Annotated in this window: 46 protein-coding genes and 2 tRNA genes (2 of these 48 running past the window's edge); 44 read left to right on the top strand and 4 right to left on the bottom strand. The window is 60.2% G+C overall.

Features of this window, described 5'->3' with window-relative positions; genetic code table 11:
• The 27 genes from VGB22_03510 to VGB22_03640 form a co-directional block, all read left to right on the top strand.
• Window positions 1-99 carry the final stretch of an acyltransferase gene (locus VGB22_03510; GenBank protein HEX9750346.1) on the top strand. Its footprint begins 672 nt before the window's first position, so only the last 99 of its 771 coding nucleotides appear in the window; its start codon lies beyond the left edge, outside the window; it ends in the stop codon at window positions 97-99.
• A gap of 51 nt (window positions 100-150) precedes the next feature.
• Window positions 151-1,254: a DegT/DnrJ/EryC1/StrS family aminotransferase gene (locus VGB22_03515; GenBank protein ID HEX9750347.1), complete on the top strand. Its 1,104-nt coding sequence runs from the start codon at window positions 151-153 to the stop codon at window positions 1,252-1,254.
• 80 nt (window positions 1,255-1,334) lie between these two features.
• Entirely contained in the window at window positions 1,335-2,405 is a 1,071-nt protein-coding gene (locus tag VGB22_03520; GenBank protein HEX9750348.1) for a UDP-N-acetyl glucosamine 2-epimerase, read from the top strand.
• Window positions 2,406-2,445: 40 nt separating this feature from the next.
• Window positions 2,446-3,972 carry a lipid II flippase MurJ gene (locus VGB22_03525; GenBank protein ID HEX9750349.1) on the top strand — a complete coding sequence of 509 codons (1,527 nt, stop codon included), beginning with the start codon at window positions 2,446-2,448 and terminating at the stop codon, window positions 3,970-3,972.
• A 41-nt stretch (window positions 3,973-4,013) separates the two neighbouring features.
• Window positions 4,014-5,183 carry a glycosyltransferase gene (locus VGB22_03530; protein HEX9750350.1) on the top strand — a complete coding sequence of 390 codons (1,170 nt, stop codon included), beginning with the start codon at window positions 4,014-4,016 and terminating at the stop codon, window positions 5,181-5,183.
• Window positions 5,183-6,211: a glycosyltransferase family 4 protein gene (locus VGB22_03535; GenBank protein ID HEX9750351.1), complete on the top strand. Its 1,029-nt coding sequence runs from the start codon at window positions 5,183-5,185 to the stop codon at window positions 6,209-6,211. Before VGB22_03530 ends, VGB22_03535 begins: the two co-directional genes overlap by 1 nt.
• Before the next feature lie 119 nt (window positions 6,212-6,330).
• A complete protein-coding gene (locus VGB22_03540; GenBank protein HEX9750352.1) occupies window positions 6,331-8,679 on the top strand; it encodes a nucleoside-diphosphate sugar epimerase/dehydratase in 2,349 nt (782 codons plus the stop codon).
• Window positions 8,680-8,736: 57 nt separating this feature from the next.
• Entirely contained in the window at window positions 8,737-10,002 is a 1,266-nt protein-coding gene (gene serS, locus VGB22_03545; protein HEX9750353.1) for a serine--tRNA ligase, read from the top strand.
• Window positions 10,003-10,092: 90 nt separating this feature from the next.
• Entirely contained in the window at window positions 10,093-11,316 is a 1,224-nt protein-coding gene (locus VGB22_03550) for a HAMP domain-containing sensor histidine kinase (protein ID HEX9750354.1), read from the top strand.
• A 41-nt stretch (window positions 11,317-11,357) separates the two neighbouring features.
• A complete protein-coding gene (locus tag VGB22_03555; GenBank protein HEX9750355.1) occupies window positions 11,358-12,929 on the top strand; it encodes a bifunctional response regulator/alkaline phosphatase family protein in 1,572 nt (523 codons plus the stop codon).
• A gap of 50 nt (window positions 12,930-12,979) precedes the next feature.
• On the top strand, window positions 12,980-13,429 hold the full coding sequence (gene tsaE, locus VGB22_03560; protein ID HEX9750356.1) for a tRNA (adenosine(37)-N6)-threonylcarbamoyltransferase complex ATPase subunit type 1 TsaE: 450 nt from the start codon (window positions 12,980-12,982) through the stop codon (window positions 13,427-13,429).
• The gene (tsaB, locus tag VGB22_03565) at window positions 13,426-14,127 is read left to right on the top strand and encodes a tRNA (adenosine(37)-N6)-threonylcarbamoyltransferase complex dimerization subunit type 1 TsaB (protein HEX9750357.1); all 702 of its coding nucleotides are present in this window, start codon (window positions 13,426-13,428) and stop codon (window positions 14,125-14,127) included. Before tsaE ends, tsaB begins: the two co-directional genes overlap by 4 nt.
• 22 nt (window positions 14,128-14,149) lie before the next feature.
• Window positions 14,150-14,608 carry a ribosomal protein S18-alanine N-acetyltransferase gene (rimI, locus tag VGB22_03570; protein ID HEX9750358.1) on the top strand — a complete coding sequence of 153 codons (459 nt, stop codon included), beginning with the start codon at window positions 14,150-14,152 and terminating at the stop codon, window positions 14,606-14,608.
• Window positions 14,592-15,506 carry an acetyl-CoA carboxylase, carboxyltransferase subunit beta gene (accD, locus tag VGB22_03575; GenBank protein ID HEX9750359.1) on the top strand — a complete coding sequence of 305 codons (915 nt, stop codon included), beginning with the start codon at window positions 14,592-14,594 and terminating at the stop codon, window positions 15,504-15,506. Before rimI ends, accD begins: the two co-directional genes overlap by 17 nt.
• 26 nt (window positions 15,507-15,532) lie before the next feature.
• A complete protein-coding gene (locus VGB22_03580) occupies window positions 15,533-16,933 on the top strand; it encodes a Mur ligase family protein (GenBank protein ID HEX9750360.1) in 1,401 nt (466 codons plus the stop codon).
• A 138-nt stretch (window positions 16,934-17,071) separates the two neighbouring features.
• A complete protein-coding gene (gene trxA, locus VGB22_03585) occupies window positions 17,072-17,398 on the top strand; it encodes a thioredoxin (protein HEX9750361.1) in 327 nt (108 codons plus the stop codon).
• 202 nt (window positions 17,399-17,600) lie between these two features.
• Window positions 17,601-18,443, top strand: coding sequence for a rhomboid family intramembrane serine protease (locus VGB22_03590; GenBank protein ID HEX9750362.1), 843 nt, complete (start codon window positions 17,601-17,603; stop codon window positions 18,441-18,443).
• Window positions 18,444-18,614: 171 nt separating this feature from the next.
• Window positions 18,615-20,456 carry a cytochrome c biogenesis protein CcdA gene (locus VGB22_03595; protein ID HEX9750363.1) on the top strand — a complete coding sequence of 614 codons (1,842 nt, stop codon included), beginning with the start codon at window positions 18,615-18,617 and terminating at the stop codon, window positions 20,454-20,456.
• Between the two features lie 95 nt (window positions 20,457-20,551).
• A complete protein-coding gene (polA, locus tag VGB22_03600; protein HEX9750364.1) occupies window positions 20,552-23,281 on the top strand; it encodes a DNA polymerase I in 2,730 nt (909 codons plus the stop codon).
• Between the two features lie 52 nt (window positions 23,282-23,333).
• On the top strand, window positions 23,334-25,007 hold the full coding sequence (locus VGB22_03605; GenBank protein HEX9750365.1) for a hypothetical protein: 1,674 nt from the start codon (window positions 23,334-23,336) through the stop codon (window positions 25,005-25,007).
• Window positions 25,008-25,724: 717 nt separating this feature from the next.
• The gene (locus tag VGB22_03610; GenBank protein ID HEX9750366.1) at window positions 25,725-26,609 is read left to right on the top strand and encodes a transketolase; all 885 of its coding nucleotides are present in this window, start codon (window positions 25,725-25,727) and stop codon (window positions 26,607-26,609) included.
• A gap of 12 nt (window positions 26,610-26,621) precedes the next feature.
• Window positions 26,622-27,602, top strand: coding sequence for a transketolase family protein (locus VGB22_03615; GenBank protein HEX9750367.1), 981 nt, complete (start codon window positions 26,622-26,624; stop codon window positions 27,600-27,602).
• Window positions 27,599-28,825 (top strand): pyridoxal phosphate-dependent aminotransferase, encoded by a 1,227-nt coding sequence (locus tag VGB22_03620; protein HEX9750368.1) that lies wholly within the window; start codon window positions 27,599-27,601, stop codon window positions 28,823-28,825. The genes VGB22_03615 and VGB22_03620 overlap by 4 nt, the downstream gene beginning before the upstream one ends.
• Window positions 28,826-29,354: 529 nt before the next feature.
• Window positions 29,355-32,357 carry a TonB-dependent receptor gene (locus VGB22_03625; protein ID HEX9750369.1) on the top strand — a complete coding sequence of 1,001 codons (3,003 nt, stop codon included), beginning with the start codon at window positions 29,355-29,357 and terminating at the stop codon, window positions 32,355-32,357.
• A gap of 63 nt (window positions 32,358-32,420) precedes the next feature.
• Window positions 32,421-35,432, top strand: coding sequence for a T9SS type A sorting domain-containing protein (locus VGB22_03630; protein HEX9750370.1), 3,012 nt, complete (start codon window positions 32,421-32,423; stop codon window positions 35,430-35,432).
• Between the two features lie 65 nt (window positions 35,433-35,497).
• Entirely contained in the window at window positions 35,498-36,496 is a 999-nt protein-coding gene (locus VGB22_03635) for a PorV/PorQ family protein (protein ID HEX9750371.1), read from the top strand.
• A 131-nt stretch (window positions 36,497-36,627) separates the two neighbouring features.
• Window positions 36,628-38,517: an N-acetylmuramoyl-L-alanine amidase gene (locus tag VGB22_03640; protein ID HEX9750372.1), complete on the top strand. Its 1,890-nt coding sequence runs from the start codon at window positions 36,628-36,630 to the stop codon at window positions 38,515-38,517.
• 8 nt (window positions 38,518-38,525) lie between these two features.
• Here the strand turns inward: VGB22_03640 and VGB22_03645 are convergent, their stop codons facing one another.
• The 3 genes from VGB22_03645 to VGB22_03655 are packed head-to-tail and all read right to left on the bottom strand — an operon-like array spanning window position 38,526 to window position 41,568.
• The gene (locus VGB22_03645) at window positions 38,526-39,362 is read right to left on the bottom strand and encodes a carbohydrate ABC transporter permease (protein HEX9750373.1); all 837 of its coding nucleotides are present in this window, start codon (window positions 39,360-39,362) and stop codon (window positions 38,526-38,528) included.
• Window positions 39,363-39,364: 2 nt separating this feature from the next.
• Window positions 39,365-40,261: a sugar ABC transporter permease gene (locus VGB22_03650; GenBank protein HEX9750374.1), complete on the bottom strand. Its 897-nt coding sequence runs from the start codon at window positions 40,259-40,261 to the stop codon at window positions 39,365-39,367.
• A gap of 8 nt (window positions 40,262-40,269) precedes the next feature.
• On the bottom strand, window positions 40,270-41,568 hold the full coding sequence (locus VGB22_03655; protein HEX9750375.1) for an extracellular solute-binding protein: 1,299 nt from the start codon (window positions 41,566-41,568) through the stop codon (window positions 40,270-40,272).
• Window positions 41,569-41,741: 173 nt separating this feature from the next.
• Here VGB22_03655 and rpmB point away from each other — a divergent pair, with 173 nt between their 5' ends.
• Window positions 41,742-41,942: a 50S ribosomal protein L28 gene (gene rpmB, locus VGB22_03660; protein ID HEX9750376.1), complete on the top strand. Its 201-nt coding sequence runs from the start codon at window positions 41,742-41,744 to the stop codon at window positions 41,940-41,942.
• 51 nt (window positions 41,943-41,993) lie between these two features.
• On the opposite strand, the gene ligA is transcribed toward rpmB, so the two are convergent.
• Complete coding sequence (gene ligA / locus VGB22_03665) at window positions 41,994-44,039, bottom strand: NAD-dependent DNA ligase LigA (protein ID HEX9750377.1); 2,046 nt, start codon at window positions 44,037-44,039, stop codon at window positions 41,994-41,996.
• A gap of 227 nt (window positions 44,040-44,266) precedes the next feature.
• Here ligA and VGB22_03670 point away from each other — a divergent pair, with 227 nt between their 5' ends.
• The 16 genes from VGB22_03670 to rpoB form a co-directional block, all read left to right on the top strand.
• On the top strand, window positions 44,267-45,022 hold the full coding sequence (locus VGB22_03670) for a MotA/TolQ/ExbB proton channel family protein (protein HEX9750378.1): 756 nt from the start codon (window positions 44,267-44,269) through the stop codon (window positions 45,020-45,022).
• A 52-nt stretch (window positions 45,023-45,074) separates the two neighbouring features.
• The gene (locus VGB22_03675; GenBank protein ID HEX9750379.1) at window positions 45,075-45,431 is read left to right on the top strand and encodes a biopolymer transporter ExbD; all 357 of its coding nucleotides are present in this window, start codon (window positions 45,075-45,077) and stop codon (window positions 45,429-45,431) included.
• Between the two features lie 2 nt (window positions 45,432-45,433).
• Entirely contained in the window at window positions 45,434-46,177 is a 744-nt protein-coding gene (locus VGB22_03680) for a TonB C-terminal domain-containing protein (GenBank protein ID HEX9750380.1), read from the top strand.
• Window positions 46,137-47,498, top strand: coding sequence for a hypothetical protein (locus VGB22_03685; GenBank protein ID HEX9750381.1), 1,362 nt, complete (start codon window positions 46,137-46,139; stop codon window positions 47,496-47,498). Before VGB22_03680 ends, VGB22_03685 begins: the two co-directional genes overlap by 41 nt.
• Window positions 47,499-47,666: 168 nt before the next feature.
• Window positions 47,667-48,179, top strand: a complete 513-nt coding sequence (gene pal, locus VGB22_03690) for a peptidoglycan-associated lipoprotein Pal (GenBank protein ID HEX9750382.1) — start codon at window positions 47,667-47,669, stop codon at window positions 48,177-48,179.
• A gap of 112 nt (window positions 48,180-48,291) precedes the next feature.
• A complete protein-coding gene (locus VGB22_03695) occupies window positions 48,292-49,116 on the top strand; it encodes a tetratricopeptide repeat protein (protein HEX9750383.1) in 825 nt (274 codons plus the stop codon).
• A 734-nt stretch (window positions 49,117-49,850) separates the two neighbouring features.
• A tRNA-Thr gene (locus tag VGB22_03700) sits at window positions 49,851-49,923 on the top strand.
• Window positions 49,924-50,069: 146 nt separating this feature from the next.
• Window positions 50,070-51,272 carry an elongation factor Tu gene (tuf, locus tag VGB22_03705; GenBank protein HEX9750384.1) on the top strand — a complete coding sequence of 401 codons (1,203 nt, stop codon included), beginning with the start codon at window positions 50,070-50,072 and terminating at the stop codon, window positions 51,270-51,272.
• A gap of 113 nt (window positions 51,273-51,385) precedes the next feature.
• Window positions 51,386-51,462 (top strand) — tRNA-Trp (locus VGB22_03710).
• Window positions 51,463-51,480: 18 nt separating this feature from the next.
• Entirely contained in the window at window positions 51,481-51,672 is a 192-nt protein-coding gene (gene secE, locus VGB22_03715) for a preprotein translocase subunit SecE (protein ID HEX9750385.1), read from the top strand.
• An 8-nt stretch (window positions 51,673-51,680) separates the two neighbouring features.
• Window positions 51,681-52,205, top strand: a complete 525-nt coding sequence (gene nusG, locus VGB22_03720) for a transcription termination/antitermination protein NusG (GenBank protein HEX9750386.1) — start codon at window positions 51,681-51,683, stop codon at window positions 52,203-52,205.
• A 29-nt stretch (window positions 52,206-52,234) separates the two neighbouring features.
• Window positions 52,235-52,657, top strand: coding sequence for a 50S ribosomal protein L11 (gene rplK / locus VGB22_03725; GenBank protein ID HEX9750387.1), 423 nt, complete (start codon window positions 52,235-52,237; stop codon window positions 52,655-52,657).
• A 35-nt stretch (window positions 52,658-52,692) separates the two neighbouring features.
• A complete protein-coding gene (gene rplA / locus VGB22_03730) occupies window positions 52,693-53,394 on the top strand; it encodes a 50S ribosomal protein L1 (protein ID HEX9750388.1) in 702 nt (233 codons plus the stop codon).
• Between the two features lie 57 nt (window positions 53,395-53,451).
• Window positions 53,452-53,970: a 50S ribosomal protein L10 gene (gene rplJ, locus VGB22_03735; protein HEX9750389.1), complete on the top strand. Its 519-nt coding sequence runs from the start codon at window positions 53,452-53,454 to the stop codon at window positions 53,968-53,970.
• A gap of 66 nt (window positions 53,971-54,036) precedes the next feature.
• Window positions 54,037-54,414, top strand: a complete 378-nt coding sequence (rplL, locus tag VGB22_03740; GenBank protein HEX9750390.1) for a 50S ribosomal protein L7/L12 — start codon at window positions 54,037-54,039, stop codon at window positions 54,412-54,414.
• Window positions 54,415-54,520: 106 nt separating this feature from the next.
• Window positions 54,521-57,671 carry the 5' portion of a DNA-directed RNA polymerase subunit beta gene (gene rpoB, locus VGB22_03745; protein HEX9750391.1) on the top strand. The gene runs 632 nt beyond the window's last position, so only the first 3,151 of its 3,783 coding nucleotides appear in the window; the start codon lies at window positions 54,521-54,523; its stop codon lies beyond the right edge, outside the window.

The following is a 57,671-nucleotide window of genomic DNA, read 5'->3' on the forward strand; positions in this document are numbered from 1 at the left end:
CAAATCGTCGCAGGCATACCCGCCAAGCCGATGCGCCCTGTTCCGCCGGAGCAACTGCTCGACGCACAAATCTGGCCCGATGTGAAAGAAGCGAAGTAACCATTTCGTTGAATGATCGCAGCATAGAATCTGTCGACGACGAGGAATCTTGTGCGGATCCCCATTATCGATTTGAGCCGCCAGCACGCCGCCATCGCCGATGAACTCCGCGGTGCCATCGACCGCGTGTTCGGACACAGTCATTTTATCCTGGGTCAAGAGGTGGTGGAATTCGAAAGGGCGGTCGCCGCCAAGTCCGGGGTCGAATACGCCGTCGGTGTCGCATCGGGCTCCGATGCCATATTGCTGGCATTGCACGCTTTGGGAATCGGCCGCGGCGACGAAGTCATACTGCCGACATTCACATTCTTTTCGACGGCCAGCTCGGTGACACGCTTGGGGGCAATGCCGACATTCTGCGACATCAATTCCGGCGACTACAACATTGATGTTGCCGATGCCGCATCGAAGATCACCGCCCGCACGCGCGCGATCATCGCCGTACATCTGTACGGTCAGATGGCGGACATGGCGGCGCTGCGCGAACTGACGCTGGAGCACGGACTGTGGCTCGTGGAAGACGCCGCGCAGGCGATCGGCGCTCACTATGATGGCGTTGGCGCTTGTGCATGTGGCGATGTCGGCTGCCTCTCTTTCTTTCCGACTAAGAATCTCGGCGGCGTCGGCGACGGCGGGATGGTCGTCACGGACAACGATGAGATCGCCGAAAGCGTGGCGTTGCTGCGCGCGCACGGAGCCAATCCCAAATACTTCCATCGAATCGTCGGGTACAATTCCCGTCTGGACGCGTTGCAGGCGGCCGTCCTCAACGTCAAGCTGGCTCACTTGGAAGACTGGTCACGCCAACGCCAAGCTCACGCCCGCGAATACGATCGGCGTCTCGACGGAGTGGGAGACATCAGGGTTCCGACGCGTGCGCTGGCGGCCGATCACATCTTCCATCAGTACACGATTGCCACGGCCAAACGCGATGCTTTACGTGGGCATCTGTCCGCGGCCGGAATTGGTTCGGAAATCTATTACCCTCGTGCCCTCCACCTGCAGGAGTGTTTCCACGAGTTTGGCGGCCGTGTCGGCGATTGTCCCAGGGCTGAACGCGCCTGCGAGCAGGTACTGTCGCTGCCGATCTTTCCGGAAATGACGGCCGACGAGCAATCCCGGATCATCGACACGATCATTCAATTCTACCGTTAGACCGACCGCTTTCGCACCCGATGGCGCGTTCCTCATCCGCACGCAATCGCAGACGATCACGGCTGCGCCGGCCGACGCTGATGACCGTATTTGGCACGCGGCCGCAGTTCATCAAACTCGCCGTGCTGTGGCGGGCGTTTGAAGATTCGTTTCGCTCCGTGCTGGTCGATTCCGGCCAACATTACGATTTTCGAATGGCGGGCGCATTTCTGAGTGAAACCGGGCTGCGACGTCCGGACCATCATCTCGGCATCGGCTCGGCGCCGGCGGCCTCGCAGGTCGGACGCATCGCCGACGCGCTCGACCCGCTGCTGGCGCGGACCAAGCCGGACGCGGTCGTCGTCTTCGGCGACACGAGCACCACGGCCGGCGGCGCGATCGCGGCGGCGTACCGCAACATCCCGTTGGCACACATCGAAGCCGGCATGCGTTCCGGCGAAATGTTCGCGGCCGAGGAGAAAAACCGGATCATCGCGGACCACTTGTCCCAGTGGCGGTTCGCGCCGACATCGACCGCTGTCGCAAATCTTCAGAGCGAAGGGATCGGGCGCGGCGTCTATGGGGTCGGTGATGTGATGTACGAACAATGGCGCGCATCGGTCGGGCACGTAGCTGTCGCATCCACATTAGAAGACCTCGGATTGGTGGCGGGTCATTTCTATTATCTGACCTGCCATCGTGCCGAGACCGTCGATGACGCCGAACGGTTGCGGCGTGTCATCGACATCGTCGCGGAGCTTGACCGTCCGGTGCTCTGGCCGCTGCATCCGCGCGCGGTAAAGTCGCTCCGGCGCCTGGGATTGCGCGCCCCACTGCGTCGTCTTCGCCACCTGATACTGGCCGAACCAATGGAGCACCGGGAGTCGCTCGCGCTCGTTTCTTCGGCACGTGCCGTGCTCACCGATTCGGGCGGAATCCAGCGTGAGGCGTACTGGTCGGGCACTCCATGCCTGTTACTGCGCGAACAGACCGAGTGGCGCGAGCTGTCGGATTGTCGCGCGGTCGTGCCGGTTGGGCTGCACACGGCCCGTGTACAGCGCGTATTGTCCCGGCCGTTGCGGTCGCCCCGCAGCGACGATCGGCTCTTCCGCCGCCGCCGCCCTGGCGCGGCCATTATCAGGCGACTGCATCAGGATTTGATGCGCGATTGATCGGCGCCCGAGGCATGAAAATGTCATCGAGAGTGCTCAGATGAGCGCTCAATCCCTGCGTTCCGCAGGCATGACCGTCGTCACCTTGTCGGTGGCAGGCAAGGGTATCGGTCTGGTGCGGGAAGTCGTCACGGCGGCGATCTTCGGCGCTTCGCTCGCGGTCGACTTGTTTCTGGCGGCCGTCACGATCCCGGTCGCCGTCGGCACAATTCTCTATCACTCGCTGCCCAACGCATTCGTTCCTCTGTTTTCGGACAGCGATTCACACAGCGGTCGCAATGCGGCGTGGATCGTCGCACTGTGCGCGGCCCCGGTGTCACTGTTGCTGTGGGCCGTCGCGCCCATTCTGGCACAAGTCACGACCGAGGGGTTTTCCCCCGAAGCGCGCACCGAGGCGATCTGGCTGTTCCGTATTGGATCCGCTTCAATCGTTTTTGCGGCCGCTGAGGCGCTGCTGCGCAGCCGATTGCTGGCGGCGCGCCGATTTGTGGCGGCCGGCGTTTCCGATGTCTGGCTCAGCACCATCACGATCGCCGCATTATTGATTCATCCCGAGGGCGGCGCGCGTACGCTCGCATGGGGATACACGCTCGGCACCGTGGCCGCAGCGTTCTGGTCCTTGTCCGCCGTGATTTTTGAAAAACGTGCGGCGCATCCGCCGTCCGCGTCGCACGCCCCGGAACACGCGCCGAAGCTGGGTTGGATCGCCGGCGTGCTGGTCACCGGCGTGGCGGGGTTCCTGTATGCGTTGATCGACCGACGCTTCGGGTCATTCCTGTCGGAAGGTTCGATTGCCTCCTTGCAGTATGCGTCGCTGTTGGCATCCCCGCTGCTGACAGTCTGCGGGATGGCTCTCAGCACCGCCGCATTCCCGTTCCTGGCCCGGGCCGTGCAATTGTCCGATCAAGCCGAGGTGCGCCGCATTCTCGACCGCAGCATGCGCTGGTCGTTACTGGTCGGCTCAGCGGCGACCGCGGTCCTGGTCATCCTGGGACCTGAGACCGCCAGCATCATATTCGAGCGAGGTGCGTTCGATGCCGGGGCGCGGACGGTGACCGGCAATGTCGCGCGTGTCTACGGAATCTGGCTCATTCCCGCCGTCATCAGCACGCTCGTTGCGCGGGTCTTTTATTCGATGGGTCGATGGCGACCGTTGTTCCTGGCGACGGCGTCTGGCGTCTGTATCAAGATCGGATTGAGTTTGTGGCTTGTCGGCCGCTACGATGTGATGGGCCTGGCCACGGCCTCCGCGTTCGCCTATTGCGTCATCGGGAGCATCATGCTTGCGTTGTTGCCGCGATGGTGTCTTCGGGGAGTGCTGGGTGGGTGGCTGAAGTTGATGATGACGGTCGTCCTGATAGTCGGCGGGATTGCGTTCCTTTTTCAATCCATTGTCCTCGACACTTCCATTGCATCTTGGCATCTGCTGGCGATCATCCGTGTGGGCATCACCGTCGTGCTCGGCGGTGCGATATTGCTCTTCGCGGGTCCCGACCTGGGGATCACTGAGCTGACTGCCTGGCGCAGCAAGGTCGTGAAGTTGGTTTTTCGCCAATCGGACAAGTGAGTTCAGTTTTGGACTCCCGTCTCGTCCGCGTCAGTCCGCCGATGCCAACCATCGATACCATCATCGTGATTCACCTGTCGTCGGATTGGCCCGACACGAACTATCGCTATGCCTTCACATCGCTGGCCGAGGAGCTTCCCGATCATGTCGCGACGATCTGCGTCAATCGTCCGATCGATGTGATCGTCGCGCCGATCAGGCACACGGCATCCTTTCTCTCCGGTTTCTGGCGTACCCGGGTTGAACGCGTGATGGAGAGATTGCTGGTGCTGACGCCGCGCGTGTTCGTCCACGAGTTGCTGGCCGCGCACAGTTCACTCATCACGGCTCAGAATGTCCGCGCCATGCGGCGTGCGCTCCGCCGGATTCTCGATGAACACTTCCCCGACACGAAGCGGATCATCCAATGGGTGCATCACCCGCATCAGCAATGGGTGTGCGATGCGTTTCCCGATGGCGGCAGCGTGTATTTGTGCTACGACGAGTACGCGTGCACGCCGGATGGCGTCTTTCAGGATGACCGCTGGTCGGCGGAAGCGCTGCTGCTGCGTTCCGCCGATGTGACATTCGTTGTGAATGAGTCAGTGGGGCGCCGCCGCGCCGCCGACGCACGGCGTCTGGAGTTGATGGACAATGGCATTCCGGACTTCTTCCTGGCGGATCGGCAACCGGCGTCCGACCCCATCGATGCGATCCCCGAACCGCGCATCGTCTACCTGGGGCAACTCTATTCGTTTCTCGACAGCCAGTTGCTGGCATCGGTCTTCGCCGCACACCCGGAGTGGCAGTTGGTCATGATCGGAGCATCGAACAACAGGCCCGCGAGTCTACGTCGTTTGCCGAATGTCCATTTCGTTGGGCGTCGGCCGCACGAGACGCTGCCATCGATTCTGCCGAAGTGCCGCGCCGGACTCCTTCCGTTTAAGATCAACGACTATTCGGCCGCATCGAACTTCCTGAAGCTCTATGCCTACTGGGCCGCGGGACTTCCGGTCGTCTCAACCAAGCTGCCGCAGTTCAAGCCGCATGAGCACCACCTGAGGTTCTCAAGCGCCGACCCGGTTTCATTTGCTGAGGCCATCCTTGAGGTACTGTCACAAGACCGCGAGTCGGTCGCTCGGATCCAAAGGAACAAGGCGCGCGAATTCACCTGGACAAAAATCAATCGTGAACATGTTGTCCCCGTGCTTCGCGAGGTGTTCGGTTTCTGATGGACGGCAAGCCACGACTGGCATTCATCGCACCCCGCGTCATGGGGAGTTTCGTTCGGCAGGATGCCGAAATGCTCCGCGCAGCGTTTCATGTCACCGTTTGGCAGCCGCACGGCGTTGCATCGTATCTGAGACTGCCACGGATCATCCAGTCCTGCGACCTGGTGTTAAACTGGTTTGCCGGCCGCCATGCCGTCATACCGTCGATGCTGGCCACATCGCGGGGGTTGCCCGTGGCGACGGTCATCGGCGGATACGAGGTCGAGTGGATCGCATCCCTCAGCTACGGAATCCGTCCGGGATCACGCAGCGAGTCCTTCGTCCATCAGATACTGCGGCGCTCGCACGCGATCCTCACCGTGTCGCAGGTGACACATCAGCATGCTCTTGATCGATACTCAGACTGCGCCGGACGGATGACGATGATTCCTAATGGAGTCGATACACGTCGCTTCGACTACTTTGCCGGACTGCCCCGGACATCGGTGCTGACGGTCGGGCAGATCACCGGGCAGACGATAGAGTTAAAGGGATTGAATGTGTTCTGGGATGCCGCAAGACGCACGCCGCATCGTGAGTTCGTGGCGGTCGGTCCCGCCGTCGATCGCGCCGCGCGACGGTTCGTGTCACTGTGCCCGCCCAACCTTCGTTGGAGGGGTTATCTGGACGGCGATGCGCTGGTCGACGAATACCGGCGCGCCTCCGTCTACGTGCAGCCGTCACGCCACGAGAGTTTTTCGCTGTCGACGGTCGAGGCGATGTCCTGCGGGTGTATCCCGATCGTTTCCGATTGCGGTGCGCTTCCGCAAGTCGTCGGAGATGCGGGTGTTGTGTTGACGCAACGGACTCCCGAGGCGGTTTCCGATGCCATCGAGCAGACATTCACTGCCGGTGAGGATGCCCGTCGGGCGGCACGTGCCTGGGCGGTCAATACATTCGACACTTCCAGACGGAAGTCGGCCCTCATCGGCGCCTTAGTCCGTCTACTGACTGAAAGCCCGTCTCCGGACAAACCAGGGATCGACTAAGTGACAATGGCAGTACTGGTTACCGGGTTGCAGACGAGGCGGATGGGGCAGAGCGGCGCAAGCTTTGCGGTGGTTAAAAGCCGTCCGATCATCTATAATCGTGTCGTGGGGGGACTCCCTTGACCAGGGCTTTTATCAGTGCCGTCGCTCAGTACCTGGGGCGCTGGCGGTGGATGTTGTGGGATCTGCTGTCACTTTATGCCGCCTCGGCGCTGATTTTCTGGCTGCGCATGCGGCTCGGTGACGCTCCCGAAGACATCCTGATCGCGCCGTCGACGTACCTGGGAGCGCTGCCATGGATGGCGCTCGGGTGGCTGCTGTTGTTCTCCGTCTTCGGCCTGTACCGCCGTGCTGCATCCGGCACGCCGACCGACAGTCTGAGCCGTGTCTTTCATGCGGTGACGTTCGGCATGTTTATCCTGCCGTTCATCCCCTTCGATTCGACTTGGCCCCTGGTGGAGTCGCGCGCCGCGCTCGTCGGCTACTGGGCGAGCGTGCTCTTGCTGATGGCGGGCGGGAGATTGATGCCCACGTTGCAGAGCGCTCCCCGAACCAACGGCGACAACGGTCGTATCAACAAGCGTCGTCTGGCCATACTCGCCACCGATGCGGTCGGCGTCGCGCTCGCCTACTATCTCGCTTTCTGGCTCCGATTCGACGGCGATATCGCTCATGATGCCTACAAGGCATTCTGGGACACACTGCCCCTGGTCTTTCTTGTTCGCGTCGCGTCGTTTACGTACTTCCGACTGTACTCCGGTGTCTGGCGTTACGCGTCCGTCAACGATCTCGTCTCCATACTCAAAGCGGTTAGTGTCGGTACAATCCTGCTGGTGCTTCCGGTTTTCTTCTTCGGCGTCGACGGCTACCCCCGCTCGGTCTTCATCATCGACTGGTTTCTGATGGTCGGATGGCTGGGCGGATCGCGTTTTGCCCTGCGGACTCTGCGCGAATTGACGCCGCGTTTCCTGCGGCGCGGCCGTCGCATCTTGATTATCGGTGCCGGCGATGCCGGTGAGATGGTTGTGCGCGAGTTGTGCAAGAATCCCAGCGGTCCCATGCTGCCGGTGGCGTTCATCGACGCCGACTCGCAAAAACACGGTGCGCGTCTGCATGGCATTCCGGTGGTCGGTGATCTCGACGAATTGGAAGCCGCCGTCGACCGTTTCCACATTACGGAAGTCCTCATCGCGATCCCGTCGGCGACCGGTTCACAAATGCGGCGAATCGTCGAGGAATGCGGACGCATTGGCGTGCGTTTCAAGACCGTGCCGTCGTTGCGGGAAATCATCGACGGCGGGTCGAGCGTGCGCGAGGCGCGCAATGTGCAGGTCGAAGACATCCTGCGGCGCTCGCCGGTCGATGTCGATCCCAGCCGAGTGGTCGGGTGGCTGGCCGGCAAGCGCGTGATGATCACCGGCGGCGCCGGCTCGATCGGGTCGGAACTGGCGCGACGCATGCTGCGCTTCGCACCGGCGGAAATCGCACTGGTTGACCGCGCCGAAAACGCGCTCCACGATCTGCTCGAAGAACTGGCCCGTCTCAAGTCCGGCGTGCGCATCGGCGGCTATCTGGCCGACATCACCGATCGGGCCCGATTCCATGCGTTGTTCGCCGATCATCCTCCGGATGTCCTGTTCCATGCCGCCGCTTACAAACAAGTCCCCCTGTCGGAAGAGTTTCCGGATGCCGCCGTGCTCAACAACGTCGGCGGATCGCGATTCCTGATGGATTGGGCGCTGGAACGCGGCGTCGACACCTTTGTCAACATCTCCACCGATAAGGCGGTTAATCCCTATAGCGTCATGGGGGCGACCAAACGGATCGCCGAATTGCTCGCGTTGCGCCGTGCGGCCGAAGAGAAGACCCGGTTCGTGAGCGTGCGCTTTGGCAACGTGTTGGCCTCCGACGGTTCGGTCGTACCGTTGTTCGAACGTCAGATTCGCGCCGGCGGGCCGGTCACGGTCACGACACCCGACGTCACCCGTTACTTCATGACCGCCGGCGAAGCGGCATTGTTGCTGTTGAATGCTGCGGTGATCGGACTCAACGGACAGATGCTGGTTTTGGATATGGGCGAGCCGGTGCGCATCTTCGATCTGGCGCGCGATCTGATCATTCTCAACGGGCTCCGCCCCGAAGACGACATCCCGATCGTGTTCACCGGACTGCGACCGGGCGAAAAAACGACGGAGGATCTCTTCGGCGAAGGTGTTCAGCCGCGCCCCTCGGGACACGACAAAATCTGGATCGTCGATGCGATCGACGATGCGCCGGACGACTTTGAGTCGCGCGTCACCGAATTGCTGACCTCCGCCCGCAGCGGACATGTCCGTCGCACCATGGCGATTCTGGCCAACCTCGTGCCCGGCTACCAACAACCGGCAACCTTGCCCACCACGCCCGGACCGATGGACACGGTGCAACTGTCCGGCGACGAGGAAGCCGCCGATCGCGTTGCGATGTGATCGGCGGGGTGTCGGTCTGTGCACGACCATCGTCCAGGTGTCATCTGACCCCCGCCCATGCTTGACTTGAAGTTTATCCGCGAGAATCCCGAACGGGTCAGCAGCGGGTCGCGCAACAAGAACGAACCGGACCGTGTTCACGAAGTCCTGGTGCTCGATGAGCAGCGACGCGCGATCATCGGCACGGTCGAGACACTCAAGCACGAGAAAAACACCGCGTCACAACAGATCGCGCAGTCCAGGAAGTCGGGGCAGGATGCGACCGACGCCATCACCGCGATGCGTCAGGTATCCGACCGCATCCAGGAGATGGACAACCAACTGCGCGAAGTTGAATTGCAGTTGCACGAATCGCTGCTCCGTATTCCCAATCCGCCCGATGTCGACCTTCCCGTCGGCGACGAGTCCCATAATCGTGAGATTCGCTGCTGGGGTGAGCCGCCGTCGTTCGCATTCAAGCCGCTCCCGCACTGGGAGCTGGGCGAGGCACTGGGCATCTTCGATGCGACGGCGTCCGCCAATGTCGCGGGCTCGGGGTTCACGGTTCTCAAACGTGACGGCGCCCGGCTTCAGCGCGCGCTGATTAATTTCATGCTCGATACGCACCGCGCGCGCGGATACGAGGAGTACCGCCTCCCGTATCTGGTAACGCCCCGTACGATGACCGGCACGGGTCAGTTGCCGAAGCTGGCCGAGGACATGTACAGGATCGAATCCGACGATGTATACCTCATTCCCACGGCCGAAGTGCCGCTCACCAATTTGTCCGCCGATTCGATCATCCCCCAGTCTCATCTGCCGCAACGAATGGCGGCGTACACGCCCTGCTTTCGCCGGGAGGCGGGCGCACACGGCAAAGACACGCGCGGGATGATGCGCGTGCACCAATTCGACAAAGTGGAACTGGTCAAAATCGTCGAACCCGAATCGTCACCCGACGAACACGAATCCTTGACCGCCGATGCCGAAGCGATTCTCCGCGCGCTGAAGCTGCCATATCGCGTACGGCTTCTGGCGACCGGTGATCTCTCGTTCGCCGCAGCCCGTTGCTACGACCTTGAAGTCCACGCGGCCGGGGTCGATGCGTGGCTGGAAGTCTCCTCGTGCTCGAACTTTCGTGACTTTCAGGCCCGACGGATGGGGCTGCGTATCCGTCCGGCCGATGGCGGCAAACCATACTTCCCCCACACCCTGAATGGCTCGGCGCTGGCATTGCCGCGTACGATGATCGCCATTTGGGAAAACTATCAAACGGCCAGGGGAACGATCCGAATCCCCGACGCGCTGATCCCCTTCATGGGTGGGCAGACCGAAATTGCGTGAGCTTGTGTCGCACTTTCGCCCGTCGTATATCTCCACTGTATTGTAACAACTGATTGCCCCCGAGGGGGCGGCATCGGATCGGACTCTGACGTGCGACGACGACTCTGGCGTATCATCCATGATCCCGCCGGCTACACCGGCCTGCCCCTGGCGTTTAAGGGTCTGCTCATTCTGGGATTGGCTGTCATCGCCGCGCTGCTGATTTATTCCACCACCAAACTGGTCACCAAGCTGAAGGAGTCCGAACGGCGGCTCGCGCAGGCGTACGCCGCGCAGTGGAAGCGTGCCGCCGAAACGACCGATCCGCAGGAGATCGGCTATCTCTTCGAGCAGATCATCATCAAAAGCGACTTCCCGATCATCGTCGCCGAGCCCGCCGGCGACCCCCTGTACTGGCGGGGACTGCCGGGAATTGCCGATCACGACACCATCGGTGCGACACGCGAGCGCATCCGCGCGATGATGGTTGACATGTCACGCGAGTATCCTCCCGTGCCCATCACCTACGGTGACCATCTGCTGTACAACCTTCACTATGGCGACTTTCGCCTGCTCTCAAATGTGCAGCGTCTGCCGTATATCGGCATTGCCGTGATGGCGCTGTTCATACTGATCGCGTATGTCAGCTTCCGCAACATCAAGCGAGCCGAGCAGCGCTATATTTGGGTCGGCATGGCCAGGGAAACGGCGCATCAACTGGGCACGCCGCTGTCGTCCTTGATGGGATGGCTGGAACACATATCCGAGCAGCGTGATGCCGCTCCTCAGAATGTCGAGATTATCAATCACATGCGGGCCGACGTCGCGCGTCTGCGTCTCGTGGCGAATCGTTTCGGCATGATCGGGTCGGTGCAAGACAAGAGCGTACTGCCGGTCGCGCCGATCGTGCGCGAGACGACCGCTTACTTCCGTGCGCGCCTGCCCCATTCCGGCACCGGCGTGGCGCTACTCGAAGACTACCAGCCGGCGCCGTCGGTGCCGATCAATGCCGATCTGATCGCCTGGGTGCTGGAGAATCTCATCAAAAACTCTTTGGATGTCGTAGATTCCAGGACCGGACGCATCATGGTCGCGGTCCGTCCGCACGCGAAAGACGGCGTGATCATCAGCGTCGAAGACAACGGCCCCGGCATTCCGGCGCGCGACCAATCGAAGATTTTTCATGCGGGCTTCACGACCAAGAAGCGCGGCTGGGGGCTGGGATTGACCCTGGCACGACGCATCGTCATGGAATACCACGACGGCGATTTGTACCTGGAGACATCGGTGCCGCAGAAGGCCACGCGCTTCGCCCTGCATTTGCCGGCATCATGACGTATCGTCACGTGGGGCCAGTCGTTCACGAGAGGAGTCACATGTCACAAGCTCCCAAGCAGGTGCTCTGGGTCGACGACGAAATCGAGATGCTCAAGCCGCACATCATCGTGCTGCAGGAGCGCGGATATGAAGTCACCGGCGCCCATTCCGGCGATGACGCGCTGGAGTATGTCCAGAAGCAGCGCTTCGACCTGGTCCTGCTCGATGAGCACATGCCGGGGCGCGACGGCCTCTCCACGCTGGAAGAGCTCAAACGGCTTGCCCCCAACCTCCCGGTCGTGATGGTGACCAAAAGCGAAGAAGAGCACCTGATGGATCAGGCGATCGGTAAGAAAATCGACGACTACCTCACCAAACCGATCAATCCATCCCAGGTCGTCTCGGTCGTCAAGAGGCATCTCGAACGCCGCCGCATCGAATCAGAGCATCTGGCGCGGCAGTACGTCGAGGACTTCCGCCGGCTGCAGGAAAACCTCCCGCGTAACGCCGACTGGAGGAAATGGATCGATGCGCACTCGGTCTTGTCGCGCTGGGATCTCGAACTGGACCGCTTTACCAATCTGGGACTCGATCAGACACACCGTGAACACAAGCGCGAGACCAATACCGAGTTCGGCCGCTGGGTCGAGACCTACTATCCGCAGTGGCTGGCCCAACTGGATTCACCTGACCGTCCGCCGCTGTCGATTGATGTCATCGACCGCTGGGTGGCGCCGCACCTGCGCGAGGGACGCAAGGTCTACTTCTTCGTGATCGACTGCATGCGGCTGGACCATTGGCTGGCCATCGAGCCGGAGTTGGCGGAGTCCTTCGAGATCAAACGGGACCACTATTTCTCCCTCTTACCGACGGCGACCCCGTTTTCGCGCAACGCCATCTTTTCCGGTATGTTCGCCGATGAAATTCAACGGCTGTATCCGGAGCTATGGCAGATCGGCGACAAAGATGAGTTTTCACGCAATCGGCTGGAACGACAACTGCTCGACCAACAATTGGCGCGGCTGGGCGTGCGGCTGAAGGGCGAGGCGCGTTATGTCAAGGTTCTCGACTTTAGCGAGGGCGACAACCTGGCGCGCAAATTCGGCTCTTATCTCAATCAGCCGCTGTTGTCGGTCGTGTACAACTTCATCGACCATCTATCCCACGGGCGTTCCGAGGATGAAATCCTCCATGAACTGGCCCCCGACGAGGATGCATTTCGTAAACTGGCCAAAACGTGGTTTCTGAATTCCTCGTGGGTGAAGGTCATGCGCCAGATCGCCTCCGACCCGGATGCGGTTGCGATCGTTACGACCGATCACGGCAGCATCATGGGGACACGCGGCACGGTTGTGCACGGCCGGCGCGACACCTCGTCGAATCTGCGTTACAAGTATGGCGACAATCTCAAGGCCGAGCCGAAAGACGCGGTGTTCGTCCGCGACACGAAGTCATACCGGCTGCCGAGTTTCACGATTAACACGACGTATCTGATCGCCAAGGAAGACTGTTTCTTCGTCTATCCGACCAATTTCAACGAGTACCAGCGCAAGTTCGCCAACACCTTTCAGCATGGCGGCATTTCGTTGCCGGAAATGGTGCTGCCGATTGCCACACTGACGCCGAAGTAGGCCATGCGTCGGTTGGATTGTCCCCGAATGTGAATCGAGGAACGCGTTTGATGGCGGCCCCGCCGCAAACCGTGCGTCGTGAATGCGGCAGTGTGGCCGAGACCGAGGCAGCCGCTGCGGAATTTGCACAAGATCTGGCGCCGGGCGACTGGGTCGGACTGATCGGTACCCTGGGAGCCGGTAAGTCGGTCTTTGCGCGTGCCGTGGCAAGGGCGCTGGGGGTCACATCGGCCATCCCGTCACCGACTTTCACGATCCTCAACTGCCTGAGCGGTCGACTCCCCGTGTATCACATCGATTGTTATCGTGTTTCGACGGCTTCGGAACTGGAGTTCGCTGGCGTCTGGTCATGCTTCGACAGTGACGGTGTTTGTCTCGTCGAGTGGGCGGACCGGATCCCCGAAGCCTGGCCCGATAATGCCTGGATCGTGTCGATCGAGGCCATTGACGCAGTGCGCCGACGCATAGCAATCACACGGCATCAACTCGGGCACGCATGATCGTTCTCGGATTCGATGCCACCGGCCCGTTGGTGACCGTCGGTCTGGCCGATGATGACCGGGTCATCGGTCGTTGGGATCACCCCGCGACCCGCACGCGCGGCAACATTCTCGAGAACGTAATGGATCGGGCGCTGGCCGAATCGAAGATGGTGCGTACCGATGTCGAAGCGCTCGCCCTGGCGACCGGACCGGGTTCGCTGACCGCCGGTCGCATTGCGTGGGCGACTGCATCGGGATGGGCGCAAGCGGCCGGCATCCCCGTGACCGGGTGGTCAGTCCCGGAACTGCAGCGTCGATTCTGGTTTGAGACCATGGGAGGGGCCAGTGGCGACGTCCCAATCGAAGTCCTGACGTGTCTCATTCACCACCGGAAAGAAGAGACCTACGCTTATCGCATTGACCCGACACAAGTCCACTCCCCACCGACTGTGATCACGCCCGACACGAATCACAGGGGGAGCAACGAGGGAGGGCTGGTTTGCGGACCGGCACTGTATGGCAACCAGCAGCGATGGTTCGGAGTGTTCGGCCCTGGGGCGAAATTCGCGCCGGAGGAACAATGTGTGATCGGCGGTGATTGCATCGCGTTGTGGGCTTGTCATGATATCAAGGCGGGGCACCGGCTTAATCTGGACCAATCGCCGATCGACTATGGCCGGCCGCCCTCGTTTCGTAAACATCAGCACAATGCGTAACGCGCTTCCAACCCTCCGACCCATGCGCTCCGGCGATCTCAAACAGGTCGCCGCCGTCGAACGATCCTGTTTCGATGATCCCTGGCCGATGTCCGCGTTTCGTGAGATGCTCTCATCGCCGCGGTCGTATCTCCTGGCGGCAGTTGATCCGTCAGACACAGTCATCGGGTATCTCTGCTCGATCTGTCTCGCCGATGAATTGCAGATTCAAAACATCGCGGTCATGGCCGGGTATCGTCGGCAGGGCTTCGGACGGCTGCTGATGGCCGCCGCCGAAGAAGAAGGGATCCGGCGGGGCGCCGTCAGTGCCGTCCTGGAGGTCCGCGACCGGAACAAAGCGGCATTGGCGTTGTACACGGCGATTGGTTATCGTCAGATCGGGCATCGGCGCGGGTATTACGATGACCCGCCAGCGGATGCGCTGGTCTTGGCCAAGGCGCTGGCCCCCGTCACGGACGGCCCCGATGGAATGGTTTCGTAAAGCCAAAGCGACGCTCAGCGGTGATAACCGTCGGGACATCCCCGACGGTCTCTGGACCAAGTGCAATTCGTGCGGTGAGATCATCTATTCACGCGAGCTGGAACGGAATTTCTGGGTCTGTCCCTCGTGTGATCACCACTTTCGCATCAGTCACTCCGACTACATCCGGCTTCTGCTGGATCAGGGCGCATTAGAAGAGTTCGACCGGGGTTTGGTCGCCCGCGATCCTCTGGAGTTCAAAGACAAGAAGAAGTATCCCGACCGCATCGCCGACTCACAGCGGAAGACAGGACTGGCCGATGCCATCGTCTGCGGGATCGGCAGGATCGGCGGGCGCGAGGTCTCTTTTGGCGTCATGGAATTCGCCTTCATCGGCGGCAGCATGGGATCGGTCGTCGGCGAGAAAGTGGCCCGGGCGATCGAGCGCGCGCTGACACGTCACATCCCGCTGGTGATCGTCTCCTGTTCCGGCGGAGCGCGTATGCAGGAGGGGATACTCTCGCTGCTGCAAATGGCCAAGACCAGTGTCCTGCTGGCGGAATTGTCCGAAGCGAAGATTCCGTACCTGTCGATTCTCACCAATCCCACGACCGCGGGCGTCATGGCGTCGTATGCTTCGCTCGGAGATGTGATTATTGCCGAACCGGGGGCGCAGCTTGGGTTTGCCGGGCCACGTGTCATCCGCGACACGATCCGTCAGGAACTCCCCGAGGGATTTCAGAGTTCCGAGTTTTTCCTGCAGCATGGATTCTTAGACCGCATCGTTGCCCGTAAGGAACTTAAGGCGACCGTGGTCACGCTGCTGACTTTCCTGTGCGGACCCGGCTCGGGTGTCCTCGACAAGACCGGACATACGGTTTCTGTCGGCGATAACGGCGACAAAGCGCCGCTGAACTGATCCGCCACCCCCCCGGATTCATTCCCATGTCAACAAAATCCCCGACAGGGGACAGGCCTCGGTCGGCCTCCGACTATGCCTCCGCAATCCATCGGCTCTACTCGCTGGAGTTCGCGAGTATTCGGCTGGGTCTGGATAACATCAGCAAACTTTGCCGGGCGCTCGGCGATCCGCAGGATCGGTTCGTATGCATCCACATCGCCGGCACCAACGGCAAGGGCTCAGTCTGCGCGATGCTGGATGCAATCCTGCGCGCCGCCGGGCATCGGACCGGGCGTTTCACATCTCCGCATCTGCGCGATTTGCGGGAGCGTGTCCTGATTGACGGCCGTCCCGTTCCCCGTGGCTGGGTGCAGGAGTTTCTCGACCGCCATTGGACCATGATATGCCGTGAACGATTCTCGTTCTTCGAGACGATGACCGCATTCGCCTTCGACAGTTTTGCCCGCGCTAACATCGACATCGCCGTCATTGAAGTCGGTCTCGGTGGACGGCTCGATGCCACCAACATCATCACGCCGGCGCTCTCGGTCATCACACGGATCGCCGCTGATCATCAACACCTGCTGGGCGATACACCGGCGAAGATCGCCGTCGAGAAAGCGGGGATTGTAAAGGAGGGAGTGGGGATCCTGACCGGTCCGTTGGCGCCGGAAGCATCCGCCGCGATTGCCAAAATCGCCGAATCACGTCATGCGCCGATCTGGGATGCGCACGAACTCATGTCAGATCGAGGATCACGCCGCATGCTCCCCGGCGATGGCGAGGCGTGGCGCACGCCGCTGGTGGGGCCGCATCAAACAGGCAATGCAGCGATTGCAATCGCGGCCGCCGTGGCCGCGGAGGCCGCGGGGATTCCAATTTCGCCCGGCGCGGTGCGATTTGGCCTGCGCCTGGCACATTGCGCGGCTCGGTTTCAGGTTCTGGCCGGACGGCCAACGACCGTGTTCGATGCCGCCCACAATCCCGATGGCATGCGGGCATTGGTTTCGACGTGGCGGAGCGTCTTCGGAAGCCGTAGGGCCGTCCTGCTCGTCGCGATCAAAGAGGACAAGGATTATCGCTCAATGTTGCGCACGCTCCGTCCGGTTGCCGACGCGCTCGTCTCGTGTCCGTTGCCGGTCATGCCGGGAGTCGGACAAGCAGCGATTGCGGCAATCGCGGAAAGACGCGGTTTGCCGTTTGTGTGGGAAGAAACCCCGCGTCAGGCATTCTCCCGCGCCCGACAGCTCGCCGGCCCCGATGGAATCGTACTCGTCACCGGTTCTCACTTCCTGATCGGGGAGATCATTCCCGCGGCGGCCATATTTCCTCCGCCGGGTCCGAATGGTGTTTTCAATCGCCTGACGCGAAGAGGGCTCCTCCAGGCGGCGGCTGATCCGGGAGAGCCGTTTGGCGAGCTGGCTGACGGGAACGATTCGGGCTGACTGTTGTTATTGCACAGATTGCCACGCGGCGGATGCGGCACGTCACTTTAGGCGATGCGACGGATTCGCGACGTGATCAAGGGTTGACTTGTCCATGCCGATCCGATACCGTCAGTGGCTCTGACCCCGGAGGATACAATGAGCAAACCCATTGAAGTGACCGATGCCAACTTTCAGCAGGAAGTCCTGCAGTCCGACGTCCCCGTATTGGTCGATTTCTGGGCCGAATGGTGCGGCCCCTGCAAGCTGATCGGCCCGGTTGTAGCGGAATTGGCGAGCCAATACGACGGCAAGCTTAAAGTCGTCAAAGTCGACGTCGACAAAAACAACGCCACCGCCGGACAGTACCGCATCATGAGCATCCCATCGCTGTTGATCTTCAAGGGCGGCGAAAAGGTCGATCAGATCGTCGGGGCAGTCCCGAAAGAGAATCTTGTCGAACGTCTCGACGCCGTGCTTAACTGAGCTGACTGCCGTACGTGTTGCGCACGCTGCGGGGCCATCGAATCCCAACCGGGGATCCGATGGCCCATTGCATTTCCGGCGCCATCAGTCGGAGCATCTGCTATCGTGTAGAATAATTGTATCGTGGGCATCAAGAGACGTATCGACATGTGTGGAAGAGCGTCGATAAACGTACAGGGGCAGATCTGAGTTCGGAGTTCAGATGACGTTCGTCGTACGGCAGTGGTCATGGGGCGGCAGCCCGGTCGGCGGCAGTCTGATGCCGCGCGGGGTGAAGATGCTGCTGTACGCGAATATCGGCGTCTTCCTGCTTCAGTTATTCGCCCACGACGACATCGTCCGTTACTTCGGACTGAGCCCGGTTCTGGTGGCCGGGGGTGCCGTCTGGCAGCCGGTGACTTACATGTTCCTGCACGGCGGCTTCATGCACCTTCTCTTCAACATGTTTGCCTTGTGGATGTTTGGGCGCGATCTGGAGTTGGATTGGGGCGCCGGCGCGTTTGTGCGGTATTACTTTGTTACCGGCATCGGCGCCGGGCTCGTGACGGTGGCAATGCTCTGGGGATCGCCGATTCCTACGATTGGCGCTTCCGGGGCGGTCTTCGCCATACTGCTCGCCTTCGGCATGACGTATCCGAATCGGCTGATCTACATCTGGTTTCTGTTTCCAATCAAAGCGAAGTACTTCGTGATGATGTTCGGAGCGCTGGAGTTCCTTGCGTCCATGAAGGGCAGTGCTGATGGAATCGGTCACTTTACGCATTTGGGCGGACTGGCCGTCGGGTTTCTCTATCTGCGTCTGGAGCGGCGCGGCGTCCGGCTTCGCTTCCCGCGACCGTTTGCGTGGCTGGGGCGATGGCGTGCCAAACGCAAAGCACATGAACTGCGACGCCGCTGGGACGAACAGCGCGAACTGATGGAGTCGGTCGATCGTGTTCTGGACCGCATCAACGAGGTCGGTTACGACCATCTGACTGACGAGGAGCGCCGCACCCTCGAACGCGCCTCCAGCCGCCTCTCCAGCCACTCCGAAGACCGCTCATAGTTGTGCTCCACCCAAAAGTCTTGCATCCGGTAAAGTCCGCATCATATTGGGAACCGGTTGGCCCCGACTGTGTTGGAAGACTGGATGACCATCGAAAACCTTCGATCCCCCATGCGCCCTTTGAGGCGCTCGGCATTGAATTCCGCATGGATCGCGCTGTTGTTGTGTGCGATGAGCTCTGTCTCGACATGGGCTCAATTCGGTGAGCTCAGTGACGGAGACGAACCGATTCTGACCGTTCGCACTTACGCCTCATATGATACCGTCCGCGCGGCCGATACCGTATGGCTGGCAGTGCGCCTCGACCTGCCGCCGCGATACCACATCAACTCGGCTCAGCCGCTGCAGGACTTCCTGATTCCCTCCAAACTGGAGTTGGTTTTCCCGGAAGGTCTTTCTCTCGGCGATATCCGCTACCCCGAGGGTGAGACAATCCCGCTGCTCGGTGAGAGGATGTCGGTGTACAGCGCTGGCGACCTGGTATTGGCGTCAGTGATCGTCTCGTCGCAGACAGCGAGCGGTCCGATCGGCGTGACCGGCGTATTTCACTATCAGGCGTGCGACGACAACTCATGTCTTCCCCCCGATCGCGTCACAGTCGAGTGGAGACTGATCGTTGCCGATGAGCGTGGATCGGCGCGCTATCCTGACATCTTTGCGCCCGTGACGAATTCCGCTGAGCCCGTTGCACCGATCAGGAGCGGGGTGACGATACCCCCACAACAGGAATCCGATTTGGAACGGCTCGTGCGCGAGCATGGCACATGGGGTTATGTCCTCGCGCTGCTGTTGGCATTCAGCACCGGATTGCTGCTGTCGTTTTCGCCCTGTACCTATCCGATGATCCCCATCACGGTCTCGATCTTTGCCGGGCAGGCGCGCGGACCGGGACGGGGCTTCGTGTTGTCGCTCTTCTATGTGCTGACCATGGCGGTCCTCTATGGAATTATGGGCATCGTCGTGGCATCGGTCGGCGGCGTCTTCGGCGCCTGGCTGGCACACCCGGTCGTGGTCGGCGCGATCGCGGTCATCTTCGTCGTCTTTGCACTCTCAATGTTCGGTCTGTATGAGCTACAGGTGCCCTTGGCGCTGCGCAACAGGATGGCGGGCCAGGGGGGGGAAGGCGTCGGCGGCGCCATCGTACTGGGTGCTGTGGCTGCCCTTGTGGTCTCGCCGTGCGTGGGGCCATTCGTAGCCGGGATTCTGCTCTATGTTGCCACCGCCGGATCGGCGGTGTTGGGGTTTCTGGTGTTGTTTACCTTTGCGCTGGGATTGGGCACACTCTTCCTGCTCATCGGGACTTTTTCATCGGCGATCACCGCGCTCCCCCACGCCGGAATGTGGATGGAATCGGTCAAGAAGTTCTTTGGTTTTGTCCTCCTGCTCATGGCACTGTATTTCCTGCGTGCGCTTATTTCGACTCCATTGCTCGCCCTTCTGACCGGACTGCTGCTGCTGTCGGCGGGCGTCTTCGGCGGTGGTTTCGACCGCCTCACGGCCGAAGCCGGATTCTTCCCGCGTCTGAAGAAACTCTTCGGCATCCTTTGCTTCATTCTGGGGCTGTATTTCTTTGGCGGGTATCTGGTCAGTTCGGGTCTTTTGTGGTCGCCGCTGAATCTCTCGCAACTGGACGGCACCGCCGCGTCGGGTTCGATGCATGATGGGGAAATCCCTTGGGGAGACGATCTTCATGCTGGTATCGCCCGCGCCAAAACCGAGGGACGTCCGATACTGATCGACACGTGGGCGACATGGTGCATCAACTGCAAGCTGCTGGACACCAGGACATGGCCCGATGCGCGCGTGGTCGCCGAGGCGAAGCGTTTCGTGCCGATCAAGCTGCAGCTGGAGACAAGCAGCGCCCCTGAAACGCGCGAGTTCCTCGACTACTTTGGATTGAAGCAATACTCGTTGCCGACCACCATCCTGATCGACACGCGCGGCGGAGTGCAGAGTTTCCAGGGGTTCCTGGATGCCGATGAAATGCTCGGCCGCCTGAAGTCCGTAACGTAGTTCACGCCGGTATTCAGGGCCGGCCCTTCACAATTGGTCCCATCGGTGGAAAATCGGTTGCCGCCGCGGTGCGGTGGGTCATTTCTTCGCCTGTGATGACTGCTGCCAAATCCCGACGTCTGTTTCTGATCGATGGCACCGCGCTGGCCTACAAAGCGTACTTTGCCTTCATCCGCAACCCGCTGCGCAATTCCAAAGGTGAGAATACGTCGGCGGTTTTTGGCGTCGCCAATTCGCTCCTAAAGCTTCGTCGCGATGAACACCCCGACTTCTGGGTGTTCACATTCGACCGCCCGGAGCCGACATTCCGTCACGAACTCGACCAGCAATACAAAGCCACCCGTGAAGCGACACCCGATGAACTGATCGACCAACTCCCCCGCGTGAAGGAAGTGGCCGCGGCGCTCGGCTGCCCGTTGATGGAGATGGCCGGCTACGAAGCCGACGATCTGATCGCCACACTCGCACGCAAAGGAGTCGAAGAGGGACTCGAAATTGTCATTGTCTCCGGCGACAAGGACCTGATGCAGTTGGTGAGCGACCGGGTGTCGATCTACAACCCGCGCAAAGCGGGTGCGGAGATCGAGCGCCTCGATCCTGGGGGGGTCGAGGAGAAGTTCGGCGTGCCGCCCGATAAGGTGCGTGATGTCCTCGCGTTGATGGGTGACACCTCCGACAATGTCCCCGGTGTTCCCGGCATCGGGCCCAAGACCGCTGTGCAGTTGATCCGCGAGTACGGTGATCTTGAAGCGACCCTGGCGGCCGCCGACAAAATCAAGCGTCCCGCTTTGCGCGACAAGCTCAAGGAATTTGCCGATCAGGCACGCCACTCCATGCGCATGGTGACGCTCGAAGATCAGTGCCCGATTGCCTGGACTCCCGACGCATGGGAGGTCGCCCGCGCCGACCGTGCGCGCGCCTTGAAGGTCTTCAGCGAACTGGAATTCAAGTCGCTGTCAAAGTGGCTCGAGGGCGGCGATACGACGAGTGAGGAGTTTCCGGCAGCCACGAAAGACAAGCCCGGGACTTACGAAGGTGTCAAGTCGCTGTCACAGTTGGACAAGATCGTAACCGACATGATGAAGGCCGAATGGCTGGCGGTCGATACCGAGACGACATCGCTGTCCACTCTCGACGCGCGACTCGTCGGGATTTCGCTGTCTTATTCTGCGGGCCACGCATACTACATCCCGGTCGGACACGACGATTCCGCTTCGAATCTGGCCCTCGAGGATGTCCTCGAGCGTCTCATTCCCATTCTGACCGGCAACGGACCGAAGCTGATCGCGCAGAATGTCAAGTACGATGCCGGCATCTTCGCGCAATACAACATAGAACTGTCCAATATCGGTTTTGATCCGATGCTGGCGTCGTACTGTCTCGACCCCTCGGCACGCGCCCATGGTCTGGATCATCTTGCCGAATTCCACTGCGGGCATACCATGCAGCCGATCACCGATCTGATCGGCACCGGCAAAGATCAGAAAAACTTTGCCAGCGTCGATGTCAACGCCGCGACCTACTACGCCGCCGAGGACGCCGACTACACCTACCGCCTCCATGGGATTCTATCGCCCGAGCTGGACAAGGCCGGTGTCCGCCGATTGTTCGACGACATTGAACTGCCCTTGGCGACGGTCCTCGGGCGCATGGAACGCGCCGGAGTCCGAGTCGACGAGAAATATCTGAAGCGACTCTCCGGCGAAATGGAAACGCAGATCGCCGAGCTGACATCCGCCATCTATGAAGCGGCCGGGGAGGAGTTCAATCTCAACTCCCCCACCCAGTTGGGGCGCATCCTCTTCGACCGGCTCCAGCTTAGGTCTGCACGACGAACATCGAAGACGTCTCAGCGTGCGACCGATGTCGGCGTGCTCGAGAGTCTCGCTGCTGAACATGCAGTACCGCGTCTGATGCTGGACTATCGTCAGGTGACCAAGTTGAAGTCGACCTATGTCGACGCGCTCCTGGGACTGATTCATCCCAAGACCGGCCGTGTCCATACGTCGTTTCAGCAAACGGTCGCGGCCACCGGGCGGCTCTCGTCGTCCGATCCCAATTTGCAAAACATTCCGGTGCGCACCGAGGAGGGACGCAAAATCCGCGCGGCATTCGTGCCGCGCGACGGCCGGCATACGCTCCTAGTGGCGGATTACTCCCAAATCGAACTGCGGTTGATGGCGCACTTTTCCGAAGATCCGGCTCTGGTCAGCGCCTTCCGTGATGCCGCCGATGTCCACGCGCGCACGGCCGCCGAGATTTTTGGCATTCCCGAATCGGATGTCTCGCCGAAACAGCGCCGCCTCGCCAAGACGGCGAATTTCGGCATCATCTACGGGGTCTCGGCCTACGGTCTGTCTCAGCAATCCGACCTCTCGGTCGGCGAAGCCAGAGAGTTCATCGACGCCTACTTCCGGCGCTATCCCGGCGTCCGTCAGTTCATCGACCAGACTGTCGAGAAGGCGCGCGCAGAGGGGATCGTACGGACAATGTCCGGGCGACGCCGCTTCTTGCCTGACATTAAATCATCCGATCGCCGCAGCCGCGAGTTCGCCGAACGCACGGCGGTCAACACGCCGATGCAGGGGACGGCCGCCGACATCATTAAAATGGCGATGATCGAAATCGACCGGCGGTTGCGTGATGAAGGCAAAGCGTCTGTCATGACCCTGCAGGTGCATGACGAGCTGGTATTTGATGCACCCAAGTCGGAAATCGACTGGCTCCGACCCGTGGTCAGGGACGCGATGGAGAATGTCGTCAAGCTCAGTGTACCGCTCTCCGTCGACATCGGCGCCGGCGCCAACTGGCTGGATGCAAAGTAGACTCAACCGACAAAGCCGTCTGTGTGTAAGACGCAAAGTGAATAGTCATCGAATGAACAGACCGCACACGATGCGCCCCGCTACCAGCGTTCTGACTCTTGCCGTTCTGTTCGTCGCTGGTCTTTTGCCGACGCACTTGCGGGGCGACGAGATTTCATGGCCCGCGTGGGATGACGTGCTCGGCAGGGCGGCGTCCGATCCCGCCGCAAAGTATGGGCTGTACGTCTACCGTACCCTGGCCGTGCCGCATCCCGATGTCTATCTCAGGGCCGATCTTCTGACCTCGGAGATCATTGAAAGCCTGCCCGGCGGCCGTGGCGCCTATCGCGCCTCTGATCTTCGTGACTATCAATTCTTTGATGACCTGCGCTCGGGCGCGATCAGCGGACGCCCCTTCAGTTGGCGCGACTGGGTGGTCATCCCCGACAGCGTCTACGACGATCCAATCACTCCGTCATCGGCAAAGCGGTGGATCGACCGACGCTCCACGCCGGTCGCCGTTCTCCTGCAGGCGGTGTCTCCACGATTGAACACGGTGGAAGGTGCCGTCATGCGCTTTGTTCAGTCGCGACGGTCCGGACGATCGCCCGACAGCGTGTATGTCATTATCGACGGGGAGGGCACCGGATATTTGCTCGATGGTCATCGCCTGCTGCGCGGCGGCATTCACGAGACCTCTCCGGAGACCTCGTGGTTGAAACCCGCCATCGTCTTCAACGACCGTGCGACATACTATCCGCTTTTGGGTCGCGATGACCGCAGCCGCGATACTGCGCTCGCGCGCGCGGTCCAGCGACTTGGGCCGGTCGGTATGCTGAATCTACCGGTACAAGCGTTGCAGCGCATCAACACCCTCCGGAGCATCGCACGACTTGACAGTGACCGAGAGAAATTTCTGGCTGCAGTGCTCTGCTCTGGTCTCCGTGACCTCTCGATGACACCGGTCCGGGACGCCTGGTCACGCGCATGGGATTCGTCGGGATCAATTATGCCGGCGTGTCGCTCGGCCATGATGGCTGCGGCTCTATTCGCCGCAAACCGGCTGAGCCCCGCCACGCGGCGACTATGCCGTATGATCGATCGCAATGCGTTCGCAGAGGGCACGGCGGAACTGCAATCGTCTTATCTCAGTTTGACCGGCCGGATGGCGAATCGTGCCGACACAGCCGACACCATGCAGGAAAGCTGGGGCATTCTCTGGGGACGTGATTTCATCGACATCGGCATCGATGACATCGTGCGAACCCGCGCAGGGGAAAGCTTCTCACAGATGCAAGCCATGTCGGCGGTTCTCAGCGCCGCCGGTGTCGATTATTTCTGCCTGAGTCTGTGGGCGCCGAACTTGATGGCACCCGAGCAATACTGGATCATCGCTGCCGGTGGCACGCATCAATTCAATCTCGGTCGCTGGACCCCGGTCCCCAAGGCGAAAGGCACATTTGACCGGTCCGTACTTCTGTCAACCGGGTACGGGCTGCCGGGACGGTGGGTCGAACTCACGAAAGGGCCCTTATGCACCGACGCCGAGCCGTTGCAGATTGCCGGCGAACTCAATCGCATCAGCCGAGAGGTTCCCGGAGCCGACATTCAGATACGTTTCCCTAACGGGCAGCTGGCTCGACTTCTTGATGTATCCACTCAGATTGCCGACGAACAATGGCGCATCGTCAAGATGTGCTGGGACTGTGTCACGTCGGATTCGACCGAAACCGCTCTCTCGCCATGAGTTTTCTTCTACGCCACACTGCGTGCCCGGCGCATATTCATACCCGATGGCAAAGTCCACCCGATCTGTACAACGCATTCCCCCACCCATCGTCGGGATCATCGGTCCCATCGGGTCCGGCAAGTCCAGCGTCGCCCAACTGCTTCAGCGGCGAGGAGCGGTCCTGATTAATGCTGACGCAATCGGGCATGAACTCCTCGAACACTCTGTCCTCGTCCGCCGTCGAATCCGAAGGGCCTTCGGGAATTCCGTCACTGTCCGTGGCCTCATCGACCGCACCGTGTTGGCGCGTCTGGCGTTTGCCACACCTGCGAACACATCAGCGCTGAACGCCATTATGCGCCCGCCGCTTGTCCGCGAGGTGGCGCGTCGTATCAGGGCCGGACAGAAACGCCGCGACACGGTCGCGATAGTGCTCGATGCCGCCCTGCTTCTGGAGTGGCGCGGCGCGGGCTTGCAATGGGATTATCTGATCGGTGTGTGGGCTCCCGAATCGGTTCGAACATCACGCCTCCGCAGCCGGGGGCTTGACGCGCCGGAAGTGCGTCGCCGGGCGCGTCGTCAATTGCCTTGGAGCCGGAAGCGCCGACAATGTGATTGTCTCATAAAAAATGACAGGACTTTGTCAATCCTTCGGCAACGGACGTATCGCTGCTGGGAAAAGATGTTATCTTCGTGTTCGCGGCGAGGCAGCCGCATCAGCAACAGGAGAGTCCGATGAACGCGACGGCCGACCGGCGGAACCCCTATCGTTTTGGGATCGACCAGTTAAAGTCCAAGGCGCGGGACATCCGACGAGACATTATCACAATGCTGGTCGAGGCAAAATCGGGACACACCGGTGGGCCGATGGGCTTTGCTGATGTCGCAACGGCACTCTTCTTCAATGAACTGGTCTACGATCCCAAAAACCCAAAGTGGCCGTGGAGGGACATGTGGTTTTACTCGTTTGGGCATGTGACCCCGATCCACTATTCGGCACTTGGCGAAGCGGGATTCTTCCCGCTACGGGACCTGATGAAGTTCCGCAAGTTCAACGGCCACCTGCAGGGACATCCGTCTTCGCTGGATACGCCCGGTGTGGAGGTTTCCTCCGGCTCGCTGGGGCAGGGCCTGTCGATTGCCTTTGGCGCCGCTTACGGCTCCCGGATGGATGGTCACCCGCGACGTGTCTACGGGTTGCTCTCCGACGGCGAACATCAGGAAGGGTCGATCTGGGAAGCGATCTTGTCGGCAGGTCACTACAAGCTCGACAACCTCTGCGCGATCGTCGACTACAACAACATCCAAATCGACGGATACATCGAAGACATCATGGGGCTGGCTCCGCTGGCCGACAAATATCGAGCGTTCCGCTGGCATGTCATCGAGATTGACGGCCATGACCTGGCTGCCATCTTGTCGGCACTGGAAGAGGCGCGACGGACCAAGGGCAAGCCGACTGTCATCCTGGCGCGAACGGTGATGGGACAGCCCATCTCATTCATGTTGAACAATTACGAGTGGCATGGGAAACCGCCGACTCCGGACGAAGGGGAGAAAGCGCTGGCTGAATTGGGGACGACCTATGCGCAATGGTCCGAGCGGCTCCTATCCAACTGAGCGGAGAAATCAATGCCGGAAATGAAGAAAACGCGCGAAGGATTTGGCCGCGGGCTGGTCGAGTTGGGGCATTCCCATCCGGACGTCGTCGTGCTGGTGGGAGATCTGACCGATTCGACAATGGTCGGTTTCTTCGCCAAGGAATTTCCCGACCGCTTCATCGAGATGGGCGTCGCCGAACAAAACATGATGAACACGGCGGCCGGCCTCTCGCTGGTCGGCAAAATCCCGTTTCTCTCGACCTACGGTGCCTTCGCCACCTGCCGCTGCCTGGACCAGATTCGCGTGACCGTTTGCTATTCCGACCTGAATGTCAAGATCGGCGGCGCGCACGGGGGTATTTCTGTAGGCCCCGATGGAGCCACCCATCAGGCGATGGAGGAGATTTCGATCCTGCGTTCGCTGCCGAATATGAAAGTGATCGTGCCGTGCGATTTCCACGAAACGAAGAAGGCCACACTCGCCGCGGCCGACATCTGGGGGCCCGTGTACATCCGCTTCGGTCGCGAAAACGTGCCGGTCGTGACCGATGCCGACACACCCTTTGAATTCGGGCAAGGTTTGCAGATGCGCGATGGCGCCGATGTCGCAATCATTGCCTGCGGCGTCATGCTCTACGAAGCTCTGGAGGCCGCCGAAAATCTGTCGGGCCATGGTATCGAAGCCCGCGTCATCAATCTGCATACCGTCAAGCCGATCGACCGTGAAATCATCATCGCAGCGGCCGAGGAATGCGGTGCAATTGTGACCGCTGAAGAGCACCAAATCAACGGGGGGCTTGGAGGGGCGGTCGCAGAAGTCGTTGTGCGTTATCGCCCGGTCCCGATGGAGTTTGTTGCCGTCGACGACCGTTTCGGCCAGTCCGGCAAGCCCGATGAACTCATGGCTGCCTTCGGATTGAAATCTCCCAACATCGTCGCCGCCGTCGAGAAAGTACTCAAACGCAAACGCGCCGGGGCGATGGTATCGATGATCGGTTCCTCAACCGAGTGAAGGTCCTGCACCACAACCGAGTCAACGAGTTGCTGACCATCGAGAAACCAAACGTGATTCCGTTTGCCCGACGCATGGTCGATTTGGGGACCGAGACGGCATTCGAGGTCTTGGCCAAGGCACGACAACTGGAAGCGCAGGGGCGAACGATTGTCCATCTGGAGATCGGCGAACCCGATTTTAATACGCCGGCGCACATTGTCGAGGCGGCCGTTTCCTCTTTGCGTTCCGGTGCAACGCATTACGGCCCGTCTGCCGGGTTGCCGGAGACGCGGGCTGCGATTGCGCGATATGTCGTCGAGACGCGTGGTGTCGATGTGAACGCCGACTGGGTCGTAGTCACTCCCGGGGCCAAGCCGATCATGTTTTTCACGATCCTCGCGCTGATCGACCCCGGCGACGAAGTCATCTATCCGAATCCCGGTTTTCCGATTTACGAGTCGGTCGTTCGCTTCGTCGGCGGACGGCCGGTCCCCATTCGCCTCCGCGAAAGCAGAGACTTCGGGCTTGATGTTGACGAACTCTCATCGCTGGTAACAGAGCGAACCAAACTCATCATCATTAACTCTCCCCAGAACCCGACCGGCGGGGTCCTGGCGTCCGAAACACTGAGGGCCATCGCCCGGCTGGCGATGGAACGCGACTGCTACATCCTCGCCGACGAAATCTATTCGCAGATCGTCTACGATGGAGCGTTCGAAAGCATCCTGCATGCCAATCCGGAAGTCCGCGACCGCGTCATTTTGCTTGATGGAATGTCCAAGACCTTTGCCATGACCGGATGGCGACTCGGATGGGGTGTGATGCCACCCGAATTGGCACGGGCGGTCGCGCGGTTGCAAACCAACAGCAACTCGTGCACCGCGACCTTCTCACAGCAGGTCATTGAGCCGGCGTTGTTCGGTCCGCGCGATGACATTAAAGGCATGCTCAGTGAGTTCCATCGCCGCCGTGACACGATCATCGGTGCCCTCAACGCCATTCCGGGTATACGCTGCCGATGTCCCGCTGGCGCTTTCTATGTCTTTCCGAACATCAGCGAACTGGGCCTCACGTCTCAGCAAGCGGCCACTCGCCTTTTGGATGAGGCGGGAGTGGCAACGCTCTCCGGGACTTCGTTTGGATCGTTCGGCGAAGGCTTCCTGCGGCTCTCGTATGCCAACTCCATGGAGAACATCATGGAGGGTGTCAACAGAATTGGGCGTTGGGCAAAGGGACTATAGCATAAGCTATTGGCGCCCCTACGCTTAATGAAGCACCAGCTCCAGCCCGGTGCATTCCGACTCCTTCCGGCTCTTGTGTCCGCCTAAGCCGCATTCTCCCAGCACCTTCCGGCGATGGTCCAATCGGACAAGCCGAACGGCTCGAAATAGCAAGTTTACCCTTGACACACATATAGATCGACGGAAATTGGGCTTAGGGAGGTGATCGTCGCCTTGTGGCGGCCGATCACCTGTGTTGGGGGGACCAGTCGGGGGCAAACCGCAACGGATTATACCCCGAGCGCGATGGATCGCGGCAAACCCACCTGAGTCCCACAATCTGAAGGTACCAAGGGTCGGCTGTAGGCACTGCCGACCGGAGGCAGTATTGCGATGCGAGCGCTCGCGCAAACGGAGCAGTGGCTGGCGCGCATAACGCTGGCACTCTCCCCCGATGTCGTGTGCGGGGGTCATACACGGGCTGGTCGGCTATTGAACATTGCAAACCTGACGATATGACAAACAGGATCAAGTCATAAGGAGGGGGACATTGGCTAAACTGCACAAATCCATCTGGCTAGCGGCCGCGCTGGTCGTCTTCTGCGCCGAGTCCGCGTGGGCCGTCAATGTCGGCAAAATCTCCGGCACAGTCACCGATGAGACCAGCGGCGAGCCGATCATCGGCGCGGCGGTCGCGATCGTCGGCACGCCGATCGGTTCGCTGACCGACGTCGACGGACGCTTCATCATCCTGAATGTACCGGTCGGCACGTACACGCTGAGGGCGTCGCTGGTCGGCTACACATCGGTCGAGTACGCGAACGTGAGCGTCTCAGTCGACCTGACGACCTACCAGAATTTCTCTCTGAAAGAGCAGGCGGTCGAACTCGGGGCCGTTACGGTGACGGTCGAGCGCCCGCTGGTGCACCGTGACCGCACATCGTCGATCCGATTAATTGACGAGGAGATGATCCAAAACCTACCGACACGCGGATATCAGGACGTTGTCGGGCTGCAGGCCGGGTCTGTGCGGTTCGCCGACAACGTGAGTGTCAATGCCGGGCGCGGTGCCAGCGAGAATACGACCACCGGCAGCGTTTACGTCCGCGGCGGGCGCGCCTCGGAAGTCGCCTATTATGTGGACGGTTTCTCCCAGCAAGACCCGCTGACCGGGCTATCGACCACCCAGATCAACAACAATTCGATCAAAGAAATCTCAGTCGTGACCGGCGGATTTAACGCCGAGTACGGCCTGATCATGTCCGGCGCCGTCAATGTCACCACCAAGGAAGGCGGCGACGCCTACCACGGCACGGTGGAGGCGGTGACCGACAACTTCCACGGCGACAACTTCGACTACAACGTGTACTCCGGCGTTCTCAGCGGTCCGATCATCCGCGAGAATAACCAGCTCACGTTCTATGTCGCCGGTGAACGCCGCTGGGCGCGCGACCGCGATCCACGGGCACGTACCCACGAGGTCTTGCCGACCAATCAGCTTCTCAACAACTACTCGGGACTGTGGAACTGGCAGGCGAAGACCGCCTGGCGGCCGAATTCCGATGTTGTCGTCCGCCTCGGGTCCAACGGGTCCGTGGAAAAGTGGCGGGCATACTACCACGAGTACCTGTTCAATGTCGAGCACATGCCCCGGTATGACGATCGCAATTTCTCGTTCTTCGGGGAGATCACGCACACGTTGAATCCGAAGACGTTCTACACCGCGAAAGCGAACTGGTTTTCGACTGAGCGCACGAACGGCGACGGCGTTTATTTTGACGATTTGTGGGCCTATGGACGTCCCAGCGGCAACCCGCGCAATGACGACGAGGACCTCTACCGCGCCTGGGACGACATGAATCTCAACGCCGACAGTCTCGAAAACCACGTCATCTACCGCGAAGTGACCGAGACGGTCACCGAGATGCGCGAAGTTGAGCTGCCCGATGGCACGATGGATTCCATCTCGTTCGTTGTCTCCGGCGACGAATCGCATGTGTGGGACGGTTTCATCCACCGCCAGTCTTCCTATATCGGCGGAGATATTGATCTGGTCAGCCAGATCCATCCCAACCACGAACTCAAGCTGGGCGCGGAAGTCCAGCGGCACACGCTGCGCCGCTATGAGCATTATTTCCCGACTCAGATTTACCTCGGCGTCAACGGCGGTTTTGACGATGCCAATTTCTATGGCTACAACGAGCTCGGCGAGGAAGGCGATCCGGGCGGGCTCAATGATGCCAAGCGCCCGATCAACCTGGCGGGATACTTTCAGGACAAGTTTGAATGGGAAGGGATGGTTCTCAACGCCGGGCTCCGTCTCGACTACTTCGATTATCGCACGGAGCGCCTGCGTGATCCGGAAAGGCCGCTCGATCCCGACGGTTTCCTCGATCCGGAGATCACGCCCGACCCCACTGAAGACCAATTGTTGGAGGCCCAGCGCCTGACCGAAAGCGACTTGACGACATCCGAATCGGTCGCGCGGGTATCGCCCCGGCTCGGGGTTGCGTTCCCGATCTCCGATGGTTCGGTCCTGCACTTCTCATATGGGAAGTTCTTCCAGCGCCCGGACCTTGAAAATCTGTACGTGAACTACGACTACCTCGAGTACAAGATTCGCACCGGCGGCTATTTCGTGGCGTTCGGCAACCCGAACCTCGAGCCCGAAGAAACGACCGCCTACGAGTTCGGCTGGCGCCGGCAGATGAACGATTACACGGCGGTCGATGTCACCGCATTCTACAAAGACATCAAAAACCTCACCGAGGTCATCAACCAGCCGACCGAGCCCAACAGCTTCGCCACCTACCGCAACCGCGACTTCGGGACGGTCAAAGGACTGGAATTGCAGTTGGATATGCGCCGGATCCACGGTGTTTCCGGCCAGGTGAACTACACGCTGTCATTTGCCGAGGGAACCGGCTCATTCGCCAACACGAAGCGGAATATCGCCTGGACCGCCGACGAGGCGCCCACACAAGTCAGTCTGCTGGACTTCGACCAGCGGCATAATGTATCGGGCGTGATCGACATTCGCGCCGGCGCTCAGGAAGGCCCGAAGATCGGCGACATGTTTCCGCTGGAACGCGCCGGTGTCAACTTCGTGTTCACGGCCGGCTCGGGATTCCCGTACACACCGACGACCGTATACAACGAGGTCACACTCGGCGCCGTGTCTCCCGATGCCGACGGTCAGATCAACTCCGGTCGCACACCCTGGCTGGTTCGCTTCGACATGAAGGCCAATAAAGAGTTCGTCGTCGGACGCGGATTCAACCTCGACATCTACTTCTGGGTGATCAACATCTTCGACCGCGACAATGTTGTCGATGTCTACGAGTCGACCGGTGAGGCCGATCGCACCGGCTGGCTGGACACGCCGTCGGGACGGGAATTCGCCGATGCCCACGCCGAGGGCGACGACGCATCGTTCATCGGCAGCAGCACGACGCCATTGAGCGGTGAGCAGAAGTATGAGGTCCGGCAGCTTGATCCGCGCAACTATGATACCCCGCGACAGATTCGATTCGGGGCGCGTTGGACATTCTAACGAGCAGATTGCCCCGTCCGTCGGGGCCCGTGACTTATGGATGATCGATCAAGGAGGACAGGGATGAAACGCTGGATACAGGCGGGCACGGCGTTCCTCGTGGCGCTACTCGCCGTCGATGCGGTCATGGCGGCGGTCCCCATGCGCCATCAGCCCTCGCGCGCGGAAATTGCCATCATCGACGGCACCACGACGTTTGACGCAAACAACCTCGAGATGTTCGTGACCAATGTCGGCAACTTCGCCTACGACCGCTCGGCCTCGCGCGGACGGAATGACGGTCTGTACTTCCCGAAGGGAACCTCGCAGACCGCCATTTTCGCCGGCGGCATCTGGCTGGGAGGGAAGATCAACAACGTGATCCAACTGTCGGCAGCCGAATTCTCAGACGACTTTACTCCGGGCCCGATGCTCGACGGCACCTATCAGCCCGATCGCGGCAGTTTCCGCGTCTACAAAATCAAAAAGGGAGATACCCGCGAGAGCAATCCGCACTATCGGGACTGGCCCTTTGCCGATGGCGCGCCGTTTGTGAAAGATGCAAACGGTGACCCGGTGTACGATGACGAGGAATACATGATCCCGCTGTTGCTGGGCGATCAGGCGCTGTGGTGCGTCTTCAACGATGCCGATTTCGCCGATCACGCCTCCGATGTCGGCCTGGGGTCCACGCGGCCGCTGGGCTTGGAAGTACAGCTTTACGTGTTCGGCTACGCACGCTCCGGCGCGTTGGGCAATACGATCTTTATGCGCTACAACATCATCAACAAGGGCGATGCGACCATCGACAGCATGTTCGTTTCGCTGTGGGCCGATCCCGACTTAGGCGGCGCCAGCGATGACTTTGTCGGATGCGACACCCTGCGCTCGCTGGGCTTCTGCTGGAACGCCACAAACGCCGACCAGGTCTACGGATCAATGTGTCCCGCGGTCGGCTACGACTTCTTCCAGGGACCGATCGTTCCGCTTGAAGAGGGTGAAATCGACTCGGCGTGGGTGTCGAGCAAGGGCATGTACATCCAGGGGTACAAGAATCTGCCGATGACGTCGTTTAACAAGTACATCAACGGGACCGACCCGAACAATAACATCGAGGCCTTCAACTACATGCGCGGTCTCAGCCGTGAAGGAGACATTCAGATCGATCCGTTCACCGGCCAGCCGACGAAATTCGTTTTGACCGGTGACCCCAACGCGGGCACCGGCTGGCTCGATGAAAACGAGAGCGACCGCCGTTATATGATGAGTTCGGGGCCGTTCACGATGGCTCCCAACGACTCGCAGGAAGTGGTCGCCGCCGTCCTGGTCGGACAGGGAACCAACAATCGTGAGTCAGTCGATGTCCTCAAGCGTCTCGACGATATCGCTCAGTCGGTTTTCGACGCCAATTTTGACATCCCCGGTCCGCCGCCGCCGCCGCAGGTGTGGGCGGTGCCCTATGACGGCGCCATCCAGCTTCTCTGGGGAACGCAGTCCGATGGAGACGTGCAGGAAGCGCTCGGACCGCCCGATGACGAAGGCAATCAGGAAGTCATTCAGCGATTCGTCTTCGAGGGATACAACGTTTACCAGGGTCAGTCCGGTTCCGGCCCCTGGACCCTGATCAGCACATTTGATGAAGAGAATGGCGTCGAACGCATCTACTTCGATGTCGACAATCCCGCTGGGAAGGAACGCATTGTTACGCAGCGGGGCTCCGACGCCGGTGTTGCTCATGATTTGTGGATTACACAAGACCGTGTCAACAGCCGCGCGATCATCAACAATCGTCCCTACTGGTTCGCCGTCACCGCGTACAACTTCGACGCACTCAATCAATCCGACTTTGTGGTCGGCGGAAATACATTCGGCATCATTGCTGAATCATTCGAAAACCTGATCAGCTCCCAGTCGGTCGAGGTGACGCCGGCTTCGTATACGGGCATACTGGCGGACACCGCCGAACACATTGAGGGTATCAGCGGCGGCACGGTCTTAGTCGACGTCGCCAGCCCGGGAATGGTCACCGGACATACCTACCATGTGACGTTTAACGAAGACGCTTCATGGAATCTTGTCAATACGACGACGCAAATGACGGAGTTGGAGGATCAGCAGGGCGCGATCGCGTCGCAAATCGTCGATGGATTCGTCGTCCGGGTGCTGGGACCTGCTGCAGGCGTCAGCGCCATCGTTGAAGTCGCCAACGGCGGCGGTCCGGTCGATCCGCCGGACAACGTCATGTATAGCCTTAACTCCACCGGAGACTGGTACGTATCGTCGGATCAAGCGAACAATTTTGGCAGACTAAACTGGCAAGGGCTGATTGGGATCAGCGATTGGGAGTTTCGTTTTACGGAAGAGGGGTCCGAGTACTACGACTTCAATACCGACACCAAGTGGGGGAATCGTACCCCATTTGAGGTCTGGAATATCGGCGTCGGAACACCCGACGACCCTTCCGACGATCGCCAACTGCAGTTTGCGGTCATCGACGACGATGAGTCGGGCGGCTGGTCGATGGGTGACCGTATCTACGTGATTGAACTGGACTATTTCGAGCCGCTCCCGGATGACTTCGATTTCGGCGGGAACTTCCCCGACCAGTTCCACATCGGACGCATCGTGTTCAATGACAATTCGGGCAACGGTCCGCCGCCGACCGGAACGATTGCGCGCTTCTCGACGCACAAGCCCAATGCCATGGGTGACATCTTCGAGTTTACGACAGTGCTGACCGATATGAACGACGGCACCGTGATCGCCAACACGGTCGAAAACGTGCATCCGGTCCCGAATCCGTACTACAACACGCACGCGCTCGAGGTCGACCAGTTCAATCGTTTCATCAAGTTCATCAATCTGCCGCCGACCGAGGTGACGATCCGCATTTTCAATCTCGCCGGCGATTTGGTCAAAACCATCCAGCGCACCGATCCGACGCAGGCCGAAGCGCGCTGGGACAATATCACCAACGAGGCGGGCGTCCCGATCGCCTCGGGACTGTACATCTATCACATCACGGCCGAGGGACTGGGCAGCAAAGTCGGCAAGATGGCGATTTTCACCGAAGTGGAGCAGCTCGACAACTTCTGATCGGAATCGAGTGGTTCCGCCGCGGGCGGAACGTCACAATGGAGGCAGGGATGAGATTCACTCGAATGTTGACAATCGGAGCGGTCGTGCTGCTGTTGCCGGCGGTCGTCCGCGCGGGTGATGATTTGAAGATCGGTACCGCCGGCGCGCAGGAACTCCGCATCCCGGTCGGCGCGCGCGGGGCCGCCATGGGCGGCTCGGGCGTGGCCTTTGCCACCGGCATCGATGCACTCTTCTGGAATCCGGCGGGCGCGGCGACCATTCAGGGCGTCGATGTCATGTTCTCGCGGCGCGAGTACATCGCCGATATCGATGTCGATTACATCGTCGCCGCCTCGACGATCGGCGACATGGGGGTGTTCGGCATCACGGCGAAGATTCTCTCGATGGGCGATGAGTTGATCACGACCTTCGAGGCGCCCAACGGCGATGGAACGACCTTCGGCTCATCGTTCTCGATCATCGGTTTATCGTGGTCACGGACGATGACAGACCGCGTGGCGGTCGGGCTCAGCGGTAATGTCGTCTACGAGAAGATCGCCGAGCAGGCGGCCACCGGTGTGGCGTTTGACGCCGGTGTCCAATACAATCCCGGCTGGAACAACCTGACATTCGGCGCGGTCATCAAAAATCTCGGCCCCAAAATGCGATTCGACGGCAAGGGTTTCGACGAGGACGCGGGAACGTCCGATGATCCCAGCGGACGCGATCATGTCGCGCGCACACGGTCCTCGAGCTTCGAGCTGCCCTCGTATGTCCAGCTCGGTATGGCATACAAGGCGATGGAACAGAACAACTCGGTCGTCAATCTCACCGGCGCATTCCAATCGAACAACTTCTCCGAAGACGAATTCCGGGCCGGTGGCGAGTACGCCTACAACGATGCATTCTTTGTGCGCGCCGGGTATACCGAGTCCAACCAGAGTCAGTATTTGTATGGATTCTCGGCCGGTGCGGGTGTCCAGTTTGAATTGGGAGACACGCAGCTTCAGGTCGACTATGCCTGGGGCGAAAGTGAGTTCTTCGACAACAATCAGACGTTCTCACTGACAGTCAATTTCTAAGACATTCTGTCAGTCTGAGTCTTCTGACCGGCCCCGGAAACATTCGGGGCCGGTTTCTTGTGGATTGTCGAAGCGATTCGTACGATTCATGTTGTAGCGGCGTATAACCAGCGCACCGGTCAAGCCCTGTGATGCCACTACCGATCGACAAGACCTTGCAAACCCTGTTGGCCGGGCTGACCCTTGTCGTGTTGACTGCCACGGGCTGGGCTCAGAGCCGTCCCACACCCACGCCGCCGGACAGCAAGCCGCCGATCATCAACGTTATTTACCCGCGCGACAGCCAGGAGGTCGCGTCTGTCGATTCGACCTTCATTCTGGGCTCTGTCACACCTGGGTCACGGTTGGTGATTAACGGCGTCCAGGTCTCCGTATATGAGACCGGCGGCTTCCTGGCTTTTTTGCCGGTCACGCCGGGAGACTTTGCGTTCCATCTCCACGCTGAGAATGAACGGGGACGCGACACGGCCATCGTCAACCTCCGGGTCGCAGATCTTCGGCCGATCCCCCCCGATTCCGGGGTTCGCATCCGCAGCGAATCGGTGGGACCGCTGTGGACCCGGACCGTCCGCCCCAACGATGAAATCAGCGTGCAGTTCTCCGGCACGGTGAGTTGCCGTGCGTCGTTCCGAATCATCTCGCCCGGTGACACGACACCATGGCATCGAATGGTCGAACTGAAGAATACGGCGCCAACCGTGTGGAATCCCGGCGAGAGCGATCCGTTCCTGATGGTTCCCGACTCGATGCCCGTCTATCCGTCGGCACGTGAAGGACCGGGCACATACCACGGTATCTGGCGGACGCCGTCGGGTCTGACTTGGGACACGCTGCGGATTGAGGTTCGTCTGCGGAGCCCATCAGACTCGGCCGAGGCATCCACGGCGATGGCGCCCGGACGATTGGTGCCCGTCGAGTTTTGGCCACCGCGCGTCGTGGAGCTGACCGACAGCGTGCAGATTCTGCGGATGGGTCCGCGACTGGGGTATTTCACCATTATGCAGCCGGCCGGCGTGCGGGTGCGCTGGTGGGGGCGGGCGGGACCGTGGACCATCCTGGAACCAGCGCCGGGGTATGAAGCGTGGATCGAAACGGAAAAGACGCGCTTGCTGGCGGAGGGTATGCCCCTGCCCGGGTCGCTTATCTCGCGGATGAAGACTGTCGCATCGAAGTCATCGGTCATGCTTCAGATCGGCACCAGCGAGCGGCTGCCGTTTAAGGTCACCGTGAGTGACGATCTGCGCAGACTGCGCATTCTCATATTCGGTGCGACCGCAAACACTGACTGGATCGAGCAAGACCCCGCCGACGACATGATCCAGGAAGTGTCATGGGAGCAAACACGCCCCCAAGTGTACGAAGTCACCGTTAACCTCCATAAACCTGTTTGGGGTTATGACGCGCGATACGAGGGCGGACAACTGGTCGTTGAGTTCCGGCGCCCGCCACAGCTACGCCGGGAACTGGAAGGATTCAAGGTCGCAGTCGACGCGGGCCATAGCGTCGATCCGGGTGCGATCGGGCCGACCGGACTAATGGAAAAAGATGCGAACCTCAAGATCGCCTGGGAAGTGAAGCGCTTTCTGGAGCGCAAGGGAGCGCAGGTTATTATGACCCGCTGGGCCAGCGAAGATGTCCCGCTCTATGATCGCCCGGCTATCGCCAACTCACAAGGAGCTGATCTGTTCGTCTCTGTTCACAACAATGCCGTTCCCGACGGCATCAACCCGTATGCTCGCAACGGCACAGGAACCTACTTCTACCATCCGTTCTCTCGCGATCTGGCGCGACAGGTGCACCGCTGGACCCGCGACGCGACCGGGCTGGATGATTATGGCTTGACCGGGGGCAATTTTGCAGTGATCAGGCCGACCCAATACCCTTCGGTTCTGATTGAATGCGCGTTTATCATCATCCCCGAACAGGAAGCGCTGCTCTACACGCCTGAGTTTATCACCCGAATCGGGCAGGGAATCGCCAACGGCGTTGCCGAATTCGTCCGCGAACGTCTCGGCCGATAATCCGCTTATTATTTCTTGACGGCGCCCGCAGTCAGACCCGCGATAATCTGTCGCTGAAAAATCAGAAAGGCGACCAGCACCGGCAATGTGGCCAGTGTAGCGGCTGCAAAGAGGTGCGGCCGATCGACCCCCTGAAAGCCGCGAAACATCGCCAGCGCTACCGGCAGCGTTCGCGCGTGATCGCCCGTCAGGATAAATGGAAACAAAAACGAATTCCACGTGAGCCAGAAGACCTGCACCGCCAGCACCGCCAATGCCGGACGGCACATCGGCAAGACGATCTGATAGACCACGCGCCACGGCGGCGCGCCGTCGAGCACCGCCGCCTCTTCGACCTCACGCGGTACGGCGGTGACCGCGCTGCGGACCAGCAGGATTCCCAGCGGGTTGACGGCGAACGGCACAATGATCGCCCACAGGGAGTCATACCATCCGAGCTGATGAATCAGGATGTACATCGGCACGATGAGAATGTATTGCGGGACCATAAGAATCGCCGCCGCCGACCAATACAGCAGCGCGCGCCCCGGAAAATGCACGCGTGCCAGCGCATACCCGACCGGAAAACACAAGACGACATTGGCGACGGTCACGATAATGGCGACGACGAATGAGTTCGCTGCATGCCGTCCAAACGGCATCCGCGTAAACAAGTCGGTGTAATTCGACCACACGGGTCCTTCCCGCAACGGGTTGAACCAACCGGCGTTCCAGTCGGGTGAGACAGAACCGACTACCATCCACGCGAGCGGAAACAGCATCGCCGCCACGACCACGGTCAGGATCGCCGATAAGACAGCGTCTTGACGACTTCGTGCGACCGGGCTGACGTCTGAGCGCCGCACGACTATTCCTCCGGTCCCCGTCCGAACGAGAACAATCGAAATTGTATCGCCGAGAAGATGGCAATCGCGACGAAGAGAACGAATGCCGCCGCCGACGCATACCCAAGATTGAAGCGTTCGAATCCCGACTGGTAAACGTGATACACGGCCGTCGTCGTCGACCCCAGCGGCCCGCCCTGGGTCATCACGAAGATCTCGGTGAAGACTTGAAAACTCTTGATGAGATTGATGACGATTGCATAAAGAAGCGTCGGACGCAGGTACGGCCAGGTGATTGACCAAAACCGCCGCCATGCGCCGGCCCCGTGAAGAAGAGCATCTTCGTACAATTCACCCGGGATGTGCTGCAGTCCCGCGAGAAACAGCAGAGCGAAGTATCCGATGGAAATCCAGATATCCATGACCATCACCGCCGGGAGGGCAGTGGCATCCGACAACAGGAAGCCCTGACGCGGGACCGGCAGCCCGATCATCTCCGCCAGGCGGTGCAAGTACCCGCCCTGGCCATACATGTGAACGTATACCAGCGCCATCACGACCGTTGCCGTCAGCGTCGGCATAAATATACCGGCGCGGAACAGCATGCGTCCCCGGATACGACGATTCAATGCGAGTGCCGCGACGATCGACAGCGCGGTGGTCACCGGAACGGTCCCAAACGTGAAGACCATCGTATGCCAGAACGCCCGCCAGAAATCGGGATTGCCGAGCACGGCACGGAAATGGTCAACTCCAACGAACCGCCAGTGACCGGCGAAAATGTCGACATCGACAAACGAAAGAACGAGTGCGTACCCGAAGGGGTAGAGCCAGAACAACCCGAGAACGATGCACCACGGCGCGGACAGCAGCCAGCCCGCCCGGCGATCGACCAGATCCGGTGTGCCGTCAGGGGCCATCGACCGCCTTATAAATCCGAGCGCTGCTCAGCTAAGATGGCGTTAATGCGTTCGCAAGTCTGTGCCAGTGCGTCTTGGGCCGCGAGACGGCCGTAGATCGCCTGTTCGATCCCCCATTCCAACGCTTCCTCAATCTCAACCCAACGGGGGTGCGATGGCGACCACTTGGTCTGCGGAATCTGGCGAATAAACACCTGGCGGATCGAGTCTTCCATGAAGTAGGGATTGATGGCGACGTCCCGGTGGGCCGGCGTGGCATTGCCGGTGGCAATGCACAGATTGAAAATATGCTTCGGCGCGAGCAGATGTCGCGCCAGCTCGAGTGCCTCCAGTCTGTGCGCCCCCCGACGGGGTATCGTCAGGTATTCCCCGCCCGCGAACGACGTCTGACTGCCGACGCCGGGTGCGGCGAATGGTATGCGGAATGCCGAGTATGCCATCGTCTTGCCTGAACGTTTCAGCTTCTCGTACATCCAGTCGCCGGACATCAGGTACAGCAGCTTGCCGTCGATGAAGAGTTCTTCGAGAGCGGCCTGCTTGTCGATCAGCCCGCTGGTGCTCAGCGTGGTCAGCAGCTGGATCGCTTCCAGCCCTGCGCGGCTGTCGAGCGCGCACTCAGACAGGTCTGGTGTGAGTAGTTCGCCTCCGGCAGACCACAGGTACGGGAGAAATGCCTTGTACAGTCGATGACGCTCGGCAGCATTGACACCATAGCCGTACATGACGGGCTTGGTGGTCGTGGCGGCCATTGCGTTGGACATCAGGTCGCGCCAGATGATCGGGTGGTCCGCATCACCACGCACGATGCGAGCTATGTCGTCGTTTTGGTAGATCACCCGCGTCGACAAATACCACGGCAGCGCCCAGCATTGCTCACCGTAGAAACAAGGCGGCCAGCCCGCCAATGTATCTCGGTACCGCGCGCATTCGCGGGAGAGGTCCATCAAGGCGCCGGCAGCGGCAAATTGCGCGATCCAATCCGACCCCAATTCCAGCAGATCCGGAGGGCGACCCGCGGCAAAGGCGGCGACGATCTTCTGATACCCATTGTCCCACGTCAGATCGGTGACTTCAACTTTGTATTCCGGATGCAGCAGTTCAAACTCTGTCACTGCCTGCGTGATCACAGCGCGGACACGGGGCTCAGTCCAAAACTGCCAGAATTGAATAACGGTCTTCTCGCCATCTTTGCCCGACCCGCCCCCGCATGACAATGACAACGAGCCGGCGACAGCTAACGCACAAAACCACAATAGCTTAGGAGAGCCGGAGGGTCGATGCGATCCTGAAAGTGCTCGGTCGGCCATCGCCACAAACAGTCTGTGAACCCGACAGGTGTCAAGGATGAACCGGGGTTCGATTGCTCGGCAGCGGATTGAACCTCACAAACGTCACAGCGATTTCCAATGGCAACAGACGACGCATATGTTATAATGAAAGTCTGTCACGATCTCGATGGATCGTCAACGAAGGATGGCGAATGTCAAAGGTTTGCCCGATTACTGGTAAACGGCCCGGAACCGGACACACCGTGTCGAAGGCCAACAACAAAAGCAAGCGTCGGTTTAATCCGAATCTGGTCTCCAAGCGAGTCTGGGACCCCAGGGAGCGCCGTTGGGTGCGCATGCGCATCTCGACGACCGCTCTGCGTACTTTGACGAAGCGGGGGCTTGTCAGGTAGATTCTTCAACGTCAAGAGTCCGTTCCCGCCTCAGCAGCGGCGGAGTAATTGCTACAGATGCTGGACTGCTCTTTCGAACTGATCCTCATCCCAAATTGTGATACCAAGTTGGCGGGCCTTCTCCAGTTTCGACCCGGCCGCCTCACCGGCAACGACCACGTCGGTCTTTTTCGAGACCGATCCCGCGACACGCCCCCCCAGCGACTCGATCCGCTCGCCCGCCTCGGTACGCGTCATCGATGTCAGCGTGCCGGTCAGCACAAACGTCTTTCCCGCAAAAGGTTGCGCGCCAACCGGCCCTGTTGAGACTTCCGGGAAGACGACGCCGCCGCGTTTGAGTTTCTCCAATAAACGCGCCGTCTCTTTCATCGAGAAGAACTGATGGATGCTGGCAGCAATGATCGGTCCGATCTCGTGGACCGCGTTCAATTCTTCAATTGGGGCCGAGGCAATCCGTTCCATCGACCCGAATGAACGCGCCAGGACCTTGGCAATGTGTTCTCCGACTCCGGGAATTCCGAGCGCGGCCAATAAGTGCGGCAAGTCCGGATGACGGGCCTTCTCGATAGCGTTCAGCAGATTTTCGGCTAAACGATCGCCCATGCGATCCAGGTGATCGAGTTTGGCGCGATCGAGGAAGTAAATATCGGCAACATCGGCGATGACCCCGCGGTCAGCCAGTTGCTCAACGAGTCGTCCTCCCATCCCCTCCACATCGACTCCGGCCTTGGACACGAAATGCGCAAGACGCTCTTTGACCTGCGCCGGGCATGAGGGATTGGTGCAACGGTGGAAGGCGGATTCCGGATCGCGCACCGTTGAGGCGCCACACGCGGGACACACTTTCGGAAACTCGAACGGTTTCGAGCGGGGCGACTTGCCTCCGGGCACGACCTGTACGACTTCCGGGATCACATCTCCGGCGCGGCGTATGATGACCTTGTCGCCGACACGCACATCCTTGCGTCGGAGCTCATCTTCGTTGTGCAGACTCGCCCGCTGGACCGTCACGCCGCCGACGCGCACCGGATGGAGGGCAGCCACCGGACTGATGATTCCCGTTCGGCCGACCGACAGGATGATGTCTGCCACGATCGTTGTCTCCTCCTGCGCCGGAAACTTCCATGCCACCGCCCAGCGCGGATGGTGCGAGACCGCCCCGAGCTGCTCTTGTTGGCGAAAGTCATCGATCTTGACCACCGTACCGTCGATCTCTTCATCAATCTCGTTCCGTTGCGTACCGATGCTGTCGTGTGCCGCGATCACGTCGGTGACCAGGGGACAGAGTCGCACCAACGCATGCACACGGAATCCCGCGCTTCTGAGAAACTCCAGGGCCGCCGACTGCCGGCTGACTTCCAAACCACCTACCCGCCCCAAACCGTAGGCATAAAAGACCAGCGGCCGCCCGGCGGTCACTTGTGGGTCCAACTGACGCAGCGATCCGGCGGCGCCGTTGCGCGGGTTGGCCATCGGTTCTTCCCCGGCAGCCAGCCGTTGTGCGTTCAATCGTTCGAAATCGCTTCGCCGCAGCACGACCTCGCCGCGCACATCGAGCGTGCCCGTCGACCGACCGGTCAATCGCAGCGGGACCGACTTAATGGTTCGCAAGTTAGCGGTGACATCCTCTCCGGTGACACCGTCGCCGCGCGTGGAACCGACGCTCAACTTGCCATCCACGTATGTCAACTCAACCGCCAGACCGTCGAGTTTCGGCTCGATTACATAACTGGGCTGCGGCCCGTCGAGGAGTCGTATCAGCCGCTGATGGAACTCCGTGAATTCCCCCGACGTGTTGACCTTTTGCAGCGACATCATCGGCACATGGTGCTGCACTTGGCCGAACGCTGCCAACGGCGCCGCGCCAATGCGCTGCGTGGGGGAATCCGGCGCAATCAGAGCCGGATGCTGCGCCTCAAGCTGAATCAGGCGGTCGTAGAGCCGATCGTACTCTGCGTCGGTGATCTGGGGAGAGTCGAGGACATGATACCGATGCGAGTGATACTCGAGCTGTTCACGCAGCTTTCTGGCCTCGTCGCGGATCGCCTTGGGAACTGGCGACTTTGATAAGGCGGTTGTGGATTTCTGTCTGGCCATGTCTGGCATCGGGCAAGCCGCACCGGCACACTAAGATCGACGATCCGCAATCGAAATCAATACTCACACCCTCGCTTTCTGTGTATCACTCTGTCGGGAATCGCTGGCCGGGAAAAACCTTGACGAACTGCGGCCGCGATGGGATATACCAGCCGGGGGCATACGAGGGGGGCCTCGCGCCACACTGCAAATCGCTTGGTATAAACTGAGTTAGGGGAGGGTATGGCTTGATTGCCGGAATAATCGTCGTTGGGCCGGCCATCATCGGCGGCCAAATCTGGGAGATGCTCGCCCAAGCGAGCGCCTTCTCACTTCTCATCCTACTCGTCTTGTGCGCCATGTCCATCGTCAGTTGGGCCGTCATCTTCATGAAGGTTCGCTCCTATAGCCGTGTCGTGGCGGGGGGCGTGCACTTCCGTCGGGTATTCCGCCAGGGGCGACGGCTCGCCGATCGACTCTCGTCACTGGCGGCATACCGCAATCTGCCTCATTGGCGTGTGCTCGACGCTGGCCTGCGGGAGGCGGCGGCCTTCTCCGATCAGAATCGCGGAGGGGAGTCGGCCCCGGATGCATGGTTTGACTTGTCTCCCGAGCAGAAGCGGGCTGTAGCCGACACTTTAGAGCGCATCGCCCAAGAGGAATCAGGAAAGCTGGAGGAGTGGACGATTTTCTTGGCGACGACCGCCAATGCGGCCCCGTTCCTGGGGCTCTTGGGTACGGTCTGGGGCATCATGAACGCATTCATCGGCATCGGCATGACCGGTTCGGCGACGCTGGCCGTCGTTGCACCCGGAATCGCCGAGGCGCTGATCGCAACCGTCGTCGGTTTGGCGGCCGCGATCCCGGCTGTCATTGCCTACAACTGGAGCATCCGCCGTCTGCGACAGATCGCCGACGATTTTTCCAATCTGTCGCTGGAATTCATGACCGAATTGACCCGGGAGAACGCCCGTGAGGCAGCGGAGTTATCACGCTCTCTCTGAGATTAACGTCACCAATTTAGTCGACGTTGTCCTGGTACTTCTGATCATTTTCATGATCACTGCGCCGCTCCTGCAGAGCGGCATCGAGGTGGATCTGCCCCGGACCACGAGTCCCGCCGAAGAGCCCTCCGAGGGCGTCATCGTGACCATCACCAAAGAGGGAGGCGTATTCATCAACGACGTCTACCGGACCGACGATCAGTGGGAGAACGAACTCCTTCGCATCGGGCGGGCCCAGGCGGGACAGAAGGCATATCTGCGCGCCGACGAGACGGTCGGTTACGGTCGAGTCGTGGAAGTCCTCGGTGCCATGAAGCGCGTCGGATTCCAGGAAGTCGGATTGGTGACGCGTCCGGTCGAAATCGAAGAAAAGAAGAAAACCGAAGAGCGCGGCGTTGATTGGGGTTAGACGTGAGGCGGTATCTGGGATGGTCTGTTGCCTTTCATGCCGTGGTGATCGCAGCCGGAGCCGTGGTCGCCCCCCTCAGCGGTGTGTTCAGCAGTTCCTATCAGCCGATGGAGATCGTCTCCGTGGGCTTGATCGATTCGGCACCCGCCCCCAAGGGGCAGAGGGCGGAGTTCACTCCACCGCCGGTGCCGGAGCCGGCAGGAGATGAACTGATCCCGATCCCAGCCGAAAAGGACTTGACGTTGGAAAAAGTTGCCGATCCGATTAAAGTTCCCGAGCCCAAAACGGAAAAGAAGCCCGAAAAGAAACCGGATGAGAAACCTCCCCGACAGCCGGAGAGCCGGACGCGGCAGGACGAAAGGCCCAACCCTTCAGGCGAGCAGTTGGCGCAAACTGATACGACCGGCGGTTTGAGCGGGTCGATCAGCGATGGCGAGATCGATGGCGTTTGGGGTGTCGAAACCTCGGCCAGTGTCAACCCCTATCACCGGCGCGGGTTCTCGTTGATTCGCTCAAACTGGCGCAATCCGGTGGTCGGTCCGACACCGCGTAAGTGTGTGGTGGGCTTTCGTGTCAAACGCTCCGGCGAGATTACCGATGTCCGACTCGAAACCCTGTCCGGCTCCCGGCTCTTCGATGAATCCGCTGTCCGCGCCGTCACACACACCGCGAATTGGGATCAGTTCCCGAGTTTCTGGGAGGAGAATGAGCAGATCATCCATCTGGAATTTGAGTACCGCCCATAGGTTGTACCGGACGATTCGCAGGACGCTGCTGACGACAGCCGTACTCGCCGTATCCGTGACGGCGGGTCAAGGTGTCTCGGCGCGCGAGGTCCCGGAGGTCATCGGGCGAATCGTCAAGTACGGCGGCGAGTTCGACCCGTTCCGCGTCGGCGTCGACCGATTCAAACTGAAGCAGGACCGGGACACATCGATTGAAGACGATCTGCTGGTCCAGGAGATGTCGGATGTCGTCTATGCCGATCTGGACTTTTCTTTTCTGTTTGAACCGTTGCGACCCGACACGGTCTACCTGCGGATCATGAACCAGGACCAGATCGACCAACGTGGCTGGCGGCATCTGGGAGCCGACTATTTGATTGAAGGCGATGTCGAGTTTCAGGGCGACAATGTATCGGTTCGCTACTCGCTGACCGAGGTGTTGACCGGCAACCAGCACTTTCGGCGTGAATTGAAGTCACGGCGTGGTTCGACGCGGCTGATGGCGCATGCGCTGGCGGATGACATCTATCGCGCACTGGCCCGCTCCGACGGTATCTTCCAATCCCGGCTGGTCTACCTCCATGCATCCAGCGGAATCAAAGAGGTCCACATTTGTGACTTCGACGGCGCCAACGACCTGACAGTCACCGCCGATCGGAGCATCGTCCTCTCGCCACGTTGGGCCGGCCAGTCCGCCATCTCCTACACGTCATTTAAGAGCGGGTCGGCCGACATCTGGTATCTCGACTTGGATCGGGACCAGTCTGCAAAGCTCAGTGACGTTCCGGGTCCCAAGTCCAGTTGTTCATGGACCGAGGACGGCAAGCGATTCGTCGTTTCGATATCGTCCGAAGCGAATTCAGACGTTTACGTCGGGGAGCGCGGTTCACGCCGGGTGCGCCAGGTGACGTTCTCCGAGGGAATCGATGTCTCGCCGTCGTTTGCCCCCGACGGACGGCGGATCGTCTTCACCTCCGACCGGGGCGGTACCCCCCAGGTTTACATCATGGACGACGATGGGGCCAGTGTCGAGCGCCTGACCTATGAGGGCCATTACAATGATTCGCCCGATTGGTCCCCCACGCTCGATCTGATTGCCCTTGTGTCGCGCGACGAGGGCCAGTTCCAGATCTGCACGATCCGCCCGGACGGCAGCGGATTCCGGCGGCTGACCGAGGTCGGCTCCAACGAGAACCCCAGTTGGTCCCCCGACGGACTGCACCTTGTTTTTTCTTCGAACCGGTCCGGGACCTATGAGGTATACACAATGAACTTCGACGGAACCGGCGTCCGGCGACTGACAACCTCAGGGGACAACAGCAATCCCGGATGGTCGCCGTAGGATGTCAGGATGGCAGGAAGAGGCCGATTATAGGGAGGAAACGGCGGTTGGGAGCTTCTGTGTCAGAGCCGTTACGATTCCCATTGACGAACACGCGAATGAGTGCTATTTCACAGTCGCTGGACGGAAATCCGATAGTCGATGAATTGCTTATCAGGGAGGGGATTCGTGAAGAACAGATTCATCATGTTGATGGTGATTGCCGCTATCTCGTTTGCCGGATGCGGCGGCGGCCCCAAGGAAGAAATGGGTGACGCACAGACGCGCGACACATCGGGCGGCACAACGTCGTCGACAGGCGCCGACACGGACAGTGGCCTGCGCGATGATCTCTCCGCGCGCGATTTGGGGTCGGGATTGCAGATCATCTACTTTGATTTCGACAAGTACAATCTACGTCCCGACGCGCGCACGGCGCTCGATCACAACTATCAAATGCTGCGCGACAATCCGGGGATGCGCATCATGATCGAGGGGCATTGCGACGAGCGCGGCACCGACGAGTACAATCTGGCGCTCGGGGAGCGTCGCGCCAAGGCCGCTAAAGACTACCTGGCCAAGCTCGGGATTGACGGCTCGCGCATTTCCATCATCTCGTATGGCGAGGAGCGTCCGGTCGCTCTGGGACATGATGAGGATGCCTGGTCCAGGAATCGGCGCGGCGAGTTTGAGACGGAGTAATGCGACGGTTTGACCACGGTGACGGGGATGGGAGCGACCTCCCTTCCCCGTTTCTGTGTCGGCTACAAGCGTCGGGCCAGCGTTGTACAGAGTCGAGTTCAGGGGGCTTGCGATGAAATCCAACCGACCATGGGTGCCCAGCGGGCGCCGCACGATTGGCGGATTGGCACTTGTGTTGCTGTCAGTGATGGCCGCGTCCGGCTGCACGTCTCGCGCTGCGATGCAACGCATGCAGGAACAGATCGACTACCTGGAAGCATCACAGCGACGCGTGGAGCGCGACATCATCCGGATGGATTCGCTGGTGACCGGCGCGGCCGATGAATCGCGCCGAACCCGCGCGGAGGTGGCCACGACGCTGGATGACTTGCGGGAGGATTCGCGCATCACCCGCGAGTCGATCGACGAATTGCGCCGCGCGATCGACCGCCACCCACCCCAGATCGTGTACCGGTCGACCGAGCCATCGCCGGGCGAAGGTGAAGAATCGACGACGGGCAGCGCATCGCCGAGTGACGCCGCCGACATCAACCCCTCGCAACTCTATGAGAACGCCTTCCTCGATGTCCGCAAAGGAAACTACGAGTTGGCCATCGCCCAATTCCGCGACATCCTGCAGTACTTCGGCGACACCGAATACGCGCCCAACGCCCGGTATTGGATCGGAGAGTGTTGGTACTCCCTGGCGGGGACGGCCTCCGGTGGGACGGCCGAGGGATACTATGATTCGTCGATCGTCGAATTCGAATACCTGATTGCCAACCATTCGGAGAGCGATCGCGTCCCGACCTCCTTATACAAACTGGGGCGTTGTTATGAGGAATTGGGACGCACACGACGAGCATGCAACTACTACGACCGACTGATCAACGAATTCCCGAAGGCGCTGGAGATCCCACCCGCCAAGAGCCGTCGCGACGCGCTCGACTGCCGGTAAGCGGTCTGGACGAAACGCGTCTCGCGGTTCCCACGCGGAAATCTATTCGCGCCCGAACGGCGCGTTTGGACAGTTTAGCCACTGGATGCGGCTTTCTTGACCCGTACACCGAATGCCTGGAATTCCACATTATTCCGCACAACCCATTTGCTGCATCCATATTAGCACCCCCGATTCGCATCGATTGCGACGCAATTGGCTGTCCCGTAATGGTCACAGCGTATCTCGGCGGTGCGACAGAAGTAGTTGTGCCACAACAGATTGACTTTGTCGGTACGCAGGAGTCGATCAGATTTCTGGATTGTCCTTCACGGCTTGCTGGCGCCCCGACTCTTGTTGGATTATCGACGAGTGAACTGATCGTCGATTATGGCATTGAACGGCAACATGTTACAATAGCGTCTGTCGCGGGTCTGACATGGGGGCTCGCCGAAGGTGGGCTCTTGGTCAATATACGAATGCGCATCGATTGCATCGATCCGTTCGACAGGAACCGTCGGCGCTGGCGGTCGTGGATGTGGGAACGGGCCCGTCGCGATGCCTGGACAGCGTGTCGTGTGCCGCTTTCTGATCGACTGTCCCCAGTTCCGGCTGGAGAAGAGGCGACTTAAGCTCTTCGTGTGATTTCGCTTGACGCGAGAGCGGCGAGGCCTATATTGGCCGACTTGCAACTTGGGCGGTGCCGCCCAGCCCCGCGGACTGGGAGTGGCGCGCCCGAGTCTGTATTTGTCTGTGCCCATGTAGCTCAGGTGGTAGAGCACATCCTTGGTAAGGATGAGGTCACCGGTTCAAATCCGGTCGTGGGCTTGAGGATCAGCGACACGTGCGAGGCACGCCGTCGTGGGTTGATATCGGATACGGGGATAGCGGCGCGGTTGCGACGTTGACCCCATGTTCATTCCGCACCAAAGCACCGGTGTGAAACTGCATCTGAGGAGGGAGACCTTCCGGCTATGGCCAGGGAGAAATTTCAACGCAAAAAGCCCCACGTAAACGTGGGTACCATCGGTCACGTTGATCATGGAAAGACGACGCTGACAGCCGCCATCACGATGACTCTGGCACAGCGCGGCTTGGCCTCGATCCGCACATTTGATTCGATTGACAATGCGCCCGAAGAGCGTGAGCGCGGCATCACGATCGCGACCGCGCATGTGGAATATGAAACGGTCGCTCGGCACTACGCGCACGTGGACTGTCCCGGCCATGCCGACTATGTCAAAAACATGATCACCGGCGCGGCGCAGATGGACGGGGCGATTCTGGTCGTCTCGGCCGCCGACGGTCCGATGCCGCAAACGCGCGAGCACATTCTGCTGGCACGTCAGGTCGGAGTCCCTCGGATCGTTGTCTTCCTCAACAAAGTCGACATGGTGGACGATCCCGAGCTTCTCGACCTCGTGGAGTTGGAAGTGCGCGACCTGCTGACCACCTACGAGTTCCCCGGTGATGAAGTTCCCATCGTTCGCGGCTCCGCGCTCAAGGCGATGGAGGCGGCCGTGGCGGGCAAGAAGGATGATCCCGCCTTCGAGTGCATCCTCAACCTCATGAAAGCCGTCGACGAATATATTCCGTTGCCCGCCCGTGAAACCGACAAGCCGTTCCTGATGCCGGTCGAAGACGTGTTCTCGATCACAGGTCGCGGCACAGTCGGGACCGGGCGCGTGGAGCGCGGCAAAGTCAAGCAGGGCGACGAAGTCGAGCGCGTGGGGATTAAAGAGACGCGCAAGGTCGTGGTCACGGGTGTCGAAATGTTCCGCAAGACGCTCGATGACGCACAGGCGGGCGACAATGTCGGCTTGCTGCTGCGCGGGATTGACAAGGAAGAACTCGAGCGCGGCATGGTACTGGCGGCGCCGGGGTCGATCACGCCCCACACAAAGTTTAAAGGCGAAGTTTACATCCTGACGAAGGAAGAGGGCGGTCGGCACACGCCGTTCTTTACCGGATATCGTCCCCAGTTCTACTTCCGGACGACCGACGTCACCGGCATCGCCACGCTGCCCGAGGGGACGGAAATGGTCATGCCGGGCGACTCAGTGACGATCGTCGGCGAGTTGATCGCCCCGATTGCGATGGAGAAAGGATTGCGCTTCGCGATTCGCGAAGGCGGACGCACGGTCGGCGCGGGTGTCGTCGCCGATGTCGTCGAATAGCAGCGTTAGCCGGACTGTCGTTGTCGTCGTTGCAACTGTTTGTCTTCGGCGCTCATCAACGGAACCCGGGGTCACAGAATGTCGGGCCGGTGCAAGGTCTGGCGCGGCCACACAGGCCTGTAGCTCAATTGGCTAGAGCACCGGTCTCCAAAACCGGGGGCTGGGGGTTCAAGTCCCTCCAGGCCTGCCACTTTACGACGAGGACTGATTGGTCAACAAAATTGTCCAATACTGGAATGAGACGGTCTCCGAACTCAAGAAGGTGACCGTACCCTCCAGGGATGAAGTCGTCGGCTCGACGATTGTCGTTGTGGTCGTCTCGCTGGCATTCGGGTTTTTCATGTTTGGCGTGGATCTCCTCCTCGCGCGCGGCGTGTCCACCCTGCTGGGCATCGGATGAGCGTCGAGATGAAATGGTATGTGGCCCACACCTACTCGGGTCACGAGAAAAAGGCGATGAAGTACCTCGAGAGTGCATTCGCCAACGCCGGCATGGCCGAACTTTTGGGACGCATCGTAATGCCGACCCAGGAAGTCGTCGAAATGCGCCAGGGCAAGCGCTCGTCGTCGATGAAGAAGTTCCTGCCGGGGTACATTCTCATCGAGATGCAATTGAGCGACCAGACACAACGATTGGTGACCAACACGCCGGGTATCACAAACTTCGTGGGGGCCGGAGGGCATCCGGTGCCGATTCCGCAAAACGAGGTCGATCATGTGCTCGGCCAGATGGATACCAGCCGCGAAAAGGAACTCAGCGAAATGCAGTATAAGATCGGCGATTCGGTGAAGGTCATCGACGGGCCCTTCGCCGATTTTTCCGGCACGATTTCCGAAGTCAATCTGGAACGCAACAAGTTGAAAGTCATGGTCTCGATCTTTGGGCGCCCGACACCAGTGGAATTGGATTTTCTGCAGGTTCAGTCGACGTAGTCGCCCAAGCATTACTCTGGAGTCATCTCATGGCCAAGCCGATCACAGGATATGTCAAACTGCAGATTCCCGCCGGGAATGCGACGCCGGCGCCACCGGTCGGACCGGCACTGGGCCAACAGGGACTGAACATCATGGAATTCTGCAAGACCTTCAACGCGCGCACGCAGAAGGATGCCGGGCTGATTATTCCGGTCGTCATTACGGTCTATAAGGACAAGTCATTCACTTTCATCACCAAGACGCCCCCGGCCCCGGTGTTGCTGAAGCGCGCCGTGAAAATTGAAAAAGCATCGGGCGAACCCAACCGCATTAAGGTGGCGCGCGTGACGCATGATCAGTTGCGCGAGATCGCAAGGATCAAGAAGGCCGACCTCAATGCCGCCAGTGAAGAGGCCGCCATGCGCATGATCGCCGGGACAGCACGGAGCATGGGCATCGACGTCGTCTGAGGCGCGTCTCATCTGATCACTGTGGAGATTCGAATATGAAAGTCGGCAAGAAACACCGCGCGGCCAAGGAGAGAGTCGGGACCGAGAAGATGTACGGCCTCGAGGAGGCGGTGGCATTGGCCCGGGAAGTCAAGCACACCAAATTCGACGAATCTCTGGACGTCGTGATGCGTCTGGGGGTCGATCCCAAGCATGCCGACCAGATGGTTCGCGGATCCGTCGTCATGCCGCATGGAATCGGCAAAACGGTTCGTGTGCTGGCGCTGACTTCTCCCGGCAAGGAAACAGAGGCCCAAGAGGCCGGCGCCGATTACGTCGGCTTGGAGGAGTATTTGCCCAAGGTACAAGAGGGTTGGCTGGAGTTCGATGCCATCGTCGCCACGCCCGACGTCATGTCGCAAGTCGGTCGTCTCGGCAAGATCCTCGGCCCGCGCGGTCTCATGCCGTCGCCAAAGACGGGCGGCGTGACAATGGACATCGGCAATGCCGTTCGCGAACTGAAGGCGGGCAAGGTCGAGTATCGCGTCGACAAGGCCGGCAATGTTCATGCCGCCGTCGGCAAATCATCCTTCGACACCGACAAACTGACTGCCAATGCGCGTGCGATGATTGAGTCGGTCATTCGCGCCAAACCGGCCTCTTCCAAGGGGCAGTACATCAAACGTGTGGCGGTTTCGACGACCATGGGTCCCTGTATCAAAGTCGATCACACGCAATTGCAGTCGGAGATCAAGTAAGCGACAGCGTTCCGTCGGTACGCATCGGAGTACCAGTCACCAGCTACGAGGCTCATCATGGCGCGGCCGGAGAAAGTCCAGATTGTCGAAGAAATCACCGAGACACTGCGCACCTCGGGTTCTGTCTTTGTGACACACTACGCCGGATTGACGGTTGCGGATTTGACGCAATTGCGGTCGCAATTGCGCAATGCCGGGGTCCGCTACAAAGTGGTCAAAAACACCCTGCTGCGCCGTGCGGCCAATGAGGCGGGATTTCCCGAGTTGGCAGACCACTTTGAAGGTCCGACCGCGGTTGCGATGGGCCCGAGCGATCCCATTCCGGTCGCCAAGATTCTCAACGATTTCTCCGAACGCCTTGAGCTGCCGAAGGTTCGGGCGTTTTTTGTCGAGCGCAAATCGTACGATCCCGCCGACGTTAAGAAACTCGCCAAGCTGCCGTCGCGTGAGGTGCTCCTATCGCAGGTCGTGGCCGCCGTCCAGGCGCCGATTGCCGGATTCATCGGCACTCTCGATGGCATCATCCGTGAGTTCGTCGGCACCCTCGACGCCATCGCCAGGAAAAAGAGCGCATAATCGGCTCCAGATGTGAACCGGAATTGTCGGATGTTGGTATAGATAACTGAGCGAAAGGAAAAAGACGTGTCCAGCGCCATCGATCAGGTCGTCGGCCTCATTGAGAACATGACGGTCATCGAGCTCTCCGAGCTCTCAAAGAATCTGCAGGAGAAATTCGGCGTCACTGCAGCCGCCCCGGTAGCGATCGCAGCGGTCGGCGGCGACGGCGCCGCGGCCGCAGCAGAGGAAAAGACCGAGTTCACCCCGCATCTAAACGCTGCGGGAGAAAAGAAGATTCAGGTTATCAAGGTCATTCGCGAGATCACGGGATTGGGTCTGAAGGAGGCCAAAGACCTCGTGGACAAGGCCCCCAACCCGATCAAGGAGAACGTTTCCAAAGAGGAAGCTGAGCAGATTCGGTCCAAACTGCAGGAAGTCGGCGCCACAGTCGAAATCAAGTGACGACTGTGCATCCTGACTTGACGGATCGCAACCGGCCGACCTTGGGCACGAGGGCTCTCGAGTCCGAGTGGCGGTCGGTTTATGCCCATTTACGTGGAGGTGTCGCGTGAGCGGCAATGGAAACGGTAACGGACGGGTCCACTACGGGCGCATCCCCCGTGCAGGGGAAATGCCCCACTTGCTCGATGTCCAGTTGGAGTCGTACGACGCCTTCCTCCAGCCCGCTGTTCCCCCGCTGGAACGCAAGCAACAGGGACTGCAGGAGATATTCTCGAGCATATTCCCGATTACGGATGTCCACGAGAACTTCGAACTGCTCTTCCAAAGTTACCACATCGGCAGTCCGCGGTACTCGATTCGCGAGTGCAAGGAACGCAATATGACGTTCGCGGCGCCGTTGAAAGCGACGCTGCGCCTGATCTGCAAGGAGGCCGATCCCGCGACCGAGAGCAAGAAGGTCCGCGATGTCATCGAGCAGGATGTCTTCCTGGGCGAGTTGCCGCTGATTACCCAACGCGGAACGTTTGTCATCAACGGAGCCGAACGGGTCATCGTCAGCCAGTTGCATCGTTCACCCGGCGTCTTCTTCGACGAAGTGATTCACCCCAACGGCAAGCACCTGTTTCAGGGGCGCATCATCCCGTTTCGCGGGTCGTGGGTCGAGTTCAACCTCGACATCAACGATGTTCTGTACGTCCACATCGACTCCCGTCGCAAGCTGCCGGTCACGACACTGCTGCGCGCGCTGGGCATCTCGACCAACGAGGAATTGTTGGCGCGCTTTTATCCCGTCGAAACGGTCGAGGGTATCAACCGCAAATGGCCGCGCGTGCTGGGACGGGTGGCGGCCGAAGGGATCATCGACGAGTCGACCGGCGAGATGATGCTGACCGCGGGCGACGTCATCACCGAGGATCACATCGACAAGCTGAAACAATACGATCTGGGTGATTTGCGTGTTCTCACAGCCGACCCGGCCAATGACGCACTGATCATTCCCAATACAATCAAGAAAGACCCGACCAGCTCGCGCGAAGAGGCGCTATTTAAAATCTACAGTCTGTTGCGCCCCGGCGAGCCGCCGTCGATGGAGTCAGCCGAGTCGCTGTTGGAACGGCTGTTCTTCAACACCAAACGCTACGACTTGGGCGAGGTCGGACGTTACATGATCAATCAGCGGCTGGGACGGGATGTCCCGGTCGAGCGGACCGTTCTGGAACCCGCCGACTTCGAAGAGATCGTGGCATACCTGATCCGTTTGCGCAACGGCGACGGATTCGTCGACGACATCGACCACTTGGGCAATCGTCGCGCACGCGCGGTCGGCGAATTGCTCTCCAACCTGTTCTCGGTCGGCCTTTCGCGTGTCGCCCGCACGATCCGTGAGCGCCTGAGTCTCAAGGACAATGAGTCGGTTACGCCGCATGACTTGGTCAATGCGCGCACGGTCTCGGCCGTGATCGATACCTTCTTCGGCTCATCGCAGTTGTCGCAGTTCATGGATCAGACGAATCCGCTGGCCGAACTGACCCACAAGCGGCGTCTCTCGGCACTGGGTCCCGGTGGTCTGACACGCGAGCGCGCGGCCTTTGAGGTGCGCGACGTTCACCACACACACTATGGCCGGCTCTGTCCCGTCGAGACCCCGGAAGGTCCGAACATCGGACTGATCGCGTCGCTGGCGACGTTCGGACGCATCAACCGCTACGGCTTCCTGGAAACACCGTACCGGCGCGTCACCAATGGCGTCGTGACACAGGAGATCGTCTTTCTCACGGCCGACGAGGAGGACAAGTACCGGATCGCGCAGGCAAACGAGCCGATCGACGCCAAGGGCCGATTCGTAAGCGATAAGATCCGCGCGCGTCAGCGAAGCGATTTCCCGCTGATCGATCCGGCCGAAGTCGATTTCATGGACGTCGCGCCCGAGCAGTTGGTCTCGGTCGCCGCGTCGCTCATTCCGTTCCTTGAGCACGACGACGCCAACCGCGCGCTGATGGGATCGAACATGCAACGACAGGCCGTGCCGCTGTTGAAGACCGACTCTCCCTATGTAGGAACCGGCATCGAGGAGAAGGCGGCGCTCGATGCGGGCGTGGCCGTGCAGGCACGCAATCCCGGCGCCGTCGTCGAGGTCGATGCCGAGCAGATTGTCATCCAGCCGCGAGGACGTGCCGGCGGCGGTGAGCTCGGCTTCGAGGGCCCCGACATCTACGAATTGCACAAATTCGAACGGTCCAATCAGGACACGTGCATTCACTACCGCCCGCGCGTCAAGCTGGGCGACAAGGTCGAGTCGGGCCAGATTATCGCCGATGGCCCCGCCGTCCAAAACGGCGAGTTGGCGCTGGGCGCCAACGTCATGGTCGCCTTCATGCCGTGGCGCGGATACAATTTTGAGGACGCAATCATCGTCTCAGAACGCCTGATCCACAACGATATCTTCACTTCGATCCACATCGAACAATTCGAATTGCAGGTCCGCGACACCAAGCGCGGCTCCGAGGAAATCACGCGCGAAATCCCCAATGTGTCCGAAGAGCTGCTCATGAATCTCGATGAGCAGGGCGTGGTTCGCGTCGGCGCCGACGTCGAAGCCGGCGACATTCTTGTCGGCAAAGTGACCCCCAAAGGCGAAACCGAACTCTCGCCGGAAGAGCGGCTGCTGCGCGCGATCTTCGGCGAGAAGGCGGGCGATGTCAAGGATGCCTCGCTGAAGGCGCCGCCGGGTATGAAGGGTGTCGTCATCGGCACCTATGTCTTTTCGCGCAAGCAGCGGACCGATGCCGCCAAACGCCGCGAGCGCACCGAGATCACCGGACTGAAGCGGCGCTTCGGCAAGGAAATCGATGGGATCCGTAAGCTGCGCGACCAACGGCTCGCCGAGCTGCTCGACGGTCAGAGTGCCAGCACGATTCGACACAAGGACGATGACTCCGTCCTGATCAAGGCCGGCACCACCTATCGCCCGGAGACGTTCGAGAAGATCGACGTCAGCGAAGCGGTGGCCCCTGACGGCTGGGTCGACGACACGCGGCTGAGCCGACGGGTTGAGCGCGTCATCGCCGAAGCCCAGCAGTTGATCAACGACCGTCAGGAACAACTGAATATCGAGACCGAGAAAGTCATCCGTGGCGCCGAGTTGGCGCCGGGAGTCAAGCAACTGGTCAAGGTCGCGGTCGCCGTCAAGCGCAAGCTCTCGGTCGGCGACAAGATGGCCGGACGTCATGGCAACAAAGGCGTCGTCGCGCGTCTCG

It is taken from the genome of Candidatus Zixiibacteriota bacterium (assembly GCA_036397555.1).
GTDB lineage: Bacteria > Zixibacteria > MSB-5A5 > WJJR01 > WJJR01 > DATKYL01.

Coding starts and splice junctions, on each gene's coding strand:
- VGB22_03525 (HEX9750349.1), top strand. CDS start 2,446: ATGAGCGCTCAATCCCTGCGTTCCGCAGGCATGACCGTCGTCACCTTG.
- serS (HEX9750353.1), top strand. CDS start 8,737: ATGCTTGACTTGAAGTTTATCCGCGAGAATCCCGAACGGGTCAGCAGC.
- VGB22_03685 (HEX9750381.1), top strand. CDS start 46,137: ATGAGCAGATCATCCATCTGGAATTTGAGTACCGCCCATAGGTTGTAC.
- VGB22_03650 (HEX9750374.1), bottom strand. CDS start 40,261: ATGGCCCCTGACGGCACACCGGATCTGGTCGATCGCCGGGCGGGCTGG.
- VGB22_03580 (HEX9750360.1), top strand. CDS start 15,533: ATGTCAACAAAATCCCCGACAGGGGACAGGCCTCGGTCGGCCTCCGAC.
- rpmB (HEX9750376.1), top strand. CDS start 41,742: ATGTCAAAGGTTTGCCCGATTACTGGTAAACGGCCCGGAACCGGACAC.
- tuf (HEX9750384.1), top strand. CDS start 50,070: ATGGCCAGGGAGAAATTTCAACGCAAAAAGCCCCACGTAAACGTGGGT.
- nusG (HEX9750386.1), top strand. CDS start 51,681: ATGAAATGGTATGTGGCCCACACCTACTCGGGTCACGAGAAAAAGGCG.
- VGB22_03530 (HEX9750350.1), top strand. CDS start 4,014: ATGCCAACCATCGATACCATCATCGTGATTCACCTGTCGTCGGATTGG.
- VGB22_03595 (HEX9750363.1), top strand. CDS start 18,615: ATGAGCTCTGTCTCGACATGGGCTCAATTCGGTGAGCTCAGTGACGGA.
- VGB22_03630 (HEX9750370.1), top strand. CDS start 32,421: ATGAAACGCTGGATACAGGCGGGCACGGCGTTCCTCGTGGCGCTACTC.
- VGB22_03590 (HEX9750362.1), top strand. CDS start 17,601: ATGACGTTCGTCGTACGGCAGTGGTCATGGGGCGGCAGCCCGGTCGGC.
- VGB22_03655 (HEX9750375.1), bottom strand. CDS start 41,568: ATGGCCGACCGAGCACTTTCAGGATCGCATCGACCCTCCGGCTCTCCT.
- trxA (HEX9750361.1), top strand. CDS start 17,072: ATGAGCAAACCCATTGAAGTGACCGATGCCAACTTTCAGCAGGAAGTC.
- VGB22_03695 (HEX9750383.1), top strand. CDS start 48,292: ATGAAATCCAACCGACCATGGGTGCCCAGCGGGCGCCGCACGATTGGC.
- VGB22_03640 (HEX9750372.1), top strand. CDS start 36,628: ATGCCACTACCGATCGACAAGACCTTGCAAACCCTGTTGGCCGGGCTG.
- VGB22_03615 (HEX9750367.1), top strand. CDS start 26,622: ATGCCGGAAATGAAGAAAACGCGCGAAGGATTTGGCCGCGGGCTGGTC.
- tsaE (HEX9750356.1), top strand. CDS start 12,980: ATGGCGGCCCCGCCGCAAACCGTGCGTCGTGAATGCGGCAGTGTGGCC.
- rplA (HEX9750388.1), top strand. CDS start 52,693: ATGAAAGTCGGCAAGAAACACCGCGCGGCCAAGGAGAGAGTCGGGACC.
- ligA (HEX9750377.1), bottom strand. CDS start 44,039: ATGGCCAGACAGAAATCCACAACCGCCTTATCAAAGTCGCCAGTTCCC.
- polA (HEX9750364.1), top strand. CDS start 20,552: ATGACTGCTGCCAAATCCCGACGTCTGTTTCTGATCGATGGCACCGCG.
- tsaB (HEX9750357.1), top strand. CDS start 13,426: ATGATCGTTCTCGGATTCGATGCCACCGGCCCGTTGGTGACCGTCGGT.
- rplJ (HEX9750389.1), top strand. CDS start 53,452: ATGGCGCGGCCGGAGAAAGTCCAGATTGTCGAAGAAATCACCGAGACA.
- VGB22_03610 (HEX9750366.1), top strand. CDS start 25,725: ATGAACGCGACGGCCGACCGGCGGAACCCCTATCGTTTTGGGATCGAC.
- VGB22_03555 (HEX9750355.1), top strand. CDS start 11,358: ATGTCACAAGCTCCCAAGCAGGTGCTCTGGGTCGACGACGAAATCGAG.
- rimI (HEX9750358.1), top strand. CDS start 14,150: ATGCGCTCCGGCGATCTCAAACAGGTCGCCGCCGTCGAACGATCCTGT.
- rplK (HEX9750387.1), top strand. CDS start 52,235: ATGGCCAAGCCGATCACAGGATATGTCAAACTGCAGATTCCCGCCGGG.
- VGB22_03605 (HEX9750365.1), top strand. CDS start 23,334: ATGAACAGACCGCACACGATGCGCCCCGCTACCAGCGTTCTGACTCTT.
- VGB22_03520 (HEX9750348.1), top strand. CDS start 1,335: ATGACCGTATTTGGCACGCGGCCGCAGTTCATCAAACTCGCCGTGCTG.
- VGB22_03635 (HEX9750371.1), top strand. CDS start 35,498: ATGTTGACAATCGGAGCGGTCGTGCTGCTGTTGCCGGCGGTCGTCCGC.
- VGB22_03535 (HEX9750351.1), top strand. CDS start 5,183: ATGGACGGCAAGCCACGACTGGCATTCATCGCACCCCGCGTCATGGGG.
- accD (HEX9750359.1), top strand. CDS start 14,592: ATGGAATGGTTTCGTAAAGCCAAAGCGACGCTCAGCGGTGATAACCGT.
- VGB22_03675 (HEX9750379.1), top strand. CDS start 45,075: ATGATCACTGCGCCGCTCCTGCAGAGCGGCATCGAGGTGGATCTGCCC.